At 41.2% G+C, this 57,671-nt stretch carries 51 protein-coding genes, 4 tRNA genes, 2 pseudogenes and 1 other annotated feature (2 of these 58 cut by a window edge); of the genes and pseudogenes, 31 read left to right on the top strand and 26 right to left on the bottom strand.

What is annotated here, in order from left to right:
* Both C9E88_RS14640 and C9E88_RS14635 read right to left on the bottom strand, forming a co-directional pair.
* On the bottom strand, positions 1-847 hold the start of the coding sequence (locus C9E88_RS14640) for a monovalent cation:proton antiporter-2 (CPA2) family protein (protein WP_106985526.1). The gene continues 1,007 nt to the left of window position 1, outside the view; the window shows 847 of its 1,854 coding nt (coding positions 1-847); the start codon lies at positions 845-847; its stop codon lies beyond the left edge, outside the window.
* 60 nt (positions 848-907) lie between these two features.
* Positions 908-3,130, bottom strand: a complete 2,223-nt coding sequence (locus tag C9E88_RS14635; protein WP_106985525.1) for a primosomal protein N' — start codon at positions 3,128-3,130, stop codon at positions 908-910.
* Between the two features lie 151 nt (positions 3,131-3,281).
* On the opposite strand from C9E88_RS14635, the gene gspF reads away from it, so the two are divergent.
* The 5 genes from gspF to C9E88_RS14610 all read left to right on the top strand — a co-directional run bounded on the left by gspF (position 3,282) and on the right by C9E88_RS14610 (position 7,179).
* Positions 3,282-4,487 (top strand): type II secretion system inner membrane protein GspF, encoded by a 1,206-nt coding sequence (gspF, locus tag C9E88_RS14630; RefSeq protein WP_106985524.1) that lies wholly within the window; start codon positions 3,282-3,284, stop codon positions 4,485-4,487.
* 38 nt (positions 4,488-4,525) lie between these two features.
* On the top strand, positions 4,526-4,963 hold the full coding sequence (gene gspG, locus C9E88_RS14625; protein WP_106985523.1) for a type II secretion system major pseudopilin GspG: 438 nt from the start codon (positions 4,526-4,528) through the stop codon (positions 4,961-4,963).
* A 207-nt stretch (positions 4,964-5,170) separates the two neighbouring features.
* Positions 5,171-6,103, top strand: a complete 933-nt coding sequence (locus C9E88_RS14620; RefSeq protein WP_120364252.1) for an IS5 family transposase — start codon at positions 5,171-5,173, stop codon at positions 6,101-6,103.
* A gap of 190 nt (positions 6,104-6,293) precedes the next feature.
* Positions 6,294-6,629, top strand: a complete 336-nt coding sequence (locus tag C9E88_RS14615) for a hypothetical protein (protein WP_106986760.1) — start codon at positions 6,294-6,296, stop codon at positions 6,627-6,629.
* 211 nt (positions 6,630-6,840) lie between these two features.
* Positions 6,841-7,179 carry a tRNA-binding protein gene (locus tag C9E88_RS14610; RefSeq protein WP_106986759.1) on the top strand — a complete coding sequence of 113 codons (339 nt, stop codon included), beginning with the start codon at positions 6,841-6,843 and terminating at the stop codon, positions 7,177-7,179.
* A 53-nt stretch (positions 7,180-7,232) separates the two neighbouring features.
* Here the strand turns inward: C9E88_RS14610 and lnt are convergent, their stop codons facing one another.
* A complete protein-coding gene (gene lnt / locus C9E88_RS14605) occupies positions 7,233-8,792 on the bottom strand; it encodes an apolipoprotein N-acyltransferase (protein ID WP_106986758.1) in 1,560 nt (519 codons plus the stop codon).
* Positions 8,789-9,628: an HlyC/CorC family transporter gene (locus tag C9E88_RS14600; RefSeq protein WP_106986757.1), complete on the bottom strand. Its 840-nt coding sequence runs from the start codon at positions 9,626-9,628 to the stop codon at positions 8,789-8,791. Before C9E88_RS14600 ends, lnt begins: the two co-directional genes overlap by 4 nt.
* 316 nt (positions 9,629-9,944) lie before the next feature.
* Here C9E88_RS14600 and tusA point away from each other — a divergent pair, with 316 nt between their 5' ends.
* The 5 genes and pseudogenes from tusA (at position 9,945) to C9E88_RS14575 (ending at position 14,713) form a co-directional block, all read left to right on the top strand.
* Positions 9,945-10,202, top strand: a complete 258-nt coding sequence (tusA, locus tag C9E88_RS14595; protein WP_106986756.1) for a sulfurtransferase TusA — start codon at positions 9,945-9,947, stop codon at positions 10,200-10,202.
* Between the two features lie 147 nt (positions 10,203-10,349).
* Positions 10,350-12,873, top strand: a pseudogene (locus tag C9E88_RS14590) (type VI secretion system Vgr family protein); the annotation flags it as partial.
* Between the two features lie 75 nt (positions 12,874-12,948).
* On the top strand, positions 12,949-13,122 hold the full coding sequence (locus C9E88_RS14585; protein ID WP_162368847.1) for a hypothetical protein: 174 nt from the start codon (positions 12,949-12,951) through the stop codon (positions 13,120-13,122).
* Positions 13,123-13,130: 8 nt separating this feature from the next.
* A complete protein-coding gene (locus tag C9E88_RS14580; RefSeq protein WP_106986535.1) occupies positions 13,131-14,345 on the top strand; it encodes a hypothetical protein in 1,215 nt (404 codons plus the stop codon).
* Entirely contained in the window at positions 14,345-14,713 is a 369-nt protein-coding gene (locus C9E88_RS14575) for a hypothetical protein (protein ID WP_227865816.1), read from the top strand. The genes C9E88_RS14580 and C9E88_RS14575 overlap by 1 nt, the downstream gene beginning before the upstream one ends.
* Positions 14,714-14,784: 71 nt before the next feature.
* Here the strand turns inward: C9E88_RS14575 and C9E88_RS14570 are convergent, their stop codons facing one another.
* Positions 14,785-16,497 (bottom strand): electron transfer flavoprotein-ubiquinone oxidoreductase, encoded by a 1,713-nt coding sequence (locus tag C9E88_RS14570; RefSeq protein ID WP_106986534.1) that lies wholly within the window; start codon positions 16,495-16,497, stop codon positions 14,785-14,787.
* Between the two features lie 192 nt (positions 16,498-16,689).
* Between C9E88_RS14570 and C9E88_RS14565 the strand changes: the two genes are divergently transcribed.
* From C9E88_RS14565 to C9E88_RS14545, 5 genes are all read left to right on the top strand, one after another.
* Positions 16,690-17,301: a DUF1285 domain-containing protein gene (locus C9E88_RS14565; protein ID WP_106986533.1), complete on the top strand. Its 612-nt coding sequence runs from the start codon at positions 16,690-16,692 to the stop codon at positions 17,299-17,301.
* A gap of 45 nt (positions 17,302-17,346) precedes the next feature.
* Positions 17,347-18,219, top strand: a complete 873-nt coding sequence (gene murI, locus C9E88_RS14560; protein ID WP_106986532.1) for a glutamate racemase — start codon at positions 17,347-17,349, stop codon at positions 18,217-18,219.
* 131 nt (positions 18,220-18,350) lie between these two features.
* A complete protein-coding gene (locus tag C9E88_RS14555; RefSeq protein WP_106986531.1) occupies positions 18,351-19,379 on the top strand; it encodes a DUF4062 domain-containing protein in 1,029 nt (342 codons plus the stop codon).
* Between the two features lie 63 nt (positions 19,380-19,442).
* The gene (hemH, locus tag C9E88_RS14550; protein ID WP_106986530.1) at positions 19,443-20,456 is read left to right on the top strand and encodes a ferrochelatase; all 1,014 of its coding nucleotides are present in this window, start codon (positions 19,443-19,445) and stop codon (positions 20,454-20,456) included.
* Positions 20,457-20,474: 18 nt separating this feature from the next.
* Complete coding sequence (locus C9E88_RS14545; RefSeq protein WP_106986529.1) at positions 20,475-21,119, top strand: MBL fold metallo-hydrolase; 645 nt, start codon at positions 20,475-20,477, stop codon at positions 21,117-21,119.
* 723 nt (positions 21,120-21,842) lie between these two features.
* Here the strand turns inward: C9E88_RS14545 and C9E88_RS14540 are convergent.
* The gene (locus tag C9E88_RS14540) at positions 21,843-22,016 is read right to left on the bottom strand and encodes a DNA gyrase inhibitor YacG (protein WP_106986528.1); all 174 of its coding nucleotides are present in this window, start codon (positions 22,014-22,016) and stop codon (positions 21,843-21,845) included.
* An 85-nt stretch (positions 22,017-22,101) separates the two neighbouring features.
* Between C9E88_RS14540 and C9E88_RS14535 the strand changes: the two genes are divergently transcribed.
* Both C9E88_RS14535 and C9E88_RS14530 read left to right on the top strand, forming a co-directional pair.
* Positions 22,102-22,758 carry a class I SAM-dependent methyltransferase gene (locus C9E88_RS14535; protein ID WP_171356310.1) on the top strand — a complete coding sequence of 219 codons (657 nt, stop codon included), beginning with the start codon at positions 22,102-22,104 and terminating at the stop codon, positions 22,756-22,758.
* On the top strand, positions 22,758-23,957 hold the full coding sequence (locus C9E88_RS14530) for a TIGR03862 family flavoprotein (RefSeq protein ID WP_106986526.1): 1,200 nt from the start codon (positions 22,758-22,760) through the stop codon (positions 23,955-23,957). The genes C9E88_RS14535 and C9E88_RS14530 overlap by 1 nt, the downstream gene beginning before the upstream one ends.
* 67 nt (positions 23,958-24,024) lie before the next feature.
* On the opposite strand, the gene C9E88_RS14525 is transcribed toward C9E88_RS14530, so the two are convergent.
* Together C9E88_RS14525 and C9E88_RS14520 are read right to left on the bottom strand one after the other, a co-directional pair.
* Positions 24,025-24,627, bottom strand: coding sequence for a hypothetical protein (locus C9E88_RS14525; protein WP_106986525.1), 603 nt, complete (start codon positions 24,625-24,627; stop codon positions 24,025-24,027).
* An 8-nt stretch (positions 24,628-24,635) separates the two neighbouring features.
* Positions 24,636-25,412, bottom strand: a complete 777-nt coding sequence (locus C9E88_RS14520) for a class I SAM-dependent methyltransferase (protein WP_106986524.1) — start codon at positions 25,410-25,412, stop codon at positions 24,636-24,638.
* A 123-nt stretch (positions 25,413-25,535) separates the two neighbouring features.
* Between C9E88_RS14520 and C9E88_RS14515 the strand changes: the two genes are divergently transcribed.
* From C9E88_RS14515 to C9E88_RS14505, 3 genes are all read left to right on the top strand, one after another.
* On the top strand, positions 25,536-26,810 hold the full coding sequence (locus tag C9E88_RS14515; RefSeq protein WP_106986523.1) for a hypothetical protein: 1,275 nt from the start codon (positions 25,536-25,538) through the stop codon (positions 26,808-26,810).
* A 112-nt stretch (positions 26,811-26,922) separates the two neighbouring features.
* The gene (locus tag C9E88_RS14510; RefSeq protein ID WP_130125648.1) at positions 26,923-27,129 is read left to right on the top strand and encodes a hypothetical protein; all 207 of its coding nucleotides are present in this window, start codon (positions 26,923-26,925) and stop codon (positions 27,127-27,129) included.
* A 115-nt stretch (positions 27,130-27,244) separates the two neighbouring features.
* On the top strand, positions 27,245-28,198 hold the full coding sequence (locus C9E88_RS14505; RefSeq protein ID WP_106986521.1) for a 2-hydroxyacid dehydrogenase: 954 nt from the start codon (positions 27,245-27,247) through the stop codon (positions 28,196-28,198).
* A gap of 78 nt (positions 28,199-28,276) precedes the next feature.
* On the opposite strand, the gene C9E88_RS14500 is transcribed toward C9E88_RS14505, so the two are convergent.
* From C9E88_RS14500 to C9E88_RS14490, 3 genes are all read right to left on the bottom strand, one after another.
* A complete protein-coding gene (locus C9E88_RS14500) occupies positions 28,277-28,798 on the bottom strand; it encodes a hypothetical protein (RefSeq protein WP_106986520.1) in 522 nt (173 codons plus the stop codon).
* A gap of 211 nt (positions 28,799-29,009) precedes the next feature.
* On the bottom strand, positions 29,010-29,558 hold the full coding sequence (locus C9E88_RS14495; protein ID WP_106986519.1) for a hypothetical protein: 549 nt from the start codon (positions 29,556-29,558) through the stop codon (positions 29,010-29,012).
* Between the two features lie 280 nt (positions 29,559-29,838).
* A complete protein-coding gene (locus tag C9E88_RS14490; protein ID WP_106986518.1) occupies positions 29,839-30,228 on the bottom strand; it encodes a hypothetical protein in 390 nt (129 codons plus the stop codon).
* 554 nt (positions 30,229-30,782) lie between these two features.
* On the opposite strand from C9E88_RS14490, the gene C9E88_RS14485 reads away from it, so the two are divergent.
* Positions 30,783-31,211, top strand: a complete 429-nt coding sequence (locus C9E88_RS14485) for a hypothetical protein (protein ID WP_106986517.1) — start codon at positions 30,783-30,785, stop codon at positions 31,209-31,211.
* A gap of 164 nt (positions 31,212-31,375) precedes the next feature.
* Here the strand turns inward: C9E88_RS14485 and C9E88_RS14480 are convergent, their stop codons facing one another.
* From C9E88_RS14480 to C9E88_RS14450, 7 genes and pseudogenes are all read right to left on the bottom strand, one after another.
* A complete protein-coding gene (locus C9E88_RS14480; RefSeq protein ID WP_227865814.1) occupies positions 31,376-31,705 on the bottom strand; it encodes a hypothetical protein in 330 nt (109 codons plus the stop codon).
* Positions 31,706-31,913: 208 nt separating this feature from the next.
* Positions 31,914-32,312, bottom strand: a complete 399-nt coding sequence (locus C9E88_RS14475) for a hypothetical protein (protein WP_106986515.1) — start codon at positions 32,310-32,312, stop codon at positions 31,914-31,916.
* A gap of 182 nt (positions 32,313-32,494) precedes the next feature.
* A complete protein-coding gene (gene glyS, locus C9E88_RS14470; protein WP_106986514.1) occupies positions 32,495-34,564 on the bottom strand; it encodes a glycine--tRNA ligase subunit beta in 2,070 nt (689 codons plus the stop codon).
* Positions 34,564-35,541 (bottom strand): glycine--tRNA ligase subunit alpha, encoded by a 978-nt coding sequence (gene glyQ / locus C9E88_RS14465; RefSeq protein WP_106986536.1) that lies wholly within the window; start codon positions 35,539-35,541, stop codon positions 34,564-34,566. Before glyQ ends, glyS begins: the two co-directional genes overlap by 1 nt.
* Before the next feature lie 88 nt (positions 35,542-35,629).
* Positions 35,630-36,394 carry a hypothetical protein gene (locus C9E88_RS14460; protein WP_137287910.1) on the bottom strand — a complete coding sequence of 255 codons (765 nt, stop codon included), beginning with the start codon at positions 36,392-36,394 and terminating at the stop codon, positions 35,630-35,632.
* A 58-nt stretch (positions 36,395-36,452) separates the two neighbouring features.
* Positions 36,453-37,686 (bottom strand): annotated as a pseudogene (locus C9E88_RS14455) (IS3 family transposase).
* Positions 37,295-37,411 (bottom strand) — a sequence feature (AL1L pseudoknot). It overlaps the preceding pseudogene by 117 nt.
* Positions 37,661-38,497: an SIR2 family protein gene (locus C9E88_RS14450; protein WP_137287911.1), complete on the bottom strand. Its 837-nt coding sequence runs from the start codon at positions 38,495-38,497 to the stop codon at positions 37,661-37,663. Before C9E88_RS14450 ends, C9E88_RS14455 begins: the two are co-directional and overlap by 26 nt.
* Before the next feature lie 177 nt (positions 38,498-38,674).
* On the opposite strand from C9E88_RS14450, the gene C9E88_RS14445 reads away from it, so the two are divergent.
* Positions 38,675-39,784 (top strand): HPP family protein, encoded by a 1,110-nt coding sequence (locus tag C9E88_RS14445; protein ID WP_106985341.1) that lies wholly within the window; start codon positions 38,675-38,677, stop codon positions 39,782-39,784.
* A 124-nt stretch (positions 39,785-39,908) separates the two neighbouring features.
* Here C9E88_RS14445 and C9E88_RS14440 read toward each other — a convergent pair whose 3' ends face one another.
* Positions 39,909-40,169 (bottom strand): PspC domain-containing protein, encoded by a 261-nt coding sequence (locus tag C9E88_RS14440; protein WP_106985342.1) that lies wholly within the window; start codon positions 40,167-40,169, stop codon positions 39,909-39,911.
* Between the two features lie 286 nt (positions 40,170-40,455).
* Here C9E88_RS14440 and C9E88_RS14435 point away from each other — a divergent pair, with 286 nt between their 5' ends.
* A complete protein-coding gene (locus tag C9E88_RS14435; protein ID WP_106985343.1) occupies positions 40,456-41,124 on the top strand; it encodes a hypothetical protein in 669 nt (222 codons plus the stop codon).
* A 23-nt stretch (positions 41,125-41,147) separates the two neighbouring features.
* Here C9E88_RS14435 and C9E88_RS14430 read toward each other — a convergent pair.
* The 6 genes from C9E88_RS14430 to C9E88_RS14405 all read right to left on the bottom strand — a co-directional run bounded on the left by C9E88_RS14430 (position 41,148) and on the right by C9E88_RS14405 (position 47,267).
* Positions 41,148-41,223: transfer RNA gene (locus C9E88_RS14430), tRNA-Lys, on the bottom strand.
* Positions 41,224-41,436: 213 nt separating this feature from the next.
* Positions 41,437-41,512, bottom strand: a tRNA-Lys gene (locus C9E88_RS14425).
* A 47-nt stretch (positions 41,513-41,559) separates the two neighbouring features.
* Positions 41,560-41,635, bottom strand: a tRNA-Lys gene (locus tag C9E88_RS14420).
* Between the two features lie 22 nt (positions 41,636-41,657).
* Positions 41,658-41,733: transfer RNA gene (locus C9E88_RS14415), tRNA-Lys, on the bottom strand.
* Between the two features lie 129 nt (positions 41,734-41,862).
* Positions 41,863-43,704, bottom strand: a complete 1,842-nt coding sequence (locus tag C9E88_RS14410; RefSeq protein WP_106985344.1) for a long-chain-acyl-CoA synthetase — start codon at positions 43,702-43,704, stop codon at positions 41,863-41,865.
* Between the two features lie 185 nt (positions 43,705-43,889).
* A complete protein-coding gene (locus C9E88_RS14405) occupies positions 43,890-47,267 on the bottom strand; it encodes an Rne/Rng family ribonuclease (RefSeq protein ID WP_106985345.1) in 3,378 nt (1,125 codons plus the stop codon).
* A 757-nt stretch (positions 47,268-48,024) separates the two neighbouring features.
* Here C9E88_RS14405 and C9E88_RS14400 point away from each other — a divergent pair.
* From C9E88_RS14400 to C9E88_RS14370, 7 genes are all read left to right on the top strand, one after another.
* A complete protein-coding gene (locus C9E88_RS14400; RefSeq protein ID WP_106985346.1) occupies positions 48,025-48,987 on the top strand; it encodes an RluA family pseudouridine synthase in 963 nt (320 codons plus the stop codon).
* 131 nt (positions 48,988-49,118) lie between these two features.
* Entirely contained in the window at positions 49,119-49,787 is a 669-nt protein-coding gene (locus C9E88_RS14395) for an HAD-IA family hydrolase (protein WP_106985347.1), read from the top strand.
* A gap of 485 nt (positions 49,788-50,272) precedes the next feature.
* Positions 50,273-51,070, top strand: coding sequence for a 2-keto-4-pentenoate hydratase (locus C9E88_RS14390; RefSeq protein WP_106985348.1), 798 nt, complete (start codon positions 50,273-50,275; stop codon positions 51,068-51,070).
* Positions 51,071-51,106: 36 nt separating this feature from the next.
* Positions 51,107-52,009 (top strand): acetaldehyde dehydrogenase (acetylating), encoded by a 903-nt coding sequence (locus tag C9E88_RS14385; protein WP_106985349.1) that lies wholly within the window; start codon positions 51,107-51,109, stop codon positions 52,007-52,009.
* A 10-nt stretch (positions 52,010-52,019) separates the two neighbouring features.
* On the top strand, positions 52,020-53,039 hold the full coding sequence (gene dmpG, locus C9E88_RS14380; RefSeq protein WP_106985350.1) for a 4-hydroxy-2-oxovalerate aldolase: 1,020 nt from the start codon (positions 52,020-52,022) through the stop codon (positions 53,037-53,039).
* A gap of 569 nt (positions 53,040-53,608) precedes the next feature.
* Positions 53,609-54,862, top strand: coding sequence for an OprD family outer membrane porin (locus C9E88_RS14375; protein ID WP_106985351.1), 1,254 nt, complete (start codon positions 53,609-53,611; stop codon positions 54,860-54,862).
* A gap of 289 nt (positions 54,863-55,151) precedes the next feature.
* On the top strand, positions 55,152-56,012 hold the full coding sequence (locus C9E88_RS14370) for an alpha/beta fold hydrolase (RefSeq protein ID WP_106985352.1): 861 nt from the start codon (positions 55,152-55,154) through the stop codon (positions 56,010-56,012).
* A 394-nt stretch (positions 56,013-56,406) separates the two neighbouring features.
* Here the strand turns inward: C9E88_RS14370 and hcaR are convergent, their stop codons facing one another.
* On the bottom strand, positions 56,407-57,312 hold the full coding sequence (hcaR, locus tag C9E88_RS14365) for a DNA-binding transcriptional regulator HcaR (RefSeq protein WP_106985353.1): 906 nt from the start codon (positions 57,310-57,312) through the stop codon (positions 56,407-56,409).
* A gap of 280 nt (positions 57,313-57,592) precedes the next feature.
* Here hcaR and hcaE point away from each other — a divergent pair, with 280 nt between their 5' ends.
* Positions 57,593-57,671 carry the 5' end (the start) of a 3-phenylpropionate/cinnamic acid dioxygenase subunit alpha gene (gene hcaE / locus C9E88_RS14360; RefSeq protein WP_106985354.1) on the top strand. It continues 1,289 nt past the right edge of the window, so only the first 79 of its 1,368 coding nucleotides appear in the window; the start codon lies at positions 57,593-57,595; its stop codon lies off the right edge, out of view.

Below are 57,671 nucleotides of genomic sequence, written 5' to 3'. Positions count from 1 at the left end.
ATAATTGTGTGGTCATGCCGACGGTCATAAAGAATAGACCAAGCAATAATCCTTTAAAGGGCGCAATACTGGCTTCAAGTTCATGGCGGAACTCAGAGTCAGCGAGAAGTACGCCAGTTAAAAATGCCCCGAGTGTGGTGCTAATGCCCAATACATCCATCAGGCCAACAACAGCCAAAACAATAAACAGTCCCACAGCGGTAATGAGTTCGTGGGCGCCACTTTTGGCCACAAAACGAAAAAACGGACGCATGAGATAGCGACTAAATAAAAACAAGCCACTAAAGGTCGCCACAATGGCAGCAAAATAAGCAATCCCATGATGTGTCGATTGCGTGCCCGCGAGCATTGGAATGATGGCCAGTAGGGGAATAGCCGCCATATCTTGAAACAGTAAAATAGAAAAGGATTGTTGACCGTAGGTGGTGTTGAGTTGTTGTTTTTCGGTCAAAAGTTGCAGTACAAAAGCGGTTGAAGATAGTGCTAGTGCAAAGCCAATCACAAAGCTGGCGGCAATCCCTTGTTGTAAAGCCACAAAACTGAGTAGTGCTAAACAGATACCTGTTAAGCCCACTTGTAGGCTTCCCATACCAAAAATAGATTGGCGCATCGACCATAGGCGTTGTGGGCGAAGCTCTAAGCCAATAATAAACATTAAGAGAATGACACCAAACTCAGCCAGTTCCTGAATGGCTTCTGGGTCGCTGGCCAGATTAAATACACTCGGCCCCAGTAAAATGCCAGTAAATAAATAGCCGAGTACTGTTGCAATGCCCAGCCTTTTTAACAAAGGCACCAGGAGCAAAGACGCTCCTAGAAACAGGGTGATTTGCAACAGTAATGACATAAGTCTGTCCTCGTTTTATTCATTCAATATAAGCGGTCACTTTGAAGCAGGAGCATCAAATTAACTGAGTTCTTGTGGGTCAATATCTAGGGTTAATTTCATGCTAGAAGGCTTTTGATGCAACATATTTTGCCACCAATTTCGGATATAAAAATGTAATCGGGCGCGATCTGGTGACAATAACACCATGTGTGATTGATAGCGGCCTGCTTTACGTTCCATAGGCGCTGGAATAGGGCCCCAAATGTCTACATTCAGTTCCGCGCTTTGACGTAGCAGGGCAGCATGATGCTGTAAAAATTCTTTATTTAGCTCCTGATTTTTCGATTCGCAGCGGATCAGCGCTGCATAGCGAAATGGAGGCATGAGTGCTGCTTCACGTTCTTGTAAAGTTTGTTTGGCAAACTGGCGGTAGTCTTCTTTGACCAAGGTGTTTAATAGGGGGTGATCAGGTCTTAAGGTTTGTAAATATACATCCCCTTTACGCTCGCCACGACCAGCACGCCCAGCTACTTGTACGACCAATTGAGCAGTGCGCTCAGTTGCCCGAAAATCGACGCTCAATAAGCCTGAGTCGATATCTAAAATAGCCACAAGGGTCACATAAGGAAAATGATGACCTTTGGCCAGCATTTGTGTACCCAATAAAATAGATGCTTGGCTTTGCTGAATTTTGTCATAAATTTTTTGCCAGCTACCTACGCGACTGGTGGAGTCTCGATCGACCCGAATGACGTCATAATCAGGAAATAGCTCATTTAAATGTTCTTCAACTTTGGCAGTGCCTAAGCCCAAAGGTTTAAGTTCTGTATGTGCACACTGTGGGCAGTGGTCAGGCATGCGATGAATCGTACCACAGTGATGGCAATGCAAATGCTGATAAGGAGTACGATGCACGGTAAAATTGGCATCACAATGTGGGCATTTGGCCTGCCATGCACAGCTTTCACAGATCAGCACAGGCGCATAACCACGGCGGTTTAAAAACACCAAGACTTGCTCATTTTTATCGAGGCGTTTTTTCATCTCATCGAGCAAAGCTTGACTCATGCCATGTTGCTTCTTGGCAATTTTTAAATCCAAAATGTGGATTTTAGGCATGAGTGCCGTGCCTGCACGCTGGTTGAGTTCCAAGCATTGCATCTTTTGATGTTGCACCAATGCATAGCTTTCAATACTTGGCGTGGCAGAGCCGAGCACCACAGGGCATTGCTCTAAATAGCCACGATATAATGCTACATCTCGAGCATGATAACGAAAGCCTTCTTGTTGCTTAAAAGACAAATCATGTTCTTCGTCGAGCACGATCAGACCTAAGTTAGGGAGTGGGCTAAAAATGGCTGAGCGCGTACCTAAGATAATCGAGGCTTTGCCTGTTTCGGCAGCCTGCCATGCTTGTAAGCGTTTACTGTCGTTGAGGCCTGAATGTAACAAGACAATATTGCAATGAAAGCGCGACTGAAAACGGCTAATGGTTTGTGGTGTCAGACCAATTTCGGGTACCAAGACCAGTACTTGTTTGCCTTGTTTTAAAACCTCTTGCATGACTTGCAAATACACTTCAGTTTTACCACTACCTGTGAGGCCATCGAGTAAAAAAGCTTGATATTTTTTGCGGGCCTTCAGAATGCTATCAATCGCATGCTGCTGTTCTGGATTGGCCGTCAGAGGCATTTGCGCCATTTGAATCGGCATTGGGCTAAAATCTTGCGCCTCTAACTCGCAACGACAAATTTGTTTTTTTTCTAAAGCTTTGAGTGTTGCAGTTTCTACACCCGCTAAATTCAGCACATTTTCGGATGTGCCAGCAGGATGTAGTTTTAAGATTTTATAAGCTTCTTGCTGGCGTTCAGAGCGTTTTACTTTTTGTTCGGCTTCGGCATCTAACAGTTTCCATGTCCGTGCCAGCAAGTTATAGGGTTTACCTTGGCGCAGTAGTGTAGGAAGAGCACTATGAACCACTTCGCCAATGGGGAATTGATAATACTGCGCAGCCCAAGTCAATAAACTTAAACTTTGGGTATTTAAAATAGCGCGTTCATCAAGTAGTTCTGTAATGGCTTTGAGCTTGATATCTGGATTGAGTGGCACATCAGGTGCGAGCTTTTCCATAATCACGCCGACCAGATTTTGCCGACCAAAAGACACTGCAACCCGCGTGCCAACTTCAGCGCGTTGATAAAGTTCTGCACTTAGACTGTAATCAAAACAGTCATATAAATGTACAGGGACGGCCACACGGACACGAAAGATAGGGGCGGGGGCGAGATCTGAAACTTGCATAAAAAGGCGGTCGGGTCCTGATTAAATTTCGTCGTGCTGTAAGAACAGTTGTGTTAGAGTGATCAAACAATTTATATCTAAGAATATGAATGATTTTGAGGGTTGGGCGCAACTGCGCTAACAGGGTTTTTTGGAAAATTAGAGCATTGTAATGCCAGCATATCAGTTTACCGCCATAGATGCGTCAGGCAAGCAACAGAAAGGTGTGCTTGAAGGTGATTCTGCGCGTCAGATTCGTCAACAGTTACGTGATAAAGCATTAATTCCCGTTGCTGTAGATCCGATTGAGCAAAAAGATAAACATGCACAGCCACGCTGGTTTCAAAAAAGTATTACTTCTTATGACTTGGCACTCATGACGCGGCAATTGGCAGTGTTGGTGGCGGCAGCTATTCCCTTAGAAGAAGCGATTCGAGCGGTAGGCAAGCAAAGCGAAAAAGCACATGTGCAAAGCCTTTTAATGTCCGTGCGCTCAAAAGTGCTAGAAGGGCATTCTTTAGCGCAAGCCTTGCAACAGTCTGGGCGTTTCCCTGAACTCTATATTGCCACCATTGCTGCAGGTGAGCGTTCTGGGCACTTGGATTTAATTTTAGATCAATTGGCAGATTACACCGAAAATCGTTTTGCCATGCAAAAAAAGATTCAAGGGGCCATGATCTACCCAATTATTTTAATGTTGATGTCTTTCGCGATTGTGATGGGTTTAATGACCTATGTGGTGCCAGACATTGTAAAAACCTTTGATCAAGACAAAGCGGCACTGCCGTGGATTACCATTGCCTTAATGAAGGCCAGTGATTTTATACGTGTGGCTTGGCCATTTTTATTGGTTGGTGCCACAGTCGGTATTATGTTGTTAGTCAGATTTTTAAAAACTAACGCTGGGCATTATGCTTTTGATCGGTTTACTTTAAAAATGCCCCTGTTTGGCAAGCTGTCTAAAGGTATTAATGCTGCACGCTTTGCCAGTACCTTATCTATTTTGACCAAGTCAGGTGTGCCTTTGGTGGATGCGCTGAAAATTGGCGCGGCGGTCAGTAACAATTGGGTCATCCGTGATTCAGTGAATATTGCAGCTGAAAAAGTCACCGAAGGTGGGAACTTAGCAACACAACTAGAGCGCAGTGGTTATTTCCCACCAATGATGGTACAAATGATCCGAAGTGGTGAATCTTCAGGCGAATTGGACCGCATGTTAGAACGGGCTTCTGTTATGCAAGACCGTGAAGTAACCACTTTAATTTCGACCTTATTGGCTTTGTTAGAGCCACTGATGTTGGTGGTCATGGCCAGTATTGTGTTGGTCATTGTGATTGCGGTCATGCTACCGATTGTGAATATGAATAATATGATTTAACCCTGTTGAACCCAAAAGAGATAAACGAGAGTAATAACATGCAAGGCAAAGGATTAAACGCAAAACAATCGGGCTTTACCCTCATTGAAGTGATGGTTGTTATTGTGATTTTAGGTGTGTTGGCGGCTTTAATCGTACCAAACGTGATGGGTCGTGGTGAAAAAGCCAAAGTAGATACCACACAAATCACACTCAAAAGTGTAGCGGGTGCTTTAGATCAGTACAAAATGGACAATGGCAAATACCCATCCATGCAAGATGGTGGTTTAGGGGCATTAGTAAATAAGCCAGAGTCTGCAAAAAACTGGCTACAAGGAGGCTATGTCAAAGGTGGCTATCCAAAAGACAGCTGGGACAATGACGTACAATATGTTGCTCCAGGGACAGAAGGCCGTCCTTTTGATTTGTACTCATTTGGTGCAGATGGCCAGTCTGGTGGTGAAGGTAATGATGCTGATATTTATTACCAGCACTAATTGAGAATCATTATAAAGTAATGGTGATTGAATATATCGCTTTACGTCATTGGCTATTTCAATACTGGCTAAAGCGATAATTATTCTTTTTTATTAAATATAATATAAGTAATTGAAAAATAATGAAATAAATAATATCTTCTAGTTGAGATTGGCTTTGTTGCACAAACCTATCGTTAAGGGCTTATTCCACAATATAATTTCCAAATGAACAAGCCTGCACCTAAAATTTATCGTACCACCAATTGGTCTTCTTATAATCGAGCATTAATAAATCGAGGAAATATTTCAATTTGGTTTGACACTAAGACTCAATGGTATGCGCAGCCAAAAGGCAAGCATGGACGAAATCAAACTTATTCCGACACAGCCATCCAATGCTGTCTAATGATTAAATCTTTATTTCGCCTTTCTTTACGTATGGTCACAGGTTTTGTTCAAAGTCTGATTAAACTCTGTGGATTAAATTGGACAGCACCAGATTACAGTACGCTTTGCAGAAGACAAAAACATATTGATATTGCGATTAGTTATCAAAAAAGCAGTGGTGGGCTTAACTTGCTAGTAGACTCTACCGGTCTAAAGTTTTTAGGTGAAGGTGAATGGAAAAGGAAGAAACATCAGCCTGAATATCGTCGTCAATGGCGTAAATTACATATTGGTATAGATGCTAAAACTCTCCAAATACGTGCAGTTCAGCTTACAACTAACAATGTAAGTGATTCACAGGTACTTGGTGATTTACTCGATCAAATTTCCTTAGATGAGCAGATTGACTCTGTTTATACGGATGGCGCTTATGACACCAAACAATGTCGTCAGGTCATTGCAGATCGGCAAGCGCATGCGGTGATTCCTCCAAGAAAAAATGCGAAACCTTGGAAAGATACAAAGGTCAGCTCGCTAGAACGAAATGAATTACTTCGTACTGTTAAACGGTTTGGCAGAATACTATGGAAAAAATGGTCAGGCTATCATCGCCGAAGTTTGGTGGAAACCAAGATGCACTGCATCAAATTATTAGGCGATAAACTCAGTGCAAGGAACTTTAATAGCCAAACCAATGAGATCCATGCACGTGTAGCAGTGTTAAATAAATTTACCGAGTTAGGTCAACCACATACCCAAGTTATGCCTTAAATTTGAGTAGATATGGGCAATCTTAATTTTTACATCTTTGTGCAACAAAGCCGTTGAGATTTATAATAAGAATTATTCCCAAGTTTATTGATTACAATAATCGTAAAATATGAATAAATATAGGCTTTTATTTTAATTTAAAGCTTGCATAATAACTCCATAGACAGGATGAAAGTCAGAGGAGAGCAGTATGAAAGCATTAATACTTACAGATGAAATTAACCAATTTCATTGGGCGATGCTTAAATCTGTGCTTTTGATTTTAAGCTTGTTGCCTGTGAGCCAAGGGATTATGCATTTGTGGCTAAATACCGAAGGCAGTAGCCAAATTATGGTGGGCTTCTTTGCAATTAGTTTGATGAGCTCAATGTTGGCCTTGAGTTTTTGGTCGGCTTTACAAGCAACAGTGGCGAAGCTCAAACAAGAACATAGCACTATTGTTGAAAAAGCTGTGGTCAATCTTTACCGTTATGTGCCCATGCTTTCTTTGGCAGGCATGTTGTCATATTTGGCGCTACAGTTCTAAACAGCCGAAACTTATGTGGTATATCAAACCGAGTATATAAACTCGGTTTTTTTGTGCCACTAGATTGGCTTGGGTTAAATTTGTCATGATTCATGCATAGATTGTCGGCTTTCAGTTATATGCTTTGGGGCTGATTTTTGTACAGTGATGGGAATTCATTCAAATCACAGCACATAAAAATCGCAAGGAGCTAAAGATGTCGTCATCCGAGATGCAACATATAGATTGGTCAGACTTTATGAAAGTCGAGCTCAGAGTGGGAAAGGTGATTCAAGCTGAAGTTTTTCAGCAAGCTCGTAAGCCTGCCTATATTCTACATATTGATTTTGGGGAGACATTGGGCATTAAAAAGTCCAGTGCGCAAATTACCCAGCTATATTCGCCTGAAGGCTTAATTGGTAAGTTGGTGCTTGCGGTAGTCAATTTTCCCAAAAAACAAATTGGCCCTATTCAGTCTGAGTGTTTGGTGACGGGTTTTCATAATGTGGAAGGGCATGTGGCCTTATGTGTGCCTGATGCAGATGTTCCATTGGGAACCAGATTACTTTAATACACGTATTAAAAAAACCGAGCTGAAGCCCGGTTTTTTATTTCTTTTTTATATTAGCGACGTGATTTAAAGCTTACATTCACGGTGCGTGGACGGTAAATCCAACCTAATATGAGTAAGAACATAGAGAAGCCTAAAATTGGCCAATCGCTTAAGCGGGTATACAGGGTTTGACCTTGCATGGCAGGTAAGTCCCCACGTAAAACTGCTTCTTGATCCATTGGTGCTTGTTTTACAATATGACCATTGTGATCAATAAAGGCGGTAACGCCCGTATTAGTGGCACGAATAAACCAACGGCCGTTTTCTTTAGCGCGCATTTGTACCATTTGCAGGTGTTGTAAAGGACCTGCAGTGCCTGTAAACCACGCATCATTTGATACAGTCACCAAGAAATCACTTTGGGTTGCATTTCGACGAGTTAGGTTGGGATAAGCCACTTCATAACAAATGGCTGCACCTAAATGATGATTTTTAATATTTAAAGGCTTTTGATCACTCGCACCACGAGAGAAACCACTCATAGATGGATCATTTTGCATGGCAGGCAATACCCAGCTAAGTAGACCTGATAAGGGTATGTATTCACCAAAAGGAACGAGGCGTTGCTTCTTGTACATTCCCGAAGCATTGTCACCTGTGGCCATTATGCTGTTGTAATACATCGGGTGCTGCTCAACATGTGAAGCTTTTAAATCCCAATAAGGAATCCCTGTCACCCATGATGTTCCTGTTTTATCTGCCTGTGCTTTCATGGCATCTAAAAAAGGTTCAATGTCGGTTTGGAACATCGGAATAGAAGACTCAGGCCAAACAATTAAGTCACGACCCCACTCACTACGGCTAAGTTCTGCGTAGATCATCAATGTTTTGACTTGATATTCCGTTAGCCATTTTAAGTCTTGCGGGATATTGCCTTGAACCAAAGAAACAGAGAGTGGTTTTTCAGCTTTAGGTTGAACAAAACTAAGCTGTGAGGCACCCCAAGCACCGAGCAAGAAAATAGCTGAAGGTACCAGCCAAAAAATGCGTTTATTCAGCACTTCTACGACAGCACAGGCCAGTACAATCACCACAAAAGACACGCCAAATACACCAAAGAGCGGTGCATAGCTGTCGAGATAGCGTTCAGTAAATGCATAGCCTGCAAAGAGCCAAGGGAAACCTGTGAAGACCCAAGTTTTAGCCCATTCAAACAGAACCCAGAGTGGTGCAAATGTTAGCGGTGTTTCTGGGAAAAACCGACGATATAGCCATGTTTGTATCGCGCTAAATAAACCCATAACGATGGCCATAACTGCAATCATTAGCACGCTCAGTACAGCATTGGTATCGCCGTATACGTGTATAGAGGTATAGAGCCAAAATGCGCCAACAAACCAAAGACCAAAACCATAGGCCAAACCAATGAAAAACGCATGTTTAGCACTGCGTTTACGCAGGCTTGCATATAATAATGCAGGCGATAAAATCGCCAGCCACCAATAATGGTAAGGCGCGAGTGCTAAGCTAAAAATCGCCCCTGAAAATAGGGCGATCAGCAAAGGTAAAATTAAAGGCAGCTGTTTTTGTTGTTCTGCGGGATTTAACAGCTTGTCAAAGAAGGTTCTCATTTACGGACAGCTCGAATCAGATGAATAGTGCGGGCATCTGCTTCCAAAATCGTAAATTCCCAATTTTCAAGGTCAACAGTTTGTCCTTGTAAATCGCTCACTAAACCAATTTCTTGTAGCAATAGACCGCCAACAGTTTCTACTTCATCATCCGAAAAGTCAGCATCTAAAACATTGTTAAAATGTTCGATTGGTGTAAGTGCTTGAACGAGCCAAGTATTTGCAGTATTGGGGTCTGCATCTGGCACGATAAACTCAGCTTCTTCATCCACTTTGTCGTGTTCATCTTCAATTTCACCGACAATTTCCTCCAAGATATCTTCTAAAGTTACGATACCTGAAGTTGTGCCGTATTCATCAATCACAATTGCAATATGCGTTTGGGTGTTTTTCAACATTCGCATCACTTGATCAGAGCGAGCGCTTTCTGGCACAAACAAAGGCTGACGCATTAAGGCGCGAATATCAACTTTAGCGGTAGGCTCAGTTAAAAATGGCAATAAATCTTTGGCCAATAATATACCCACGACATTGTCGGGTTGATCGGCAGAGAAAACTGGGAAACGCGAATGCGCAGACTCTACCAGCACGTGTAGGATATCAAGAAGCTCATCATCTTCTTGTAAGCTAATCATTGCTGTGCGCGGGGTCATAACTTCGCGGATTTTTGTTGCGGGAAGGTCAAGTACACCTTCAAGCATTGCAACAGTATCGGGTTCTAAAAAACGACGTGAATCTTGTACTAATTTTAACAGTTCGTCGCGGGTTTCTGGCGCAGTGCCTAACCATTTTCGTAAGCCGCGCATGCCCCACGACGGGCCTGATTCCTCGTGCATGATCTTTCCTGAAGACGCTGAATATCTAAAAAAATTGATTTTATCATACCGTAGAAAATACAGTTGTCTATGCATATTGCTATGGGATTGTAGAATGTTCAGATCAAATTATTTAAAAGTTTAGGATTACATCAAATCCCGCAAGCGAAGTTAAAAAAACCAACAACACCTATAATGATGGTGGAGTGCGAAGTTAGATGTTAAATGCAAAAGATTGAGCTGAAGCTGGATTGAAATCTGCAGGGTTTAAGCAAGACCATGTAGGAATAACTGGGCTATGCTAAACTAAAAGGGTTTTCTTCACCTGAGTTTTGCAATGTCTGATTCTGCTATCACACCAAGCCTTCAATTGAATACGCGTGGACTGCGTTGTCCTGAACCTGTGATGATGTTGCATCAAGCCATCCGTAAATCGAAGTCTGGAGATGTGGTTGAAGTATTTGCTACAGACAACTCGACATCATGGGATATTCCAAAGTTCTGTATGCACTTGGGCCATGAACTATTGCTACAAGAAGAACGCTTAGATGAAAATGGCAATAAAGAATTTCATTATTTGGTGCAGAAGGGCTGAGATATTTAAGCGTTTCAAATATTATGTTTGAGCTTAATTTTGAATAATTTACATTTTAAATAAAAATGGGGGCTAGCCTAAGGCGGTGCTAGCTCTTAGAATATCGCCGATTAAATATACAAAAACAATTAGAAAAGATTTCAAAAAATGTTGAATACGATTGCTAAAATTTTAGAAAAATTAGGCTTATCTGCCCAAAAGCGTGTCATACATGCGCAATTTTCCAATCCTGCTTTGAATGACGAGCTTTTTATTCAACGTATTGATGGGGAGCATGTCTTAAACCAAGGCCTGCAAGCGACCCTGATTTGCTTATCCACCAATGCATTGATTCCGCTGAAACAATTTATTGGTGTACAAGTTGCTGTTGATCAAGTGACAGATCGGGGCGAACTGTTTCGGACTACGGGTATCATCACCGAAGCCACTCAAGGCCAGAGTGACGGTTCACTCACCCTATATAAACTTACGTTAGAAGATGCAACGTCGTTGTGGCATAAACGTCGTAATAGCCGTGTGTTTATGAATAAATCAGTGCGTGATGTCAGTGAAACTATTTTTAAAGAATGGCAAAGCAAAAGTCCACTCTTTGCATCCAGTCTAATGCTTGATCTAAGTGGTTTAAGCCAAAACTATGATGTTCGGCCCTTCATCATGCAGTCGAATGAAAGCGATTATGACTTTTTAACCCGACTTTGGCGTAGTGAAGGCATTAATTGGCTCATTGATGAAGCACAGCTGAAAGTGCCACATTCCTCAGTACCAATTGAAAAACAAAAACTCCGCTTGATTGATGACAATAGTCAATATCAAGCGCTTAGCCGTCGCAGTATCCGCTTTCATCGTTCTAGTGCAACAGAGCAACAAGACAGCATCACTAGCTTTATCGGTGAGCGTAGCATTCAACCGACAGCAGTACATGTGCAACGTTGGCAAGCTGATGGCCTCAGCCAAGAAGAAGGTGCAGGTTCAGTCCAAAGCAAACATCAGCATAGCCAAAGCCAAGACAATGCCAGCTTAAGCCTAGAACAAGCATGGCATGTCAGCCCTGCATGGATGCAAGACTTAACAGGTGAAGATCAAGCCACAGCTTCATCCAACAGTCAGATTGAAAAACTGAATCAAAATCTAACGCGATATCACGAGCTACAATCGAAAAAATTCAATGCACAATCGACCGTGCGTGATACACAAGTGGGTTATTGGTTTGAACTGAATGAACACCCAGAAATCGATCAACACAGTGGTGCAGACAAAGAATTTTTAATCACAGAAAAGAAATTCTATAACCAAAATAACTTACCCAAAGATCTCACTGAACAAGTCAATCAGCTGATTGAACAAAGTCAGTGGAACATTAAACCCATCCATGAACAGGCAGAGCGTCAGGCCAATCAGCTCACATTGCAACGGCGTAATACTCCGACTGTTCCGGCATATAATCCGCTCGAACACCGTCCAAGCACTCATCCACAACGGGCTAAAGTCGTTGGACCAAGCGGTGAAGAAATACATGTTGATGAATGGGGAAGAATCAAAGTTCGCTTCTTATTTACCCGAAGTGATGACCATAGCCATGACGGCGGTGCAGGCAGTAATGACAATGACACGGACTCTGCATGGGTAGATGTACTCACACCGTGGGCAGGTGAAGGCTATGGCGCAAGATTCTTGCCGCGTATTAATGAAATTGTGGTCATCGACTTCTTTGACGGCAATATCGACCGACCATTTGTGGTGGGGCGCATACATGAAGCACAGCGCAGTCCAACCAAGTTTGACAATAAAGGTCAATTACCCGAGACCAAAAAGCTGGCTGGAATAAAAAGCAAGGAAGTACAAGGTGAAGGCTTTGGACAACTGCGCTTTGATGATACGACTGGACAGATATCTACACAATTACAAAGTACCCATGGCGCCACTCAGCTCAACTTAGGAAACCTCAGTCATCCCAAAGAAACTGCAGAAAGTGAAGGTCGAGGCGAGGGCTTTGAACTAAGAACAGACCAATGGGGAGCAGTACGTGCAGGACAGGGGCTACTTGTCAGTACGCACCCGCAACAACAAGCAGCAGCAATGCACCTCGATGCACAAGCTGCAAAAGAACAAATCGAAGCCAACTTAAACAGCAGTAAAGCATTAAGTGAAGTGGCTAAGAATCAACAGACTGACCCGCTTGAAGTCTTAGATAATTTAAAAAACTTCATTGCACAAATCGAAAAAGGCAGTCAAGAAAAAGCCGATGCTTTTAAACAAGCTTTAATGATTTTATCTGCGCCCAACTCAATTGCGATGACGAGCAATGAAGATATACATGTTTCAGCAGATAGGCAGATTAGCCAAAGTGCAGGTGATAGCATTAATATCAGCAGTCAAAAATCCTTCATTGCTCATGCACAAAGCAAGATTAGTCTATTTGCAGCGCAAGAAGGATTGCGTGCGTATGCAGGCAAAGGCAAAGTTGAAATCCAAGCCCAATGTGATGGAGCGGACTTTATTGCACGAAAAGGTATTCAAATTATTTCGACGGAAGATAGCGTGGAAATTAAAGCCAGTAAGAAAATAGTGCTGACTGCAGGTGGCAGTCAAATTGAAATCAGTAGTGCAGGGGTGTTGCCAACGACTGCTGGAAAGTTTGAGGTGAAGGCAGGGCAGCATACGTTTGCAGGGGGGAGCAATTGTTCAGGCTTCAAAGACTTCTTTACCCATTTTAGGGGATGAAAATGAATATGATGTTGTGTTTTTAATGCAAGATGATGATGGTATTCCTTATAAAAATACTAAATATATTGCTTTCTTGGAAAATGGTTCTGTGTTTGAAAGTGTAACTGATGATCAGGGTTATACAAATCCAATAAAAACTATGAATAAAGAAAAAGTCTCTATTCATTTAAAAATAAATAATTATTTAGATATTTAGAGGAAAGTATGGCTGATTTTTACCCATTTGTTGTAGTTAAATCTAATGTGCCTGTTAAAAAACTATATTATAGTTTTCGCATATTTAATATATCAACAAATAAAATTGTTTCAGATAGTGGGAAGAAAATTAAGGAAGGAGTTAAATATCCATTAAAAAACAACTATCAGACGGAATTATTTACTGTTATTTCGAGTGTAGATTCAGCAAAGGATATGCTTATAGAATTTACTTTATACAAGCGTGATGGTGTTACTTTTACAGTCGTTATTGATAAAAAAATAATAACAAATATAGTTTCTGAATTTACATTTGATAATATAAAAAACAATAAAATTAAATATGATTTTGTTAATTATATGGAAGCTAATGGTATAACTAAGGTTGTTAATGGGGGTAATAAGAATTTAGTAAAATTAAATATAACTAATAAGAGAATTTTTGTAAGCACTCAACATCCAGTAGGTGATGAACTTGATCCATTTACAAAGGAAAAGATCCAGCAAGGATTATTGAGTAGATTGAAAGAAAAATATCCAGATCAGAACAGAACAAATTTATGTGGTCCAGCAGCTTTTTTTTATTGTGTTCTGAATGCAAATGCTAATATTTATAAAAAAATTGTTAAAGATTTATGGGAAAAAGGAGAAACTCAGGTTAATGATTTGAAAATAAAACCTGATAAAGACGGAGCTAGAACAGTTAAAAATTATTTTGATAGCAATGATCAACCTTTAATACCCGCTGTTGATTGGATTACATTAGGAAGTCTTAGAGATTCGGCAAATATTATTTTTGATTATACTATTGAATTGGGAGAGTCACCAACTGCTGTAAGCCCTCCAGGAGATGTGCTTGAATGGTTTAGATTAATTGGTTTTAAAAAAGTAATTTTTTATCATATTGGTGAAAATAAATTTAAAGCATTAATAGAAACTAGTAACTATGATGCAAAAAAATATTTTATTGTGTTGTTAACAAGTAGTAGTATTTTAAAAGGCCAAACAAGACACTCTAACGTGATTCCTACTCATTGGGTGGTTTTAGATGATAACATCAAAGTAGCTGGTAATTTAGTAAATTCCTCAAGTTTGAAATCTCAATTTGTTAGCTTTAAAGCATTTAGTTGGGGGGAATCCTTTGAGCAAAATAGTAATTTAACGTTAGACGAATTGATTAGTTATACTTGGGGTGTGTATATATATGAGCGAGGTTTAGCATAATGAAAAATAATTTTTATTATCCATTTTTTTTTGTTTTTTTATTGTTATTAGGATGTAACCATAAAATTCAAATAGAACCTAATAAATTACCAGAATTAAAATATGGTGAAAATTATGATAATAGTATTGAAATTGAAAAGTTAAAAATTATAGGGGATCTTGTTATTAAAACAGATTTGCCAGAAAACTCTGGAATTAGTATCCAGAAAAATGGGAAAGATGATTTTTTTTTCCAGAATACTATAAAAGTGTATGGGACTCCAAGAGTAAAAGGAAATTACTATATTTTGCTAGATGGTAATTTTGTAGGCGGTACTTTTGGTGGTATGACAAATTTTAAGAAAAAATACGATATAACGATTAAGTAATTAAATGAATTCTTTTATATATAACTAAATAAACCCGCACTCAGCGGGTTTATTTTTATCTCAAAAAGAGATTACATATTCGGATAGTTTGGACCGCCGCCGCCTTCAGGCGTTACCCAAGTAATGTTTTGTGACGGGTCTTTAATATCACAAGTCTTACAGTGTACACAGTTTGCTGCGTTAATTTGGAAACGCTTAGAACCGTCATTTTCTTCCATAATTTCATACACACCAGCAGGGCAGTAGCGCTGAGCAGGCTCATCCCATTTTGGCAAGTTTACGTTTACTGGAATAGATACATCTGTCAGTTTCAAGTGAGCAGGCTGGTTTTCTTCATGAACCGTATTCGATACGAATACAGAAGATAAGCGGTCAAATGTTAACTTGCCATCCGGTTTTGGATAGTTCGGTTTAACATTGTTCGCTTCAACAGTTTTAAGTGCGCTGTAGTCTGGCTGTAAGTCACGCAGCGTGAACGGCACTTTAAAGATGTTTTGATCGATAAAGTTAAATGCGCCACCACCGAATGTACCGAATTTGTGCATTGCAGGGCCAAAGTTACGCGCGTTATATAACTCTTCTTTTAACCAGCTGTTGTTAAATTTCTCAGTGTATGCAGTCACTTCTTTAGCGAAGAAGTCTTCACCTTCAGTCACACGAGCAATGGCAAGGTCACCGCCTTTTTCTACACCCGCTGCAATCGCTTCAAATACAGCTTCACCGCACAGCATGCCAGATTTCATGGCAGTGTGAGAGCCTTTGATTTTTGCAAAGTTCAAGAAGCCAGCATCATCACCAATTAAGCTACCACCAGGGAAAGTGAATTTAGGTAACGAGTTAAAACCACCTTTTACTACAGCACGCGCGCCATAAGAAATACGCTTACCACCTTCAAGGAATTGTTTAATCAGCGGGTGAGTTTTCCAGCGCTGCATTTCCATGAATGGATACATGTGCGGGTTGGTATATGACAAGTCTACGATCATACCCAAAGTCACTTGGTTGTTTTCTGCGTGGTATAACCACCAGCCACCTGAAGAACCTGTTTCAGTTAAAGGCCAACCAGCGCCATGCATAACCGTACCTGCTTTATGTTTTGCAGGGTCGATTTCCCAAAGCTCTTTAATACCAATACCGTAGTGCTGCGGATCAGCATCTTTATCTAAATCAAATTTAGAAATGAGGCGTTTGCCTAAGTGACCACGACAGCCTTCTGCAAAAATTGTGTATTTGGCATGCAGTTCATAGCCAGGGGTAAAGTTGTGCGTTGGTTCGCCATCTTTACCAATACCCATATCGCCAGTTTGGATGCCTTTAACCGTACCATCTTCATGATACAGAATTTCAGACGCTGCAAAACCTGGGAAGATTGATACTTCAAGTTCTTCTGCTTTCGTACCTAACCAGCGAACCACGTTGCCTAATGAAATGACATAGTTGCCGTCATTGTGCATGGTTTTTGGCACCATCCAATGCGGCATTTCTTGCGATTTTTCATCAGACAATAAGAAATAGGTTTTGTCTTCAGTAACAGGCACATTTAAAGGCGCGCCTTGTTCTTTCCAGTCAGGGAACAATTCATTGATTGCACGTGGTTCAAGCACAGCGCCAGACAGAATATGTGCACCTACTTCGGAGCCTTTTTCTACGACACAAACGGACAAATCGTTCAGGTTATTTTCAATTGCAAGTTGACGGATTTTAATCGCAGCAGAAAGACCCGCTGGGCCTGCACCAACGATTACTACGTCAAACTCCATCGATTCACGTTCGATGTGTTCCATGTCGGACTCCTCATCTGGTTTGAAGGTGGCTACCAATATTGCGTTTTAATATTGGCGCTGCCATGAGTGTTCTGAATTCCTAGACACAAATTTATTATCGTGCCTTTTATATTGTGGGCTAGTATAGTTTTAAACCTTGTTCTAGCCAATTGGCTGAATCATATTATTTTTCCGTCAGTAAGGTCTTCTGCTATGAATAATCATGAAAATCCCTCAAATTCGGCGAAAGAAACAGCTCAAGCCGATAATAAAAATTTAATGGCGATTGCACAATACTTAAAAGATGGACAGTTCGGTCACAAAAAGTCAATTCCCCCTTTAGAGCAATGGCACCCAAAGCATTGTGGCGCTATGGATTTGAAGGTAAAAGCCAATGGAGAATGGTGGCACGAAGGTCAATTGATCAAGCGCCAAGCCCTCATAAATCTATTCTCAACTGTACTGTGGAAAGAGGCAGATAAATTCTATTTAAAAACCCCAGTCGAGCAGATTGAAATAGAGGTCGAAGATGAGCCTTTATTTGTGAATCAGGTTGATGAAATTCAGATAGAAGGTCAGCGCTATATCCAGTTCACAACAACTACAGACGATATTGTGGTGGTTGATGCAACACATCGTATATTTATGCGTGAATTTGCTGGTGAATTAAGACCTTATGTACAGGTCCGATTTGGGTTAAATGCATTAATTCAGCGCGCGACATTTATGCATTTGGTGCAAATGGGAGAGTTAACTGAAAATGAACAAGGTCAGGCACAATTAAGCTTGAAAAGTGGTAATTTGCACTTGCAATTAGACAGCTGAGGTTTAAGCTTTCTGAATCGAATACGTCAATTTTAACTCTGTACTATGAGCGCGATACATCCTCTATACCCACTCCATGATCCAATGCCAAAAGCTGGGGCAGATGCACCGATTGGAATCTTTGATTCGGGCATTGGTGGGCTCTCCATTGCACAAGAAATTGCACGTTATTTACCCAAAGAACGCATTGTGTATTATGCCGACACAGCACATGTGCCATACGGCCCACGTGAAGATCAAAATATTCGTGAACTTACCGCGCATGCTATTGAGTGGTTATATCGTCAAGGCTGTAAAATTGCAGTGGTGGCTTGCAACACTGCTTCTGCATTTAGTCTGGATTATTTACGTGAGCATTATGGTGAAAACTTTCCGATCATTGGTTTAGTTCCAGCCCTTAAGCCTGCAGTATTACAAAGCAAATCAAAAAAAGTTGCGGTTCTTGCAACACCAGCGACCTTTCGTGGTCAATTAATCAAAGATGTGATGACTCGCTTTGCCGAACCTGCACAGGTTGAGGTGCTCACGATTACGTGCTTAGACCTCGTGCCTTTTGTTGAGGCCGGTGCTCAGATGAGTGAGGCATGTTTGGTGACGCTTAAAGAGGTGTTACAACCTGCTGTTGATCAAAATGTCGACTATTTGGTTTTAGGTTGTACGCACTATCCTTTCTTAAAAGACGCAATTCAGCATATTTTTGGTCAGAAAATGACATTAATTGACTCAGGAACTGCCGTTGCGCGACAAACAGCCCGAATTTTAATTAAAAATGAGTTATTATTTGAACATGATGGGCAGCCAGAGCATGTGCGCATTGAATGTTATGTCAGTGGGCAAAATGCAGATCATTTAAAACCAATTCTGAGTCATCTTATTGCACCTGATTTGACTTGGAGCATTAAAAATATTGGTATTTAATGATCAAATAACTTAAGTTAGTCTTTTGAATTAATTAATTAAAAATTATTTTATATGGGGTAGTCATATCGCAGAACATGTTGTGACCTTAGTCACAGTAGCTGTAATGTGCACTTGGAAGAGGATAACCAATGCTCGATAAGCGTTATCAAGTATTTATTTCTACGTCTGGTAGCGAAATGCAACCTGAACGCATGATTTTAGCTCAGACTCTTGTGGGAATGGGCTTTTTCTCCTGGGGCTTAGAGCAACGGACACCATTGAGTACTGCATTTGCACGTCGCCAAATTGATGACTGTGATTATGTGATTATCTTATTGGGAAGCTCTTATGGTGAGCAGTCGGTATCAGGTGTAGGATATATGCATCTTGAGTACATTTATGCAGTGACCAAGCAAAAGCCAATTATTGTATTTATGCACGATGAGCCATCTTCACGTGATCATGCGCTACAAGATCAGAAGCCAGAATTAGCCGAAAAATTCAAAGAATTTCGTCAGCTTTTGCAAAATGAAGTAGATCAAATTTTTACGTACCGTAGTCTGCGTGACTTGGAAATGGCAGTGCGTTTAAATATGTCACAAATGTTGGAGCGTTACCCTGCGGTGGGTTGGGTGCGTCCACAGAATACTCAAGTATTGCAAGATGAAATTGATGCTTTAAAAGATAAAATCCAACAATTGGAAACGGATGCAGGCAAGCGAGAAGTCGATCCATTTTTAACTTTACCAAAAGTGTCGATGCATGAAGTTTTTGCATTTGAATATCGCATGCATGCCTACCAAGACGGTAATTTTAAAGAATTAAAAATTCAGAAAAAATTAACCTGGGCACAAATGCTGAGTATTTTGGGCACTACATTTATGAATCCAACGCCGGAAGAGTATTTTTCCAAGCGTATGAATGAATATTTAAATGAAAATGGCTTGTCGGATGCGCGTATAGAAATGCCTCGTGCACATGCAGTTGCGCGTGCACAAATTAATATTCGTGCTTTGCACAGTATCAAAATGCAAATGCGACAAAATGAGTGGATTGTGCAATCTGGTCGCGATGACCGCCAACGCATGCTTTGGCAAGTCACGTCGAAGGCCACGAAATTGTTGGAAAGTAATTTATTAGATTCTGATCGAACTTTTCAATTTAAATCTTTAAATTAATCTACTTAATAAATTGATTTAAAACTGATACAGTAGGCTGGTCTAATTCATAGGAATAGCGTGATGTCTTCTGCGCCGAAAGCAAAAGTGACGGTGATTTTAGCCAATTTAGGCACACCTGATGCACCGACTGTGCCAGCAGTCCGTGCATTTCTAAAACAGTTCCTGTCTGATCAGCGTGTCATTGAAATCCCCAAACCCATTTGGCAGCTGATCCTACGCTTATTTATTTTGCCTTTCCGTCCTAAGCGTGTAGCACATGCCTACGCTTCTGTGTGGCAGCAAGACTCTCCGATGCGGGAAATTTTGTTCGAGCAGGTACAAGCAGTTCAGCAGCATCTGACAGCGCAATACCCTGAGTTTGACTTGCAGGTTGTTCCTGCCATGACCTATGGCAATCCAGGTATTCAGCAGACGCTGGCGCAGCTGAGCGAACAGCAGCCAGATCATGTCATTTTATTCCCGCTTTTTCCGCAATATTCAGCGACTTCAACGGCGCCTTTATATGACGCTTTTGCGAAATGGATCCCGCAGCAACGCAACTTACCGGGCATTTCAATTATCCGTGATTATTACCAGCATCCGCTCTTTATCCAAGCTTTGGCACAAAGTGTTCGAGACTATCAGGCGGTACATGGTCAGCCCGAAAAGCTTTTGATGTCCTTTCATGGAATACCGCAACCTTATGCAGATAAGGGGGATCCCTATGCTGATCGTTGTCGCGTGAGCGCTCAATTGCTTGCGAACGCATTGGATTTACAAGAGGATCAGTGGGCTATCAGCTTCCAATCACGCTTTGGTAAGCAGGAGTGGGTGAAGCCTTATACCGATGCTTTACTGGCTGAATGGGCTAAGCAAGGTGTGAAGTCTGTACAGGTGCTCAGTCCTGCTTTTTCGGCGGACTGTTTAGAGACTTTAGAAGAGTTGGCGATTGAAAATGCGACGTTATTCCGTGAAGCAGGTGGTGGTTCTTATGCCTATATTCCAGCTTTGAATAATCGTGCTGATCATTTGCAATTGCTCAATAGTTTGCTTCAAGCTAATCTTGATGCTTTAAAACATACTTTAGCGCATTGATTTTTGAGGTCTCGCCCCATGCTCCAAGTAAAAATTGTGCCAGTCACAACATTTCAGCAAAATTGTTCCATTGTTTGGGATTCGGTTAGCAAAGAGGCCATTTTAATTGATGCTGGTGGTGAACCAGATAAGTTAAAAGCTGAAGTTGAAGCTTTGGGCTTGAAGGTCCAAGCATTATGGTTAACGCATGGACATTTGGACCATGCAGGTGCAGTAGGTACGCTACAAAAAGTGTGGGATGTGCCTGTGATTGGGCCTCATAAAGAAGACGCATTTTGGTTAGATATGATTCAGGAAGTGTCGGCAAAGTATGGTTTCCCAATTCCTGAAAAAGTTGAGGTAACGACTTGGCTGGAAGGTGGCGAAGTGCTTCAACTAGGCACTGAAAAATTTGAAGTGCGCTTTGCACCAGGGCATACACCAGGTCATGTCATGTTTTACAATGCACAGTATGGTCTACTGTGGACAGGTGATGTGCTGTTTAAAGGTTCGATCGGCCGTACAGATTTCCCACGTGGCAATCACCAGCAATTGCTAGATTCTATTCAACGTGAATGTTTTAGCTTACCAGATGAAACCCAATTTATTTCTGGGCATGGTCCAATCAGTAGCATTGGCTTTGAAAAGCAACACAATCCTTTTGTGGCAAGTAAAGCTGGCTAAATACTAAGGACTGGAGCTTCGGCTTCAGTCCTTACTAAAAGGATTGCTATATTCCTTTTTAACTTCTAGATACATCAGACCAGAAGCTGTACCCATTAATAGTCCCATCAGTAAAAAGATGAGGTCTGAGTTATGTATTCCAATAATTAAACAACCCACACTAGATAAGACAAATATCGCCATAATGGCGCACATCAATTTCGTTTTCATAAGCAACAGCTCTCCCCAAAGCGTTCTTTTTTTGTTTTGAAGCCATTTCAACAGGTTTGTTTGAGTTGCCTATAAAGATGGCCCACATCTACTAAGTGTAAAATTTATGTACACTTGAAACATGAATACAGGCTGTGTATTCATGACTATTTATAATCTGTATTAATGACAATATTCTTAATTAAATCTTAAAAAAAAGATAGAGGTGAAAATAAAAATACTTAACGCTAAGTGATTGACAAAAAAGTCATTTTTCACTAAAAAATTACCATGTATGACATTCACATATCTATGAGAAGTCAAAGCTAACAAGCGCAAATTTTTACTGATATTTTCATAGGTAGCTTAAGAAGGTTAAAAGTATATTGGTTGATGAAATGGTATAAGCGCTTGGCGGTTTTGTGACTTGTTATGTATGGTAGGAATGCTACTTATTTAAGTAGGTTTGGAGTTGAAGAGAGGAAGAAAGTCCCCTCTATAAAAGACCTAACAACATTGTGATACTGTCTTATGTTATTCCTCGGAACCATCTGCTTGAGGCGCATCTTGGGTGGGTAAGGTGTATTCTTCATTGGCCCAAGCTCCAAAATCAATTAATTTGCAACGCTCTGAGCAAAATGGGCGGTAAATATTATTTTCCCAAACAGTGAGTTCGCCACAACGTGGGCAGTTCAGAGAAGTGGGCATAGTGGCGACTCCAAGCAGAGCAAATGATTCAATTAGGCAAAAACCGCGACACTTGTTAGACTTGTACGGTTTTTATTAGTTTGATCTGATTATGCCGATTCGTCAATTTCAAGCGCAGCGCATGCATGCACCTCGTGATTTCCAAGCTATTGCCAATCAACCGATTTGTGTGGAAATTGGTGCCGGCAAAGGGAAACACGCGTTATTGTTTAGTGCATCCAACCCGGATAAGCAACTAATTGCTGTGGAACGTACACGTGAAAAATTTATTGCGATGCAAAAGCAACATGGCATAGAAGGTCAAAAAAATTTACAAGCGATTCATGCGGATGCCTTGCCTTGGGTGGTTCATGCATTATTTCCTGCACAAGTGCAGCAATTTTTTATTTTATATCCGAACCCAGAGCCACATAATCCAGCACAGCGCTGGTTAAATATGCCTTTTTTTGAGTTTTTACTGTCACGTTTAGAGGTGGGCGGTACGATTACTTTGGCCAGTAATATTCCTGAATATATTGCTGAAGCGCAGCAGCAGTTGATTGATGTGTGGAAGTTGCCTTTTGTTAAAGAAGTTATCGCTGCTGATTCGGCTCGTACACACTTTGAAATTAAATACTTAGAGCGTGGTGAGTTGTGTCAGCAATTGATTATTAGCAAGCCTGCATCTTATCAAACGCGTTTTGATGACTTTCAGCCTTTGCAGGGTCAGACTGCAAGCACAACGCAGAATGAAGCAGAATGATGAAACAGCGTGTTGCCATTATTGGCGCTGGCCCAGCAGGTTTAATGGCTGCTGAAGTTCTGAGCCAATATGCTTATGAGGTGCATGTCTATGAACAGAAGCCATCGGCTGCCCGTAAGTTTTTAATGGCAGGCAAGACGGGTTTAAATATTTCACATGCAGAACCTGTAGCCCAATTTATTCAGCGTTATGACCAAGCAGAATGGCTTGCACCTTGGGTGCGGCAGTGGGATGCCAATTGGATTCAAGATTGGATGAAGGGGCTTGGGATCGAATCATATATTGGCTCTTCAGGTCGTGTGTTTCCCATTGAAATGAAAGCTGCGCCTTTGTTGCGCGCATGGCTAAAGCGTCTCGTGGAGCATGGTGTAAGCTTTCATTATCGCCATCAAGTGACAGCCTTAGAGGCTCAAGATTTAACGGTACTGGATTTAAAACAGAACGAAACACGGACTGAAACTTTTGATGCAATGGTTTTAGCTTGTGGTGCTGTGTCGTGGTCGCAACTCGGAAGTGATGGTGCATGGCAATCTTGGTTACAAGCCGACAGTATTGAACCCTTTCAAGCCAGTAATGCAGGCGTAGAGCGGGCGTGGTCGCAATATATGCAACCAGTGTTTGGCCAACCCTTAAAGCGTGTAGAGGCTTGGGTGGGTGCAGGCGAGCGTACGATGGGTGATATTGTGATCAGTCATTATGGTTTAGAGAGTGGTCTGATTTATAAACAAGGTCGAGCTTTAAGGGCGATGCTTAAAGCGACTCAAGGCATGACACTTTATTTGGATTTAATGCCAGAAGTGTCGGTGCAACAATTGGCGCAAAAACTGCAGCCCAATAAAAAGCAGTCACAAAGTAATGTGTGGCGCAAAGCTAGCCTAGACAGTGCTAAAGCTGCATTGGTTCGTGAGTTAGTGCCTAAGGCACTTTGGTCACAGCCAGAAGCATTGGCACAGCAGATTAAAGCTTTATGTATTCCATTAACAGGTTTTCGTCCTATCGCTGAGGCGATTAGCTGTGCGGGTGGTGTGAAGCGCGAAGCACTCTCTGAACAGTTACAACTCAAGCAGCAGTCTGGCTTATTTTGTGCAGGTGAAATGTTAGATTGGGACGCGCCAACTGGGGGCTATTTGCTTACGGCTTGTTTCGCGACGGGTCGCGCGGCAGGTGAAGGCGTACACGCCTATTTGCATCAAGACTGATGTGGCTTTAAGTTGACTTATAACTGAGTAAAAAAGGGTTCATGTAGAACCCTTTTTGTGTTCTAGATTAAGGAGCTGATGTGGCAACATCACTCGCAGCTTGTGTATTGAGTTGTGCCAGTTCTGGGTATTGAGCTTGCCAGTGATCAAGCTGCTCTTGTGCATGAATAAACTGGCCTAAACCTTTGACATGGGCACTCGAAACCGCATTTTCGTCTTTGTTAGTTACCTGTGCTTCAGCCAATTGAAGTTGTTGTTGCTGATTCCAATATTGATACATCAAGCCTTGGATATAGCGACCTTGTTCGGTTTTAAGGTCTAATTCCTTAAGCATGCTTAAGGCCGATTGAATATTGTCACGTTTGCGTTCGGCAGCAAATTCGGGACTGAGCGAGCCACTTTCTTTCATCTGCATCAGCTCATCTTCCATCTCATCACTGACTGCGGTAAAGCGTTGGTCATAGTCTCGTAGTGCGCGAATATCATCTGGATCTTGTGCGGTTTTAGCAAAACTTTTGACCGGCTCAGAAGCCAGCTCTTTCATAATACGATCGTCAGCGCTCGTCTCTGCTTCTGGTTGCTGAGCTGTCTTTTTTTGTTCGCAACCGTGCATGAAAAATGTCGTACCTAAGAGTACAGGTATCGCCAAAAATTTAACCATGTAATGCATAACTCGCCCTAATCATTTTTTTTAAAGACATACACATGTGTGGTGTATGGAAAATCAATTTCATCTTGTACTTGCTTGCCTGTGTAGTCATACACAATGTGTTCAAAGCGTTGTTTTAAACCTTGTTGCTCGGCATCAGGCAAAGCGGCAATAAAGCTGGTCGACAATAAGCGCTTGGAGACAACCTGTTCTACTGTACCATGATGTAATTGGCGAAAGGTGGTTTGATCTTGTAAGTGGAAATAGGCTTGCTGTGAAAATACTTTTTGCCACTGCCCACTATGGTAACGCGGGGTATCGCCTTCAAGTGGAAAGATTTCATCTGCCAGTGCTTTGACCCAATCAACCTCAATATCACGTTGATTCCAAATGAGCACCAAATGACCATGACTTTGCAACACGCGATGCAGTTCAGCTAAAGTATCGTGCGTGGCGAACCAATGAAATGATTGTGCACAAAACACAGCACGTACAGACTGATCAGTTATAGGCAATTGATCACTCATGGCTTGTAGCGTCTGAACATCAGGATGAGCAAGATGCAATTGCGTGAGCATTGCTTCTACAGGGTCGACAGCGAATATCTGCGTGCTTATGGTCTTTAGGTAGGGGAGAAATTTTCCCGTACCTGCACCGAGGTCCAGTAAAAGATCATTGGTATGTAGCCCAAGCGTCGCTTTTAGCCATGCGCTAATGGCTTTAGGATAATCTGGACGGACATTTTGGTAGAGGCTCGCGCCTGCACCGAAGCCTTTTTCTGCAGCAGGATGGAGTGATTGTGTCATATTCTGCACTTTTTAATCCTTATCACCGTTATAAAATAGCATACTCTTATGCGGGCGAGTTTTTGCCAGCAGATTGCAACTTGGTGACATCAGCAAAAAAAGGATTTTTTAAACAGGACAACGATGGATAAAGAGATTATTTTTGAAGATGACCAAATACGGGTTATTTTTTTAAAAGGCACTTCAAATGAATTGGTGTTCTCATTTGGCGATTTGATTACACGTGCCAAGGGCAATAGCATCAATGCAGAAAAGTCATTGCATAAATATGATTTTAATGTGATTGGTATTATGCCTAAGCAGAAATCATGGTTTCCTGAACAGTCTATGTTGGCCATGTTTGAGCAGATTCAAAGCTGGATCGCACCGTTTGCGACCCGCATTGCTTATGGCGGTTCAATGGGTGGCTATGCTGCGATTAAATATTCTAACTTGCTGAATGTTCAACGTGTGGTGGCCATGGTGCCACAATTCTCGATTGATCCGACAGATGTTGAAGATCCACGCTATAACATGTTTTATCAGCCAGAGCTGAATAGCAACATGCGCGTACAGTTGGGTGATGTAGCGCCATCGCGTGAATACATCATTATTTATGATCCTTACTATGCAGCAGATCGTGCCCATGTGGAATGCTTAAAGCCACTGTTACCAAGTGCAAAATACTTACATTTGCCTTATACCAATCATGATGCAATTGCGGTGTTAGCAAGTTCGGCATTGGTCCATGACCTAATTCGCCATCCTTTTGATGCAGGTTATTTTTACCAAAGCATGCGTAAGGTGAAAAAGAACAGTAAGTTCTATTACCGTAAAGTGATTGAAACCTTATTGCCACGTCATCCGATCGCTTTGGGTAAAATTTTAAAAAATAATGACTTAATGTTAGATGGTCAGTTTTTTGATGCCAAGCAGAAACAAGTGATCTTGCGTGAATTACTGCGCAACAAGCAAGTCGACCAGCAAGACCTCAGTAAGCTGGGTATTGAAGTGACCATGCCACAAGAAAAGCGTAGTATTTTGCGCGACCGCTTTGGGCACGGTTTGGTCTTTAATGTCATTAGCCAAAAGCTCGAAAGTTATGCTGCCAGCGCCATCGCTTTAAATCATAAATTTCTGATTCCAGTTTATGCCAAAGGCAATGGCCTCGTGCAAATTGTGTGGAATGATCAAGCATTGATTGTGGTGATGAATGATCGGCAGATGATGAAACTGATTCGTACAGAAGAAGCTGTACCAGTAGGACATCATCCATTGCTGATGAAGAAATACAGTGACTATTACGCATTGGCGTATAAAGCGCAGTATTTGAGTACAGACGAATTTGGTGCAACCAGCATGGCTGAAGATTTACATAGTGACGGCCAATTTGTAGCACAACCTGAAGGACAGATCTAAGACCTTGGCAGGGAGAGACTTGCTTTTTTAATTTGGAATGCTATGGTTGAAATATAGGCAATAGATGGACGGCCTATCGACCAAGGATGAAATTAAAAGCGAGGAAAGCAGTATGCAATCTCCACTGATGCTTGCTGTATGTTGTTCATTGCTCAGCATGAGCTATTCACCGATGATCTATGCTGAGGACTTAGTTCAAGCAGAATCTTCAGCCACGGTTTTGACCGTAGCTCTCATGATTATGTTGGCTTTAAGTGTTTATGTGGTCATTCGGATTCGAAGCACGATCCGTTATCATCTAGATAAACCCGCTAAATAGCGGGTTTTTTTTGTATGTTAAAGCGATGTGTTTTTCTTGAATCTTCACGCGTTGTTAGATTAAATGCAAAACAGCCCATTTTATGCATTAACCCCATCTCATTTAAGGAAAGCACATGAAGGCGGTATATTTAGATTACGCATCTTTAGATAAAGACGACTTAGATTTTAGTGCGCTACATGCGGTCTTTGATGATTTACAGCTGTATGAACGTACCAGTGCTGAGCAGTTGTTATCGCGTGTGCAAAATGTGGATGTGATTATTAGCAACAAAGTAGTGATTGATGCGCAAACCATGCAGCAATGTCCTAATTTAAAACTGATTCTAATTTCTGCGACAGGTACCAATAACATTGATTTGGTGCAAGCGACGCAGCAAGGCATTAGTGTTTGCAATTGCCAAGGCTATGGTACGGCAGCTGTTGCACAGCACACCCTTATGCTGATGCTAAATTTGGCCACTTCTTTCCGTCAGTATGACCGAGCTGTGCAGCAAGGCGAATGGAACAAAGCCAACCAATTTTGTTTGCTGGATTATCCAATCATTGAGCTGTCAGGCAAAACCTTAGGCATTGTGGGTTATGGTGAATTGGGGCAGGCCGTGGCGAATTTAGCCCGTGCATTTGGCATGCAGATTCAAATTGCAGCCTTGCCAAACCGTCCAGCTGGCCCTGTGCGTATAGCGTTTGCAGAAATGCTGCCGCAAGTGGACTTTTTGAGCTTACATTGTCCGTTAACGGAAGATACCCGCGATTTAATTGATGCGGATGCTTTGTCCAAAATGAAAGCCAGCGCCTTTGTGATTAACTGCGCCCGTGGTGGTGTGGTCAATGAAAGCGCTTTAGCCGAAGCGCTGAAGGCTGGAACAATTGCAGGCGCTGCTACAGATGTACTGACGGTTGAGCCACCTAAAGCAGGTAATGTGCTGCTGGATGCCTCTATACCTAATTTAATCATTACCCCGCATAGCGCATGGGGCAGCGTGGATGCACGTCAGCGTATTGTGCAGCAGATGGTGGAAAATACAGAAGCATTTAAGGCTGGTCAGCCGATCCGTAAAGTGAATTAATGTATTTAGAAATCTAAAAATAGCTATAAAAAAGCCCATCGTGTGATGGGCTTTTATTTGCGTGTAGACAACACTGGCTTATAAATCGGTGACTGCATAAGACGTAGTTGATGAGCCTGAGTTGGTTACAGATTGGCTTTGCTGCTGTGGGTTTATGGTGTTACTACGATTACTATTGTTAGATGGCTCACTTAAAGGCTGCTGTTCAATGGGTGCAGACTGCTGCGGTTTGGCGCCTAGGGCTTCTTTGGTTTCTTGAATTTTGGTATTGGCTGTTTGCGCCGCTTGCGTTGCGCCTTCATCCACTTTGTGTACTGTACCAGATGCTAAGTTTTTGGTGTTGTCCCATGCTTGATCAACGGACGGTTTAACCTTTGCGACACCGCGCTCGGTCATTTCACCGACATTTTTGGCCGCGCCAATCACGCCTTCTTGGGCTTTATAGGCCCAAACATGAAAGATGTTTGGATTTTTGCCATAAGGTTGAATCAGTTTTTGGTTTTGCTGTTCTGTTTGCGGTGCAGTTTCTGCTGTTTGCGCCAATAGTAATGGAGATGCCAGCAGTAAAGTTACACCTACTGCGGTTTTTAATAATTTCATGTGGCAGTAAACCTCAACGTGTATTCATCTTAAAGGGTCTTAACGCATTATAAGCAAGCAAAGCGCAATAGGAAGTTTTGAATGCAAAATCTATACAGCAGCGTTTTGGCACGGTGAAAAGTGAAAGCTAAATGTGTTGTGCAATAAAAACAAAGCCCATCGGAAATGAAGGGCTTTGTTTGAAGCTTGGGAAAATAAGTCTAATACAGGCTTATTTTTTGCTTACTTCAGTTTTTGCAGATGTTTTAATTTCTGCAGAACCGACAGGTGTTTTCACCTGCGCTGAGCCTTCACCGTCAAAGCCTGCGCTGCGTGGTTGATTAATGTGATCTTTCAGCTTTTGGTTTTTGCTTTTTAGATACGATTTGGTTTTTTCGCTTTTATCTGAGGCAAATTTTTTGCTTTGCTCTGTTTTAGATTTTAGCAGATCGTGGCTTTTTTCTGCATCGTCATGCAATGACTGTTTGTGCTCTTCAGCTTTTGCTTCTTGAGTGGCTTTAATTTCAGCGACTTTGTCTTTTGTGGTGTCCCATTTTTCTTGGCTGGCTTCTTTGGTGTGTTCAGCGCCTTGGACGACGGTGTCACCTGTTTTATGCGCAATCGTTTTAATGTCTTGGCCTAGGTTGTTTAACACGCCTGGTGTTTGCGCTTGCACAGCGACGTTAGTGCTGCTGTTTGCAGAAATAGCTGTATTTGCAAATAGGACAGGTGAAGCTACCAGCAGAGCTGCGCCAATTAAGCTGTGTTTTAATAATTTCATTTTTCTATACACCTCATTGTTGTGAGCACTGCGCCGTACGAGGACGGAGTGTGCGATGAGATATTAGATGCAATTTTTTTGAAAATGGCGCTTTTTGATAAAACATACACAGCGTTTTACATGCCAAATACGCTGTAGGAGAAGTTATGGAGGGCTGGTAACAATGCTTGTGAATTGTAAATAAATTACAGATTGTCAGTCTTGAGTGGGGGAGTTTGGGCTGTAGGTGGATAAGGGCATCACTCATACAGATAATGAGTGATGCGGTTTTAACGGAACATTAGTCACATTGTGAAATGGCTTCTTTTGCAAAGTGATGACGTAATGCAAGGAAGTTCTTTTGGACTTCTGGTGCATGTAGGTCAAAGCCTGTTGCTGTGCTGGTGCCATCTTTGGCGAAGGTTGCAGAGCCAGCAGATATAAGCGTTAAGCCTTTAAATGTCCATTGTTCTACCACTTTGCCATTTTCTAACTGACCCGTAAATTCAATCACGCATTTGTCTACTAGCTTGTTGAGCTGTGCTTTGTTGTTGGTGGTATTTGGGTAGACGTCAATATTTGAGACTTCTTGTAATGCACCAGCTTGGATTTGCGGAATTGTTGGAGCAGATGTACAAGCGCTAAGTGCAAGACCCGCAAGACCAGTCAAAATGAGTGCTTTTAGTTTCATAAGGTTCTTTCTTGTTGAGTGTTGTTGTATTTGAGTATAGGGATTTGAGATGAAGATGACTATATTTTTTATATGTTGACAGTGTATAGCATTGAATATAGATAAATAACTGCCTTATGCGAATGTTTAAATAATAAAAAATAGCATCGGATGAAATGGAGAGTTAGGACAAAGCTTGTAGTCTCTTATGTTGTTAGTGTGTCTTTTGACCATGTGTATGGTGTAATCCAATTCAGGTTACTGATCTGGAAATAGGCTTTTGTATTTGGGTTGTACGGGCTCTTTAGTTTACTTGCAATAAGGTGCTTTGATGATCCAAAAAATGAAGAATGATGAAGATTTGTAATTTGAAATACCAAAATGAGCTTTAAACCAGTTTTTAAAATTTCGTCAGTATTTGGATAGGTAGTATCGAGATTTCATCAGAAAAATAGGTTGAGTGGGATGCTTCGTAAATTTTTAGATAAAATATGATGTCATGATTTAAATGCCAATCGTTAGATTAAAGATCATGATTGATCAAAATAATAAGAGTTAATATTACTGAGGCTGGTATGAAAATTATATGGAAGAAAAAGATATTAAAACTATTGGGTTGGGAGTTTCTGTTGCTTGTTGCTTCAAGTTTATTCTTTTTAACCGATTTTTATTATGATTGGTATAACAGCCAACGGGCAGAAGAGGATGTACATAAGGTCATGGCACTCGGACAATATCTGCTTGGTGTTTTGGTATCGAGTGTATTTGGCTTGTGGTTGTTGGGTTTAGTGCGTTCTTTTTTACATTTTTTGGTGGGTTTAATTTTAGTGATTGTGCAGTTGTGGATTAGTCTATTATTTTGTAGTACAGGCACATATGAAATTGAATGGGTCGCTTTAGTAGGTTTTGTTTATTACGTTATTTTAACGGTGCTGCATATTTGGTTAGCTTCACAATGGATGAAAACGTTAACACTACGAAAAATGACTTTGAAAGGGGAATAAGATTTATTTTCAAAACCTAACTTTGTCACTTAAAACGTATGTTAAAAAACCGCATTTAAGCGGTTTTTTAACAGTAATTGGAACTTAGGGCTGAAGCACCTAAATATCCATAACGGCTATAAAAAAATAATAAAGCTCAGCAAGCCTCGTCCTTTTTTGTGTAATTAAATCCCTGGCAAAAAGAACAGTACTACCAAACTACCCAATATCCCGCCTATTATGAGCCAGTCTTTCTTACGCATCTCTGCAATGTTGAGGATAGAAAAATACAAACTTGGGTACAGAATGCCTGCAAAAATGAGTATGCACAGTGGGTTATTAAACAAAAACTCAGAATAACCCGACAACACAAAAATAGCCGTGCTGGATATCCAATACAGCACAGCCAAGATAAATTTATTTATGGCTAATGCACGAACTGAACGGTCAAGGCGACTCAAGGATACTGCAAGTATCACGATAGCAATGATGCCACCCAGAATCGAAATCAACATAAAGAACAGGCCACTCATATCTGGCTTAGTGATGATATGTGGATAGAATTTCACCAGAGCGAAACTAAGTGCTAATAGCAGGGCATGAATTATAAAAAGATACAGATCAGGGCGATAATGACGCGGAACTTTCATATTTGAAATTTATTATTCTTATAAAAAATCCCGCTAGTTTTAGCAGGATTTTAATATATTTAAAATACGTTTTTTATTGCAGGCGTACAAATTTCTCTACACGGTCATTCAAGTCGTATGTCACTTCAAATGCTGCTTTTTTACCATCAAAGGTCGCTTCAGTTGGTGTGGCCACGATTTCCCATAAGCCCAGTGTCGCAACATCGGCTACACCATGGAACAGTGTGCGTCCAACGCGGTTTGCAGTGCTGTAGCCTTGCGTAAAGGAGAATACATCAACACGCTTACCATCCTGCTTAGTTTCACTGGCAATTGGAGAGCCAATTTCAGCTAAAATTGTACTACGTGGCATACCTTGTGCAATGACGGATAGGTCTTTCTTTTTAGGCTGTTTTGAAGCCATAACAGCAGAACATCCCGTTTCTGTAAAAGCCAGTGCAAGCAATAAAGGCACAACCAATAATTTCTTCATTTTTAAATATTCCCCCTTCTAACATTATTGAATATTTTGGAAGGATTATAGAGTAAATAAAGTAAATAAGTTTATGAAATTTAAAATAAAAATTATTTAGAAAGATTTAAGTAAGCTGTAAATAAATATTAAAAGTAATAAAAAACCCGCTCGAAAGCGGGTTTTTTTATTTAATTCAGAACTTAGTGTTGTAACACAGAAATATCAGCCACTTTCGTGAACAGGTCACGAAGCTGAGCAAGCATACGTAAACGGTTTGCTTTTAGGTCAGCATCATCTGCCATGACCATTACACCATCAAAGAACGCATCTACAGGCGCACGAAGTGCAGCAAGTGCAGACAATGCAGCAGTGTAGTCTTTGGCAGCAAATAACGGCTCAACCACAGGTGTGATTTTCGCAAGTTCAGCGAATAATGCTTTCTCAGCATCTTCAACCAAGTTTGCTTCAACCACAGCGCCTTCAGGTGCAGCTTCTTTCGCAAGAATGTTAGCAACACGCTTGTTAGCAGCAGCAAGTGCGGCAGCTTCAGGCAAGTTACGGAAGTGATTTACCGCATTTACACGCTTATCAAAATCAAGTGGTGATTTTGGAGAAAGCGCTTGAACTGCTTGAATCACGTCTACAGCAACGCCTTGGTCTTCATATTTTGCACGGTAACGGCCTTCAAGGAATGCAACAGCATCCGCTAAAGTTTTGTCGTGGTCTTTCAATACATCGCCATAAGCAACAAGTGCAAGTTTGATCAGGTCTTCAATTGAAACGTCTAACTCATTTTCAGTCACTAAACGCAAGATACCAATTGCAGAACGGCGCAGTGCAAACGGGTCTTTAGAACCTGTAGGCGCTTGACCAATCCCGAAAATACCTGTGAGCGTGTCTAAACGGTCAGCAAGGGCAATGGTTGTACCTGTTTTGGTTTTCGGTAAAACGTCACCTGCGAATTTAGGAAGATATTGCTCACCTAAAGACTCAGCAACTTCATCATTTTCGCCTTCAAGACGTGCGTAGTAAGTACCCGCAATACCTTGAAGTTCTGGGAATTCACCCACAAGCTCAGACGTTAAGTCACATTTTGCAAGAAGGGCAGCTTTTTCAGCATCCGCTGGGTTAGCACCCGTAATTGGCGCTAAAGCAACAGCCAATTTCGCAATACGTTCAGACTTATTCCATAGTGTGCCAAGCTCAGCTTGGAAAACCATGTTCGCAAGTTTCTCTTTACGAGATGCAAGCGGTTGCTTTTGGTCTTGTAAGAAGAAGAATTCAGCATCAGACAAACGTGGACGAACAACTTTCTCGTTACCTTCAATAATTTGAGTCGGATCTTTAGACTCAATATTTGAAACAGTAATGAAGTAAGGCTGTAATTTGTTATCAGCATTAACTAAGCAGAAGTACTTTTGGTTGTCCTGCATCGTAGTGATTAATGCTTCTTGAGGAACTGCAAGGAAGCGTTCTTCGAAGCTTGCACGTAGCGCAACAGGCCATTCAACCAATGCTGTTACTTCGTCACGTAAGTCCGCAGGTACAATTGCAATTGCATTCACTTCATCAGCCAAAGCTTTCACTTGACCGTCAATGATTGCTTGACGCTCTTCAAAAGATGCAACGACGTGAGCCGCTTTTAACTTAGGCAAGTATTCTTCAGCATTGGCTAAAGTGATTGCTTCAGGTGCATGGAAACGGTGACCAAAGGTCACGTTGCCTGCTTTGTGGTCTTGAATCGTAGCATCAACAACATCGTTGTCTTTAAGCAACACAACCCATTTTACCGGACGTACGAATTCAGTACGGCTAGCCGCAGAACGCATGCGTTTTGCAATTGGCAGATTGTCCAACGCAGTTTGTAAAATTTGCGGTAAAAGCACATCAAGGCTTTGGCCTTTAACGTCTTTTAAGTAGCAAACTTTTTCAACTTTACCTGCTTGGAAAGTCGAAACTTGCTCAACTGTAATGCCTTGACCGCGCATAAAGCCTTCTAAAGCTTTAGTTGGGTTGCCTTCAGCATCAAAAGCCGCTTGTTTCGCTGGGCCGTCAAAACGTTTTTGTGTATCTGCTTGCGCAGCATCAACATTCACAATTTTAAGCGCTAAACGGCGCGGCGCTGCATAAGCTTCGATAGAATCAAATGCAAGACCCGCATCATTTAAGCCTTTAACTGTTTCAGCTTGCAGTGCATCACGTAATTTTTTAAGGCTTTTTGGTGGAAGTTCTTCACAGCCAAGTTCAAATAAAACAGTATGTTTAGACATTATTTGTTCTCCGCTGCAACAGCTTCTGCTTCAACTTGTGCTTTTAATTGCGCCAATACTTCATCACGTAAGTGCGGTTCAGCCATTGGGAAACCAAGTTCCGCACGTGCTGCCACGTAGCTAGTTGCAATTGCACGTGCTAACGAGCGAACACGTAAAATATAACGCTGACGCTCAGTTACAGAAATTGCGCCGCGAGCATCTAACAAGTTAAAGCTATGTGATGCTTTAATCACTTGCTCATATGCAGGAAGTGGCAATTTAGCTTCGATTAAACGTGTTGCTTCAGCTTCGTAGAAGTCGAACAATTCAAACATTTTATCGACTGGCGCATATTCAAAGTTGTAAGTCGATTGCTCAACTTCGTTTTGATGGAATACGTCACCATAGGTCACAGTACCGAACTGGCCTTTGGTCCAAACAAGATCGTAAACTGAGTCTACACCTTGAAGGTACATCGCAAGACGTTCTAAGCCGTAAGTGATTTCGCCTGTAACAGGGTAGCACTCAACACCGCCCACTTGTTGGAAGTAAGTGAACTGAGTCACTTCCATACCGTTCAGCCAAACTTCCCAGCCTAAGCCCCAAGCGCCTAGTGTTGGAGATTCCCAGTTGTCTTCTACGAAACGGATGTCGTGTACAAGCGGGTCAATACCAATTGCTTTAAGCGAGTCTAGGTACAGCTGCTGGATGTTGTCTGGGTTTGGCTTAAGCACAACTTGGAATTGGTAGTAGTGCTGCAAACGGTTCGGGTTTTCACCATAACGGCCATCTTTAGGACGGCGAGACGGTTGAACGTAAGCTGCGTTCCAAGTTTCAGGGCCTAAAGCGCGTAGGAATGTTGCAGTGTGGAATGTACCAGCGCCCATTTCCATGTCGTAAGGCTGAAGGACTACACAGCCTTGTTCAGCCCAGTAGTTTTGTAAGGCAAGAATTAAGCCTTGGAAGGTATCAATATGCGATATGGCGCGACTCATGGTCATCCACTTAAAATTAGATAAAAATTGTGCTCAATTATAAGGATTTTGGGGGTGTGTGGCAAAGGTCTTTTATTTTCTATCAGGATTAAAAATATTGATTACAGAGTTCCTTGAATTTAGGATGCATGAGTAAGTTTTTGAAATCAAAATCTGTTTCGACATCACGGAGTGTGAAATAGCTTTCAGTATCTTTTTGATTCTGTTTAAGTGATGCTTCTAGTAGATTTAAACTTGAGTCGACATTATCTTTTAAAGCTTCTAAACATGCTTGATTGTATAAAATGCGACTGATTATATTGTTAGTATTATTTCGGTATTCATCGGTTGTTTTAAGTTTGTTGAGAGCATTTTCGGCTTCTTGAAGAAAGCTGGGTTCACTGAGCAAATTGTTTTCTTTTTGAATTCGATAAATCGTTAAACAAGTATGACTAAGATTAAGTAAAGCCCAAAAATTATTAGGTTTGCTTTCTAATGCTTCGAGTAAATGCTTTTTCAAAGTAAAAAGATTTTTTAATCTTTCTTGAATGAGATGCTTGTATTGGGATGGTTTAGCACGTTCTTTAAAATTATAGGAACCTTCTAGGTCTAATATTTTAAGAATTTTATAGACAAGGTCGATGTATTTTTGATGTTGTTCGAGCTTTTGTGAATGGTTGATTCTCTCTAGATGATTTTTACAATCATGAATAAATTCTTGATAAAAATTACCTAATTGTTGGTGAGTATTGAATTTTATTTCATCAAGGTATAGTTGGAGTCGTTCACTAGGATCTTCGATAAAACTTAAAGGGCACTCTATATCTTTAGTAATTTGTAAAAATATAGAATCGGCATCAGAACCATAAATCACTTTACACTCTTCATCATTCTGAACCGTACCGGGTTTGTCGGAGACTTTTTTATTTAAGTTAGGCCACCTGACCTAACGGATTAATTTTATCATAGTACATTGCTTCAAAATCAAAAGGTGGCACATAACCTAGTGCACTATGTACACGCTCTTTATTGAACCAATCTACCCAATTTAATGTCGCAAGTTGTACATCCGCTAAACCTTGCCAATCTGCTTTTAAATATTCAATCACCTCTGTTTTGTATAAGCCATTCACTGTTTCAGCCAAAGCATTATCGTATGAATCACCGGTCGTACCGACTGATGCTCGTAAATTTGCTGCTTCTAAACGATTGGTATAACGAATGGAAAGATATTGCACACCTCTGTCACTATGATGAATCACGTTCTTTGGCATGCCTCGATCATGCAATGCTTGCTCCAGTGCATCGAGCACCATGTCTGTATTCATCCGTGTTGATACTTTCCATCCAACAATTGCTCGCGAGAACACATCAATAATAAAGGCGGTATAGACCCAGCCTGAATGAGTTTGAATATACGTGAAGTCACCGACCTGAGAAGCATTGCTTCGCAAGGGTCAGGATAATCAGCAGTAAAATTACGTTTCACTAAATCATCCGCTCTTTTTTGATCATCTCGGCTACGGGTGGTGTATTTATTCTTCCCACGCCAAACACCCTGTATACCTAGCTTCTTCATCAAGCGAACCACTGTACAGCGTGCAATAACATAACCTTCACGTTTCAGTTGTTGCCAAACTTTACGTACACCATATCGACCTGAACTTTCTTTCCAAATTCGTTTAATTTGTTCAGCATGATGCAAATCATGTAGATCTCGCTTTGCTCGATGTTCTGGGTTTTCAGCAATATCTAGTGTTCGATAATAGGTAGAAGCTGAGATCGGTAAAATCCTACAAATCGCCTCAACACCATATAACGCCTTATTGTTATGGATGAAATCCACCATTATTTGTGTGGGCGGTCGAGCTCCGCCTGGGCGAAAAAAGCGGCTGCTTTACGCAGAATTTCATTGGCACGCTTTAATTCTTTGATTTCACGTTCCATTTGCTTCATTTTTTCTTGATCAGAGATCTGTTGTACTTTGATAGGATTTTGCTCATCTAAATGCTTTTGATGCCAAGCACGAAGTGTTTCAGGAGTACAACCAATCTTAGGCGCAATAGCTGTGATCGCAGCCCAATTAGATGGATAGTCTTTTTCAGATTCAATCAATAATTGAACCGCTCTTTCTCTGATTTCAGGGGTATATTTTAATTTGGTCATCGGAACATTCTCTCAGAATACGGAGTCTCCGACAAACCCGGTACGGTTCATTCTCTAAAAATAGATGGCTTTCTTTTTGTAAAACTTGTTCTTTGTATTCGAGCCAATATAGCCAATTGTTGTATGGGCGTAGTTCATTCAGTGCGTCCATCAGTGGATCATTTTCACCACTATAACTAGCCACTATCCATGGTCTTTTACAGCCTGTTGATAGTACAACTTTATTTAAAATAGACTGATGCTGGCTTAATTGAGAAGGGGTATTTCTTTGAACTTGTCCTGCATGTTGACCATTTAAGTAAATAATACAGGGGTCATCAAAAAGTTCAGGATTTATTTGATCGACTGAACCTAGATCATAAATAGCTGGTAGTGGATACATGCCAACCATATAACAAGCATTAATGAGTAATGGGTCAAAGTTAGTGGTCAAAATACGTTTGATATAACCTTGCTTTAATAATTCTGCGATGGTCAGGTGAGCAAAGTTTAGTTTGGCTTTGGGGATGCTCCTTGCTTCATTACCCTGAATATGCCATTGAAAAATCTCTTTACGATGAGCAGGTGATAGTTTACTCATAATATAGTTGTATAGAAGTTGGCTTAAATCCTCTTGAGCCAGTTTTTGCTCTTCGTCAGTAAAATAATTTGGAAAGTTTTCGATCGCGATTTTCATTAGCTTTTGCGCAGGCGGTATGCCAGCAGATACAGAAATGCCTGCTCCGACCAGTAAAATTGCACCACCATCTTCTTTAGCATCTTTTAAAGAGGCTGCTAAGTGTTTTAAAAGTTCTTCGCGCTTTGGGTTCATTATTTTTTTATAAAGTCATATGTTGCTTACTATATTATGGTTAAGTTGATGTTTTTCAAATTTTATTTATATTTTCAAAAATAAATCTAATATTTATAACATATAAAATAAATACATCTTTTAATGAAGTGTCGCCTATAATTCGTTTAAATATAAAACAGCAAATGCAGGTCTCACGTGTTTCACTCCAAAGCAGCTTGGCTCAATACCCTAAAACCTAATTTTAAAGTGCTCCCGCTTAAAGACCGCGTCTTATGTGGGGTAGGGGCTTTGCTTGGATTAAGTATTTCCTCGCTCATCAGTTGGCTTGCACTAGGTAACCTAAATGCATGGTATATCGCGCCTATGGGCGCATCTTCAGTGCTGTTGTTTGCTGTGCCTGCTAGTCCTTTGGCACAGCCCTGGAATATGGTGGTTGGTAACAGTATTGCGGCGCTCATCGGTGTGACCTGCGCAATGTGGATACCCAATCAGACTGAAGCATTTAGTGTAGCCGTTGCGCTGGCTATCGTGCTGATGATGACCACAGATTCCTTACATCCGCCGAGTGGCGCAGTGGCGATTACTGCGGTGCTGGGTGGCAAAGCTGTACAAGATTTGGGTTATGCATTTCTGTTTTATCCTGTGCTATTAAATTCTGTATTGCTGATGGCCTTTGCTATATTTTATAACCGTTTGCTTGGTAAACCATATCCGCAGCGTCCACAGGTCAATATACGCAGCGCAGATCCGACACCGACGCAAAAAGTATCTATTCGGCCAGTAGATATTCAGCAGGTATTAGAACGTCAGAGCCAGTTGCTCGATATTAGTGAATATGACTTACAGAAAATTATTTTAGAAGCACAGCAGTTGGCAAACCGTCGCAATTTAAGTCAGTTTAGCTGTCGTGACATTATGAGCCGTCAGGTGCTTACTTTGAGGGCCGAAGATGATATTCAGTCGGCTTTAGAAAAATTTAAACAGGTGAATTTAATGAGCCTGCCGGTGGTAGGTGATTTGGACCGATTGGTGGGTAATTTAGCTTTGTATGAGGTCGTGGAGTGGTTCAAACGCGCTGCTGATCCTAAAGCCAGCTGGGAAAATCACGTATATCAGATTATGAATCCTAAAGTGGTGACTGTCAGACCAGATCAACCGATTGAAGATTTAGTTCCATACTTTGTTGAGCGTTCTTTTAATTACATCCCTGTGGTTGAAAATCAGCGCTTAATTGGCATGATTAGTCGTGCAGACATGATTGCAGCCTTAAATCAGCAAATTCACTTCTTAAAAGAGAAAGCTTAAATGTAGGCAAAAAAAAGCTGTAGGCTTTTGGGGGAAAACCTACAGCGACCAAAGAGGTCTAAGGGATCTCTATTGTGTTTATAACAACAGACTAAAATTAAAATAACCTGAATTTAAATGCAGATTATTGCAACGGATCATTATTTACAGTACGTACAGGGTGGTCATAGCCTTGCATATTTTTGTATTGGCTTTGCTGTTTTGGAATCACCAGCCATAAAACCAAATACACCAAAATCCCTGGAAATGCTGCACTCATACATGAAACGATCACGAAAATAACGCGCAACAAATTTGCATTCCAACCAAAACGTTCAGCAATACCGCCCATTACACCCGCAATCATGTTTGAACGGTTCGAACGATATAAACCAACATTGGCCATTCAAGTCTCCTTAATTCATCAATTGTTATATGAAGCATCATGTGAACGATAAAACTTAATTCAATCATGCATCCATACTTTTAAAATGGTGACATGGATCAATTTTTAAAGCTGTTTTAAGCAAAAAAAACGTAAAGATATGTAAAAGAATGAGGATTTAGAAAATAATGGTGGCATACATTTAATTTTAAAAATTTATACAGCATACATATCTATAAAATTTAGAGTTTTTTAATGTCTGATAAGCAATTGGTCATCATATATAAGAGTAGAGCATATTTTACTGATGAAAATTTTAACCGCTCTTCACTTATCGAAGTATTGCCAGCGTTGGGTGACGAAGCAAGTTTGGCTAGGCATGATGGTTTTATCATGCTTTGCCCTCATAGGGTGTAGCTCACCTGAGCATCAAGCCAGTAATGTGCAAAAAGATGTCATCCAAGTGGATAGGTTGGATCTAGAAAAACAGAAGGGTCGTGCTTTATTGAATGTGGCGTTGGGGCAGGAGAGGGTTGCGATCGCTGAACAACCTATGAATGTGGGCTTGGTGAACCAAGAGGCGATGCCTTATGTTGGCCGTTATGCCACGAAAATTGATTGCGAAGATGCTTTTGTCGGTTGTGAAAGTGGTGAAGCTGATTTCATTATCAGTTTATCACCCAATGGTATAGCACATCGCATGATTAAACATCGTGGCTCCATTACCTTTACCTCCAATCAACAATATCGGCAGGACCATTGGTCTTATGACCCAAATGTGCATCAAATTATTTTGCATCGTGCTTCAGGGGGCGACTTTTTTTATGATATTGATGCTAAAAAAAATATTGTGATGGATTTGGATAAAATTGCTCATGCAACTGAAGTGAATCAGCAATATTTTGCTGAAGGGAATCCATTGCCACTGAAAGCTTATGTGCTAGAAAAAATTAATACTCGATCTGTGCAAGAATAGATCAAATTGAAAATAACAGAATGTGGTGGGTTGTGTGGGGTTCGAACCTACGACCAATAGATTAAGAGTCTACTGCTCTACCAGCTGAGCTAACAACCCTTTGTCAGGATTAGTGAACTTAAAGCATTGCTTTGAAGTATCACCCGAGTGCAAAAGTGAATGTATAGACGTCAAAAAACACCGTACATTGCAACATCGGTATAGCAAAATTTCGAGAATGGCAAATACACCCGAATGGGTAGATTGGTCTTGGTCGGAACTTGCAGGTTTCTTTTTCTTCGCATGCCGGAAGAAAGAAGCCCTAAGAAAGAATGGTGGGTCGTCCGCGACTCGAACGCGGGACCAATAGATTAAAAGTCTACTGCTCTACCAACTGAGCTAACGACCCTTAGGGGGTATACTGCATTTTAGTCTAAAACCGAAGTTTTAGAAAGATGGTGGGTCGTCCGCGACTCGAACGCGGGACCAATAGATTAAAAGTCTACTGCTCTACCAACTGAGCTAACGACCCATCTTTGGGGTATCGAAGTAAATGGTGGGTCGTCCGCGACTCGAACGCGGGACCAATAGATTAAAAGTCTACTGCTCTACCAACTGAGCTAACGACCCATATCACTTGATGGTGCGTATTGTAGCAAGATATCGATTGAGCGCAAGTAAAAAATCATAAACTTGCTTTTGTTTGTTTATAAATACAACAAAAAAGCCCGTTTTTATCAAAAAACGGGCTTTTTATAATCAGAAACGATACTTGTAGGCGTTAATGTTGCTTAAAATATCTGCAGTTAAGTCACAGTAAGCATCACTATTGGGTAGCCAAACCAAGATACGATCACTGGTTTTTTCAGGATCAAAGCCTTGTTCTTTTAACTTACTCTTTTGATATTTAAAGGTGCCTGTGGTTTCAACTTGCTGTTGTATGCGTAAAAACAACGGGACTGCATAGGCTGGAAGGCATTTTTTAAATTCAACCAGCATATCTTTGCAGTCTTGTTCATCTAATACAGCATTTGGGTGTAGGGTAATGGCTGCCATACCTGCACGACCATTGGTATTTGGAATTTCTACACCATAAACTACGGCTTCTGAAATTTTACTGTACTCACTCACCATGTTCTCAACTTCAGTTGTTGACACATTCTCGCCTTTCCAGCGGAAGGTATCACCTAGGCGATCCACAAATTGTGCATGGCGGAAGCCAATATCACGCACTAAATCGCCGGTATTGAAGTAAGCATCGCCATGCTTAAACATATCTTTGATAATGACCGATTTATTTTTTTCTGGATCGGTATAGCCATCGAACGGTGAGCGACGGGTAATTTTACCCACCAATAGCCCCACTTCACCTTTTTTAACTTTAATGCACCATCCTTTTTTATTGCGGATGGGCTCATTCTTTTCTTTATCAAATTGAATAACCGCATACGGTGTTGGCGAGAAGCCTACAGTATTGTCAAAGTTAAATACGTTACTAAAGCCAACGTTGCCTTCACTCGACGCATATAACTCTAAGACTTCTTCAATACCAAAGCGTTCTTTAAATTTGTCCCAGATATTTGGGCGCATACCGTTACCAATCATTTTGGTGACACGGTGGCCTTTTTCAAGATCAGATCGTGGTGCATCCATAAGATAGCGACACAGCTCACCAACATAGCCAATCGCTGAGGCATCAAATTTTTGTACATCTTTCCAAAAAGAGGAAGTTGAGTATTTACGACGAATTGCGAGTGTTGCAGCACCTGCAATCACACCACACCAGCACACCACAGTACCTGTTGCATGGTAAAGGGGCAGGGTGACATACATGACGTCATCTGGAGTGAGATTTAAAATATGACCGTAAGTGCCATAAGCCAATGTCCAACGACTATTGGTAAAAATCACGGCCTTAGGGAGGCCGGTGGTGCCAGAAGTGTAAATATAAAACAGACCATCTTTGCCTTTTACACTTTGTGTGGTTGGTGGGTTGAATTTTGGAAATTGCTCAATCAGCTGAGCGAGGTTTTGAAAGCCTTTAGGTGCTTTACCTGCATCTATTAGTGTTGCTTGATCGGCAAACCAATGTAAACGCTCTGGTGCGACGCTCAGGTCATTACGAATTTCATCAACAGCAACACGGCATTCTTCACCTACAATCACAGCGATCGGGTTCACAAGGTTAATGCTATGTGCGAGCACCTTACCTACTTGAGAGGTATTCACCAGTGCAGCCGTCACGCCAATTTTTGCTAACGCAACAATACATGCCACCAACTCAGAGCGGTTTTCAATCATCACCGCAATCACATCACCTTTTTTAGCTCCGAGGGAAAGGTAGTAATGCGAAATCTGGTTAGCCCATTGGTTGAGCTCGGTATAGGTATATTTTTGTTCTTCAAAGAGTAAAGCCATGCCATTTGGATTGCGCTTAACGGCTTTTTCAAATGCGAGACCAAGACCAGCAGGTGTATTTGGAGTGCGTAAATAGGCTTGTTTTAGTCCCGTCAATAAATTAGGGACTTTGCTCATAAATTTTGGAATTTTAGCAGCGACATCCGCAATCCCAATCAGGTCGTGTTGTGTAGTTTGGCTCATGAGAATCCTAGTTATTTTGCGTAATCCAATACGTCTTTTGTTAGCGGTATATGATGCATTCAGTAGAGATATTGGTTTTTAATCGTTTTAATCTAGTGCAATCAACCTAATTTGACAAAAGTATCAAAAAAAAACCAGTCACCGAAATGACTGGATTTTTTTAATCAGCTGCAATTTTGCAAGTATTACTCAGCTGAAGTATTACTTTTCTTTGGTGGACGACCACGAGGACGGCGCGGGCGAGCTGGTTTGTCTTTGTCTGCTTTGACTTTTTCGTCATCCGCATCAACGACATCCGTATTTTCTGCGGCTTCCTGAACCTCAGACTCAGCTTCAACAACTTCATTCACTTCAACAGGTGTTGCTTCAACTTCTGCTGGTGTTTCAGTTGCTTCTTCTACAACTGGCTCTATTGCAAGCGTTGCTTGAGTAGGTGCGAGTTCTTCAAGCACTGGAGCGACTTCAGCTACATGTTCAATAGTTGGTGTTGCTTCAGTTGTGCTTTCAGCTGTTTCGGTTACTTCAGCTTGCGCGCTTTTCGCTTGCTCAAGGGCTTGTTCTGCCGCCAATTTAGCTAAACGACGACGCACACGTGGATCATTTGAAACACGATTTTCAGAAGTTGCTTTCGGTGGTGTTAAGTCCAATACCGGTGCAGGTTCTGCTTGAGGTGCTGCTTTAGCAACGACAACATCACGTGTGACAGGTTTTTTCTCAACAGCTGTTGGTGCAACTGTAGAAAGTATAGCTGCATACTCTTCCGTGAATTTTTGCAATGCACGGTTGAATGTTGGAATTAAACCAAACTGTTCAATTAGCACAGAGCAGTCTTCACCATAGACATGGCGAATTAGACTCCCCACAGTATATTCACCCAAAGTTGGTACTTGTGAAGGTGATAACTTCGGTGCCTGAGCTTGACGATTTTGCGCTTCACGTTGCTGACGACGACGTTGACGTGGGTCATTGCTTGCACGTTTCACTGGTGCATCTTGAACTGGCTTTTCAGCAGGTTCTTGATGTGCTTTGGCTTTGCTCTTGTGCTCCGCTTTTGGTGCTTCAGTAACAACAGCAGTTTCTGCTGGTGTAGCTTCTGCAACTTGTGCACGTGCTGGCTTTTCAGCTTTTGCTGGTGCTTCAGGCGTTAAAGCAACAATTTCACTTTGCGCTTGATCAAGGTTTACCACCATAGCAGTTGGAAGAATCTCTTGGCGAGGTACTTCAATAGTTTCTACTTTAGGTTGGCGCGAAGCGACAGCAGGCGTGTTTTCAACTGCCAACTCTTGAGCAATGGTTTGCTCATTTAAAACGCTTGGATCGCGGTGGCGATTTGGGCGGTTTGGACGTTGGTGGTTGTTGCGATCACGACGTGGAACAGCTTGTTGCTCATGATTTTGTTGCACATCATGCTGCTGTTGTTCGTTGTGATTGTTGTTGTGTGGGCGACGTGAGTTGCGCTTGTTTTCACGCGCTTCTTGACGTTGCTCTTGACGCGACACTTGGAGCACTTCTTCATGCACTTGATGTTGTGGTGCATTGTCTTGAACAACTTGCTCACGTGGTTCTTTGTGTTTGTTGCGTTGCTTTTTGTTGTGGTTGCGCTGAGTTGCTTTTTCGTCTTTCTCAACATGCTTTTCTGTTTCACGAACATCAGGCTTATGTGTAACAGACGTAGACGGCGCTAAGTACACATTGCTTGCAGGTGCGGCAACTGGTGCAGCTGCTGTAGCAACTTGACCCACTTGGCCAAATTGACCACGGCTTACAGCACCACCATTCACCATTTGTTCAATCATGGTTGCTGCATTATTTGCAGTACGTGATTGATCGATGGTTGCAGCTTGCTTTTGTACAAACAAGTTTTCTAACCAAGCACATGGGCTAGAGCTTGCAACAGCAGGTGCTGGCGCTTGAGCGACAGGTGCTTGTTGTGCAGCTTGAGCCTTGTGTTGTGACTTTTTATGGCCTTTTTCTTGTGTTTGAACAGGCGCTTGAGCGACTTGTTGTTCGTCTTCTAAATGCCATTCAGAAGCTTCATAGCCCAATTCTTTTTCGCTTGAACGTGTTGCTTCAGTACGCTCGTAGCTGGTTGGCGCAAAGCCTTCTGGGTTGTATGAAATTTCGTAATGTGGTGTTTCTAAATGCGGGTGAGGCAATACAGTGACACGTACATTTGAAGTTTGTTCTAAGTACACAAGGCTATGACGTTTTTCATTCAATAAGAAGGCTGCAATTTCTACAGGAACTTCAACTTGAACTTCACCATGACGCTCGCGAAGGGCAATCTCTTCAACTTTACGCATAATTGAAAGTGAAAGAGAGCGTAGGTCACGAACCATACCAGTGCCGTGGCAACGTGGGCATACATAACCGGTTGCTTCTTCGAGTGATGGACGTAAGCGTTGACGGCTCATTTCCATTAAACCAAAGCGAGACAATTGACCGAATTGAATGCGGGCACGGTCGCTTTGTGTAGCTTCACGAAGTTTCGCTTCAACCATACGTTGGTTGCGGTCTTTGGTCATGTCGATGAAGTCGATAACAACCAAGCCACCAATGTCGCGTAAACGAAGTTGGCGCGCAATTTCTTCAGCTGCTTCTAAGTTGGTGTTGAGTGCAGTTTCTTCTACATCGTGACCACGTGTTGATTTCGCTGAGTTAATGTCGATAGACACTAAAGCTTCAGTTTGGTCAATCACAATTGAACCACCAGAAGGAAGTTTAACTTCACGCTCATAAGCCGTTTGAATTTGGCTTTCAATACCAAAATGAGCGAATAACGGTTCATTTAAGGTATAGGTTTTTAGTTTGTCGATTTGACGAGGCATCACAGCTTTAACAAAGTTATATGCTTCGTTATACGCTTGTTCAGAGTCAATCAGAATTTCTGCAACGTCATCACGTAGATAGTCACGAATTGCACGTGTTACGACACCAGCTTCTTGATGAACAAGCATTGGTGATGGACCTGAATTAGACGTGCTTTGGATTTGAGCCCAAAGGTCTAATAAGTGCTGTAGGTCAAGTTGCAATTCTTCTTGTGAACGGCCAATACCTGCAGTACGTACAATTACGCTCATACCGCGAGGGATATTTAAAGATGCCAACATTTCTTTCAATTCTTCACGAACTGAACCAGAAATTTGACGACTAATACCGCCACCTTTAGGGTTGTTTGGCATAAGTACCAAATAACGACCCGCAAGTGAAATGAAAGTAGATAAAGCTGCGCCTTTGTTGCCGCGTTCTTCTTTTTCCACTTGAACTAAAAGTTCAGTGCCTTCCGTGATGAGCTCACGAATGTTTGAAGTTTGACGAGGGTCAGCTTTGTAATATGAGTTGGCAATTTCCCGCATCGACAAGAAACCTTGACGACCTGCACCGTATTCAACGAATACAGCTTCTAGAGAAGGTTCAACGCGAGTCACGTGACCTTTATAGATGTTGGATTTTTTTTGCTCACGCGTACGATTTTCTAAGTCAAAATCGTAAAGACGTTGTCCAGTGACAAGTGCAACGCGAATCTCTTCGGCATGTGTTGCATTAATCAACATACGTTTCATGGAGTAACACCTAATAGTGATACACAACAAAACATCGCTATACACGTAGCGAACATCAAACAACGGATCAACCCTCAGATCTCAAATATACCGATTGCGGTCTGAGTTTTTTTACCGGCCTTCTTTATAGTGGGCTTCGGTTTTTGATTCACGTATTGATGATGGCAATACGGCTTCAATCTTTAAACGATTAAAGTCACCTCATGGATTCACTGGCGGACAAGCGGTACATTGGATGTGAGTAACTTTCACTGTCACATTGCTCAAAGATCATCCCTTCTTTGTAGATAGAGTGTCTTGATACGGAATTATCATCGTATCTTTACAACTTGTGCAGATCCAATGTATCAACGCTGTAGCCTGAATGCAGCATTAGGGCGCGACTAATCTGATGTGTATCAGTTTACGTTTAAAACCAACTAAAGTTGGCAGCATATTTTTTTGGGTAAGCTGCTTTTACATCGTATAGATGTAATTAAACGCAACAGCTTACAGTTTTGCCGATATAATAAGCCTTCGGCGTCGGCATAATTCTTTTGGGACCTATGCGTATTTAGATGGGCATTTCATTGAAAAAGCATGCTCAGTAAACTGAAACGATTCAACTTTTGTCCACCAACGATGGTTTCCGTGCGCTGACTATATCAAACCTTGCATCATCTGCCTATGGGCTAAGCTTATGTTTCTTGTGTAAAGCATAGCCTAAATGATCAGTTTTTAACCAAATTTAGTATTTTTTTTAGGTCACAGTAATTGTATGAATTCTACACAGCAATGGCAAAGCGTCACTTGGTTTGAAGTGGATGAGCATCAAGCGGGACAGCGCATTGATAATTTTCTATTTACCCGACTCAAAGGCGTACCTAAAAGTCGAATTTATCGTTTGATTCGTGAAAGCCAAGTGCGTGTAAATAAAAAACGCGTGAAAGCAGAAACTAAATTAAATATTGGCGATCAAGTTCGGGTTGCCCCAATTCGCTATGAACAAAAAGACGAATCAGCCGTACCTGTGTCAGATAAAGTGGCACAAAGTTTATTGGCGCGTGTGATTTACGAAGATGAAGGCTTAATGGTGGTAAATAAGCCATCAGGTATTGCTGTGCATGGCGGTAGTGGTGTGGCTTATGGCTTGATTGAAGGCTTACGTGCTGCTACAGGTAAAAAATATTTAGAGCTGATTCACCGTATTGACCGTGATACATCTGGTTTGGTGATGATTTCTAAAAAGCGTAGTGTATTGAAGACTTTACAAGATATGTTGCGCGAGCACAAAATTCAAAAGACCTATGCGGCTGTGGTCAAAGGCCAAGTGAGTTTAGATAAACAGTTGATTGATCAGCCACTACTTCGTTATGAATTGGCCAATGGCGAGCGTCGTGTACGCGTGTCTAAAGACGGTAAAGAATCGAAAACCCAGTGGAATGTTCAAGAACGCTTTATGCATGCAACTTTGGTGTACGCTTCGCCATTGTCTGGTCGTACCCATCAGATTCGTGTGCATGGCCTGAGTATTGGTCATCCGTTGGTGGGTGATGATAAATACGGTCATGAAACTGACTATAAAGGTCCGAAACCGCGCCGTTTATGCTTACATGCAATGCGCCTTGAAATTCCAGGTTATGCGACGATTGAGGCGCCATTACCTGAAGACATGCAAAGTTTAGTGGCGCAGCTGCGCGCACAGAAAGCGGATAAACCAGCTGCAACGCCTGAGGATTAATTTTTAAATTGTTGTCCTTTCTATAGCTCTGCGCTGTGTAAAATTGAGTTAGATCTCATTTCTCCCAAGCCTGCTCTACAAGGGGTAGGCACATGATTTGTTTTAAGCAGAATCAAATTTAGGAAAATTGTATGAAAAAACCAGTAGAACTGATCATTTTTGATTGGGATGGCACTTTATTTGATTCCGTTGGACAAATTGTGGCAAGTCTTATGTTTGCTGCCGAGCAGTATCAGCAACCGCTGACTGCTGAAGATGCAAAAAGCATTATTGGCCTAGGTTTACCAGAAGTTGCTCAGCGTTTATTTCCGAATGTACCTGAATTACATGAAGAGATTTTACAAAGCTATGCAACCCATTATGTCGCGAACTCAAAAGGTGATGCATGGTTTGCAGGCGTGTCAGAAATGCTACGTGATTTGAAAGATCAAGGAGTGCAATTGGCGGTTGCTACAGGGAAGAGTCGTAAAGGTTTAGACCGTGTGTTACATCAGACGCAAAGCGAAGATTTATTTGTTGCAACACGTGCTGCCAGTGAAACTAAATCCAAACCCGATCCGTTGATGTTGCAAGAAATCTTGCAGCAAACAGGTGTGGTTGCAGAGGCTGCAATTATGGTGGGGGATACCTCTTATGATTTGCAGATGGCGCAAAATATTCAGATGCCTCGAGTTGGGGTGCTATATGGTGTGCATGATCAGCAAGTACTGTCGCAATTTGCTCCACTGGCAATTGTGTCTGATGTGCGTAAATTGCATGATTTTCTTTTGGCACAAGTACAAGATATTGAACTGATTTAAGCTTTAACTGGCTTAAATAAAGAGAAATGGCGGGTGGCTAGTATCTAGCGAGTCCCGCCTTTTTTTATGCAATATTGGAAAAATTTGAAGCTTATATTGGTAGGCATAGTCTTAAAAAAACAACAAATGATCTAGTCTTTTAGTCGTATATAGGGGGTTTATTTTCGATTGAAGGAAATTCATACACCCGCTGTGATTTTGATTGCAGCTTATTGTTTAATCTTAAAGTTTTGTTTTTAAATAATAAATCCGAGTTAATTTATAGGAATTAGCTATTGTTAGAAATAAAATAAGTATTGGCACTTGAATAGCAAAATCCCGATTCTAAACCAGTTTATTCATATAAGCGTTCTCTGCTGAAGCACCTGCCAGACATGATTGTTGGTTAGGAAGGGTTGAGGTTCATTGACTTTACACATGAACTTTAAATTGACTTTTCACAGATGGCGCTGTAAGTCCCATTTTTGCAGTTTAAGGAAACATTGATGTCGAATTCTGCTGTTGTTGAGTCAGTTGCTTTAGCACTGCGAGAAGCTGAACTATCAAAAAAAGCGATTGCGCCAATCCGTCCACAACTTGGCGGTGAAAGTGCAGATGTTGATATTGCGTATGCAGTTCAGGAAGTAAATACTGCGCGCGCTTTAACAGAAGGTCGTCGTTTAACTGGCCGTAAAATTGGTTTGACTTCAAAAGTAGTTCAAGCACAGTTGGGCGTAGATCAGCCTGACTTTGGTATGTTATTTGCCGATATGGCTTATGGTGATGGCGAAGCGATCCCAGCGGGTCTTTTGATCCAGCCTAAAGTTGAAGCAGAAATCGCTTTAGTGATCAAAGCAGATTTAACGAAAGAAAAACACACTTACGCAGACATTATTAGTGCAACTGACTATGCACTTCCTGCGGTAGAAGTGGTTGATAGCCGTATCGAAAATTGGAAAATTTCATTGATTGATACCGTGGCTGATAATGCATCTTCAGCGGCTTATGTTTTAGGTTCACGCCCTGTGAAACTGGAAAACCTTGATCTTGTAAATTGCAAAATGACCATGACTCGCGCGGGCGAAGTGGTATCTCAAGGTGTTGGTAAAGCATGTCTTGCAAACCCACTGAATGCTGCTGTTTGGTTGGCAGATGAAATGGTACGCCGTGGTCGTCCACTTTTGGCAGGTGACATTATTTTGACTGGTGCGCTTGGCCCAATGGTTGTGGCAAACGCGGGTGACGAATTTGTGGTTGAAATTGAAGGTTTTGGTTCTGTAACAGCTGCATTTGCTGCTGAATAAGACTTGGCCTGAGCAAAATTTTTAGAGAGTACGTTAATGAAAAAGATTAAATGTGCAATGATCGGTCCAGGTAATATTGGTACTGATTTGCTTTACAAACTTCAACGCAGCGAATGGTTAGAACCAGTATGGATGGTGGGTATTGACCCAACTTCTGAAGGTCTTGCACGTGCTGCAAAAATGGGTTTGAAAACCACTGCTGAAGGCGTAGATGGTTTACTTCCGCATATTATCGAAGACGACATCAAAATTGCATTTGATGCAACTTCAGCTTATGTACATGCTGAAAACAGCCGCAAGTTAAATGAACTTGGCGTGTTAATGATTGACTTAACACCTGCTGCAATTGGTCCATTCTGCGTACCACCAGTGAACTTGAATGCTTTACTTGAATCAGGTGAAGTACCAAACGTAAACATGGTGACATGTGGTGGCCAAGCAACAATTCCAATGATTGCTGCGATTGCTAGCGTTCAGCCTGTGAACTATGGCGAAATCATTGCAACTGCTTCGACTAAGTCTATTGGCCCTGGTACACGTAAAAATATTGATGAATTTACCCGTACAACTGCAAGCGCAATTGAAAAAGTTGGCGGTGCAAAACAAGGTAAAGCCATCATTATTATTAACCCAGCTGAGCCACCAGTATATATGCGCGATACAGTGCATTGCTTAGTTGAAGGTGAGCCTGATCAAGCTGCTATTACTGAAGCTGTTCATGCCATGCTTAAGGAAGTTCAAAAATATGTACCAGGTTACAAACTTGTAAATGGTCCTATTTTTGATGGCAACCGTGTTTCTATCTTCTTAGAAGTAGAAGGTCTAGGTGACTTCTTGCCTAAATATGCGGGTAACCTCGATATTATGACTGCAGCAGCTGCGCGTACTGCAGAAATGTTTGCAGAGCGTTTAATCGCATCACAAGTTGCTGAAGCTTAAGGAGCACATCATGTCTAAAGTGATTATTAATGATATGACGCTACGTGATGGTATGCACCCACAGCGCCATCAAACTACTGTTGAGCAAATGATTGCCATTTCGACTGCTTTAGATGAAGCAGGTGTACCTTTAATTGAGGTGACACATGGTGATGGTCTTGGCGGTAACTCAGTAAACTACGGTTTTGCTGCTGCGACAGATGAAGAATATTTATCTGCAGTTGTACCACGTATGAAAAATGCCAAAGTAACAGCATTATTGTTGCCTGGTATTGGTACGGTTGATCATTTGCACATGGCACATGAAATTGGCGTATCTACGATTCGTGTTGCAACGCACTCAACAGAAGCAGATTGCTCTGAACAGCACATCACTGCTGCACGTAAGTTGGGTATGGACACTGTTGGTTTCTTAATGATGGCGCACATGGCTTCTCCAGAGCGTTTATTAGAAGAAGCGAAAAAGATGGTGTCTTATGGCGCAAACTGTATCTATGTGACTGACTCTGCGGGTTATATGCTTCCGCAAGATGTTAAAGACCGTGTTGATGCTTTACGTCAAAACCTAGATTCAAACATCGAAATCGGTTTCCATGGTCACCATAACTTAGGTATGGGCGTGGCAAACACGGTTGCTGCTGTTGAAGCGGGCGCGATTCGTGTCGACTTGGCATCTGCAGGTTTGGGTGCTGGCGCGGGTAACACACCACTTGAGCTATTTGTAGCTGTTGCGAACCGTATGCAAATGGAAACTGGCGTTGACTTGTTTAAAGTACAAGACATTGCTGAAGACCTAGTAATTCCAATGATGCACAACCCGATCCGTGCCGATCGGGATGCTGCAACATTAGGTTATGCAGGCGTTTACTCTTCATTCTTGTTATTTGCTAAACGTGCTGAAGCAAAATATGGTGTTTCTGCGCGTGAAATTCTTCTTGAGCTTGGTCGTCGTGGTACGGTTGGTGGTCAAGAAGACATGATCGAAGATTTAGCTTTAACAATGTCTAAAGCACGTGAATTACAAGCTTAATATTACTTAAGCGAAGTTCACTAAAAAGCACTCCATTTGGGGTGCTTTTTTTGTTTATCGCACATGAATTTTAGGCAAAGGTCTGATGTTGCCGATTGGCCGATGATGTTGTTAAAAAGAGATTTTGCATGTCATGACAGAGTCATTGTTTGCTGAAACAATTCAACTTAATAAAACTGTTGAAAAATATGTTATTTTTTTGATCTAAACATTTGAAATTAATAGTTTTAATATATTGTATTATTTGTTTTAAATATAAGTTTGGGGGCGAGATTAGGCCTTTATTTTAAGGTGTTAAACTTAAAAGCAATAAGTAGCGTGTAGAACTGAATTAAAAACTTTAAAAAATAATTTTAACCATGATAAAACATTTACTTATTTAAACCACATGATAAATAAAGTGGAAAACAGTTATTGCTGAAAACTCTAAACAAAATCAGTCAAAATTACGCAATGAATCAGGATGTGATATTCATCGAAAAAACTTAATACTGTGGTCTGATTTCTCAAACTCGCATTGTTCAGCATGATAGCACCATAGCTTAATTTGATGATTTAGGAAGAGAGCCATGCGTCGTCAAAACTTATGGATAGCAATGCTTGCTGCGACAGCAACTTTAGGGACAACTGCATCTCATGCAGACTTTATTGGCGACAGTCAGGTTCAATTGAAATTTAAAAATTTCTATTTAGACCGTCAAATTGAAGATACGCCAAACAAAAACTGGGGTTCATGGAGTCAAGGCATCACACTGGATGCCAAATCAGGTTACCAAGATATTGGTGGTGGTGTTCAAGTAGGTGCAGACCTTTTGGTACAACATGCCTTTAAACTCAATGGCCGTGATGCAAATGCAGACTTCATTTTGCCGCATGATGGTAAAGAGTCGAAAGATGAATTTGGCAAAGTCGGTGCGACCTTAAAAGCAAAAGTAGCTAAAACAGAATTGAAAGTAGGTGAATTGTTACCCGTTTCTCCAGTTTTAGTCTTTGACCCATCGCGTCAACTACTCACTACATTTAGTGGTGCATGGTTAGAGTCTAAAGACATTAAAGACACAAAATTGACCTTGGCTTATATTGACGGCATTAATAACCGTTATGACAACCAATTCCGTGATTTGACTTTATTTGCTCCTGCAAAAGGTGCGAGCTATTACGATAATGGCCCAAAATCAGACGGTATGTATATTGCGGGTGTTGACCATCAGTTTACACCTGAAATTGGCGGGAGCTACTGGTATGCCGATGTGCAAGATATTTATCGTCAAAACTATGTTGGCCTAAACTACAAAACGAAATTAGGTGAAAAAGCGAAATTTGATAGCCATATTCGTTATTTTGACAATGCAGATTCAGGCAATAGCTTATATGGGCCGATTGATAATCAGGCATTATCAGTAGGTGCAAAAGTGAATTATGGTTCACATACAGTCGGCTTGGGTTACCAACAGATGTTTGGTGATGATGCTTTCCCTACATTGGGTGGCTGGGTACCACAGCCATACTTAGTGAACTGGGGTGTAGCAACATTCACTGCGAAAAATGAAAAATCATTAGGCTTAACTTATGCTTATGACTTCTCAGAAATGGGCGCTAAAGGTTTAAATGCGACAGCAGTTTACATGATGGGCCAAGATGCTGAGAGCAATGGTAAGAAAGATCAGAAGTCTGATGAGCTGAATTTAATTGTGAATTACACCGTGCCAGAAGGTAAGTTGAAAGGTTTAGGTTTCCAAGCAATGTATATTGATGCGAACTTTGACTATAGGCCAGACCTAGAGGAATACCGTGTAGCAACAACTTATACCTATAAGTTCTAATTTGTAGGTTTAAAAAACAAAGGGTAATCCAAATTGGGTTGCCCTTTTTTTATGCATCCATATTCCAGTGGAAAATACCCGATGCTTTTTAAGGAAATGAAATAAAAATAAGTCATTAAAAACAAATATTTAAATTATATTAATTTTATTGTTTATGATCGTAATTTTGTATCAGTAGCTACGCGGATAGCGGGTAATATGCAATGGTAAAACTCAAAATATTTAATTCATTGGCGTTTAAATCCGGATGTGATTGAAACGCAAGTACGACGCTGTACGAGGAGTATGTATGAGCACAGTTCAAATCCCTGAATACACGACAGATTCATTCTTTGGTTTAGAAGATAAATGGATTGAAACTGCTGAAGGCGAATTAACCCATTACCACGAAATTGGTGAAGGTACGCCGATTCTATTTTTACACGGTTCTGGTACTGGCGTATCTGCAGCTGCGAACTGGTGGTTAAACCTACCACAAATTGGTGAGCAAGCACGTTGTATCGCAATTGATACCATTGGTTATGGCCAAACAGTAGTTGCACCAAATACAGCTTATGGTATCCGTGCTTGGGTAGACCATGCAGTACGTACTTTAGATGCACTTGGTATTGAAAAAACTTGGTTAGTAGGTAACTCACTAGGTGGTTGGTTAGCATTCCAAATGGCGCTTGATTATCCTGAGCGTGTATTGGGTATCGTATCGATGGGTACGGGCGGTGCGAAACAAACTGCAGCGCTTAAAGCACATGCAAACCCTGTATTAACAGAAGAAGGCATCAAGAAAACTTTGTCTATGTTCGTTGTGAACAAAGACCTAATCACTGATGAATTGGTAAAAGTACGTTTTGCATCTGCTGCAAATGACTATGCATCAAACCGTTTGATGGACGTTGTTGGCGCACGTGACCGTGATCGTTTCGAATTCCCATTAGATTTCGAAAAAATGAAAGACATCACTGTCCCTGTACTTTTGATTCACGGTACACAAGACGTGGTGATCCCAGTTTCACGTACTTGGGACATCTTAAATATTGTGCCAAATGCTGATGCGCACATTTTCAGTCAATGTGGTCACTGGTCACAAGTTGAAAAATCGGCAGAATTTAACACAGTAATTAAAAACTACTTAGCAGTACATGGCGTGAAATAAGCCGTAACTGGATAAAAAAGAGTGCTTCGGCACTCTTTTTTTTTCAGCGGATGCTTTTAAAAAGAACATTATTTGTAACATTTAGGGTGCTTGGCATCTTTAAATGAGGGCTTGTTTGTATAACTTCGCTAAGAAAAAGGTCGTATTTATGGGTTAGGTCTTAGACCAGCGTATTAGACTTAAGTTGTAATTTGACTAAAAAAGCCTAGGTTTATAGATATGGAAACATTTTCTTATAAGTTATTTCCCATAAAGAGTAGATGTTTTATACATAAAAAGAGTAAGACTTAAGTCTAGTTTGGATAAAAAGTGGGCAAAACCAGTCAAAAAAAAGCACCACTATTCATTTAAGAAATAATGGTGCTGTATTTTTTTAGTAAAACGATATTAAAAATTAATTTTGTTCGCGGGCAATATCTAAATAAAACACGCGTGTGAGCAGTTCCATAAATTTGTTTACCGCAATAGATTCGCTATTTTTACGCCAGCTGACATACAAATCAAGATACGGCAGTTCGATGTCCAAAGGACGAATAACCGTATTGTTCATGGTCAGTGGTGCAATGTAGCCAGGTAAGATTGTACAGCCCAATCCCATGCCAATTGAGTTGATATTAAACAAAATATTATCGGCTTTTTGCACAATATTAAATTCAATATTATTGGCTTTGGCAAAGTCTAAAATGGCTGTATGTAGGGTCAGTGATTGCTCTGCGGCAGGAATAATAAAATTTATGCCATTCAGTGCTTTAACTGGAATTCGATCATATTTTGCCAAAGGATGGTCTTTAGGCAAAATGAAAATAAGAGGCTCACGCAATACGAACTGACTTTCAATTTCGTCGCTATTGAAATTATGACGGGTAAAAGTGATGTCTAGTTCACCTTTTTTCAATAATTTCATTTGCTCAACGTTGTTTAGGCTGAGTAATTCAATTTTGAGGTCAGGGTTTTGTACACGTAGGTTGGGCAGTACATACGGAAAGATTTTCATCTCTGCCACAGGGACAAAGCCAATACGGAGCATTTGTTGTTTGGCTTGTGAAACCTGACGTGCCATTGCAATGGCTTTGTCTGCTTGTGCCAAAGTTAAGCGAGCTTGTTCTAAGAACACGGCGCCTTCTTCAGTCAGCTCTACTTTACGCTTCGTACGGTGTAGGAGTTGTACACCGACGTCTTCTTCAAGGTCTTTAATCTGTTGGCTTAGCGATGGCTGAGCTGTATAAAGTTTGAGTGCTGCCTTACTGAAGTTTAATTCTTCAGCAACGGTTATAAAATAGCGAAGGTGTCGTAATTCCATATATCTAGCCTAGGAGTAATCCAAAAAATGTCTTACTATGAGTTCAAGTCAGTATAATCTATAAACAACTATGTCGTGAAGTTGATTTTGCCATTTAGAAAATAAATGGCCTTGGCGGGTTTTATTGAAAGCGTATATCAAAAATATCTATTCTAATAATTGGTGAAAGCTCTTAATTAAAACAAAAAAAATATTTCCGCAAAACTCAGTGAAAATCCATCATCGTCGGAAAGTTGAGTCTATTTGTTTTGTGACCTAAGTGGCCACAGGAGAGCTTTTCATGAGTGGAAAAATTGATGTGCGCGAAATCGATGCTTTGGTCGATGCACAAAATGGACGTATTACGCCATCTATCTATA

It is taken from the genome of Acinetobacter cumulans, assembly GCF_003024525.3.
GTDB classification, from domain to species: Bacteria; Pseudomonadota; Gammaproteobacteria; order Pseudomonadales; family Moraxellaceae; genus Acinetobacter; species Acinetobacter cumulans.
This window is presented reverse-complemented; position numbering and strand designations above follow the sequence as displayed.

Coding starts and splice junctions, on each gene's coding strand:
- C9E88_RS14370 (WP_106985352.1), top strand. CDS start 55,152: ATGAGCACAGTTCAAATCCCTGAATACACGACAGATTCATTCTTTGGT.
- C9E88_RS14490 (WP_106986518.1), bottom strand. CDS start 30,228: ATGAAACTAAAAGCACTCATTTTGACTGGTCTTGCGGGTCTTGCACTT.
- gspG (WP_106985523.1), top strand. CDS start 4,526: ATGCAAGGCAAAGGATTAAACGCAAAACAATCGGGCTTTACCCTCATT.
- C9E88_RS14575 (WP_227865816.1), top strand. CDS start 14,345: ATGAAAAATAATTTTTATTATCCATTTTTTTTTGTTTTTTTATTGTTA.
- C9E88_RS14545 (WP_106986529.1), top strand. CDS start 20,475: ATGCTCCAAGTAAAAATTGTGCCAGTCACAACATTTCAGCAAAATTGT.
- glyS (WP_106986514.1), bottom strand. CDS start 34,564: ATGTCTAAACATACTGTTTTATTTGAACTTGGCTGTGAAGAACTTCCA.
- hemH (WP_106986530.1), top strand. CDS start 19,443: ATGTCTTCTGCGCCGAAAGCAAAAGTGACGGTGATTTTAGCCAATTTA.
- C9E88_RS14400 (WP_106985346.1), top strand. CDS start 48,025: ATGAATTCTACACAGCAATGGCAAAGCGTCACTTGGTTTGAAGTGGAT.
- C9E88_RS14540 (WP_106986528.1), bottom strand. CDS start 22,016: ATGCCCACTTCTCTGAACTGCCCACGTTGTGGCGAACTCACTGTTTGG.
- C9E88_RS14500 (WP_106986520.1), bottom strand. CDS start 28,798: ATGAAATTATTAAAAACCGCAGTAGGTGTAACTTTACTGCTGGCATCT.
- C9E88_RS14525 (WP_106986525.1), bottom strand. CDS start 24,627: ATGCATTACATGGTTAAATTTTTGGCGATACCTGTACTCTTAGGTACG.
- C9E88_RS14570 (WP_106986534.1), bottom strand. CDS start 16,497: ATGGAACACATCGAACGTGAATCGATGGAGTTTGACGTAGTAATCGTT.
- C9E88_RS14580 (WP_106986535.1), top strand. CDS start 13,131: ATGGCTGATTTTTACCCATTTGTTGTAGTTAAATCTAATGTGCCTGTT.
- lnt (WP_106986758.1), bottom strand. CDS start 8,792: ATGAGAACCTTCTTTGACAAGCTGTTAAATCCCGCAGAACAACAAAAA.
- C9E88_RS14485 (WP_106986517.1), top strand. CDS start 30,783: ATGAAAATTATATGGAAGAAAAAGATATTAAAACTATTGGGTTGGGAG.
- C9E88_RS14405 (WP_106985345.1), bottom strand. CDS start 47,267: ATGAAACGTATGTTGATTAATGCAACACATGCCGAAGAGATTCGCGTT.
- C9E88_RS14475 (WP_106986515.1), bottom strand. CDS start 32,312: ATGAAGAAATTATTGGTTGTGCCTTTATTGCTTGCACTGGCTTTTACA.
- dmpG (WP_106985350.1), top strand. CDS start 52,020: ATGTCTAAAGTGATTATTAATGATATGACGCTACGTGATGGTATGCAC.
- C9E88_RS14495 (WP_106986519.1), bottom strand. CDS start 29,558: ATGAAATTATTAAAACACAGCTTAATTGGCGCAGCTCTGCTGGTAGCT.
- C9E88_RS14390 (WP_106985348.1), top strand. CDS start 50,273: ATGTCGAATTCTGCTGTTGTTGAGTCAGTTGCTTTAGCACTGCGAGAA.
- C9E88_RS14620 (WP_120364252.1), top strand. CDS start 5,171: ATGAACAAGCCTGCACCTAAAATTTATCGTACCACCAATTGGTCTTCT.
- C9E88_RS14555 (WP_106986531.1), top strand. CDS start 18,351: ATGCTCGATAAGCGTTATCAAGTATTTATTTCTACGTCTGGTAGCGAA.
- C9E88_RS14530 (WP_106986526.1), top strand. CDS start 22,758: ATGAAACAGCGTGTTGCCATTATTGGCGCTGGCCCAGCAGGTTTAATG.
- C9E88_RS14395 (WP_106985347.1), top strand. CDS start 49,119: ATGAAAAAACCAGTAGAACTGATCATTTTTGATTGGGATGGCACTTTA.
- hcaR (WP_106985353.1), bottom strand. CDS start 57,312: ATGGAATTACGACACCTTCGCTATTTTATAACCGTTGCTGAAGAATTA.
- C9E88_RS14450 (WP_137287911.1), bottom strand. CDS start 38,497: ATGAACCCAAAGCGCGAAGAACTTTTAAAACACTTAGCAGCCTCTTTA.
- C9E88_RS14565 (WP_106986533.1), top strand. CDS start 16,690: ATGAATAATCATGAAAATCCCTCAAATTCGGCGAAAGAAACAGCTCAA.
- C9E88_RS14480 (WP_227865814.1), bottom strand. CDS start 31,705: ATGTTGATTTCGATTCTGGGTGGCATCATTGCTATCGTGATACTTGCA.
- C9E88_RS14635 (WP_106985525.1), bottom strand. CDS start 3,130: ATGCAAGTTTCAGATCTCGCCCCCGCCCCTATCTTTCGTGTCCGTGTG.
- C9E88_RS14510 (WP_130125648.1), top strand. CDS start 26,923: ATGCAATCTCCACTGATGCTTGCTGTATGTTGTTCATTGCTCAGCATG.
- C9E88_RS14515 (WP_106986523.1), top strand. CDS start 25,536: ATGGATAAAGAGATTATTTTTGAAGATGACCAAATACGGGTTATTTTT.
- tusA (WP_106986756.1), top strand. CDS start 9,945: ATGTCTGATTCTGCTATCACACCAAGCCTTCAATTGAATACGCGTGGA.
- C9E88_RS14375 (WP_106985351.1), top strand. CDS start 53,609: ATGCGTCGTCAAAACTTATGGATAGCAATGCTTGCTGCGACAGCAACT.
- C9E88_RS14410 (WP_106985344.1), bottom strand. CDS start 43,704: ATGAGCCAAACTACACAACACGACCTGATTGGGATTGCGGATGTCGCT.
- C9E88_RS14585 (WP_162368847.1), top strand. CDS start 12,949: ATGCAAGATGATGATGGTATTCCTTATAAAAATACTAAATATATTGCT.
- murI (WP_106986532.1), top strand. CDS start 17,347: ATGAGCGCGATACATCCTCTATACCCACTCCATGATCCAATGCCAAAA.
- C9E88_RS14435 (WP_106985343.1), top strand. CDS start 40,456: ATGAAAATTTTAACCGCTCTTCACTTATCGAAGTATTGCCAGCGTTGG.
- gspF (WP_106985524.1), top strand. CDS start 3,282: ATGCCAGCATATCAGTTTACCGCCATAGATGCGTCAGGCAAGCAACAG.
- C9E88_RS14615 (WP_106986760.1), top strand. CDS start 6,294: ATGAAAGCATTAATACTTACAGATGAAATTAACCAATTTCATTGGGCG.
- C9E88_RS14385 (WP_106985349.1), top strand. CDS start 51,107: ATGAAAAAGATTAAATGTGCAATGATCGGTCCAGGTAATATTGGTACT.
- C9E88_RS14610 (WP_106986759.1), top strand. CDS start 6,841: ATGCAACATATAGATTGGTCAGACTTTATGAAAGTCGAGCTCAGAGTG.
- C9E88_RS14520 (WP_106986524.1), bottom strand. CDS start 25,412: ATGACACAATCACTCCATCCTGCTGCAGAAAAAGGCTTCGGTGCAGGC.
- glyQ (WP_106986536.1), bottom strand. CDS start 35,541: ATGAGTCGCGCCATATCGCATATTGATACCTTCCAAGGCTTAATTCTT.
- C9E88_RS14440 (WP_106985342.1), bottom strand. CDS start 40,169: ATGGCCAATGTTGGTTTATATCGTTCGAACCGTTCAAACATGATTGCG.
- C9E88_RS14505 (WP_106986521.1), top strand. CDS start 27,245: ATGAAGGCGGTATATTTAGATTACGCATCTTTAGATAAAGACGACTTA.
- C9E88_RS14600 (WP_106986757.1), bottom strand. CDS start 9,628: ATGCACGAGGAATCAGGCCCGTCGTGGGGCATGCGCGGCTTACGAAAA.